Below are 57,100 nucleotides of genomic sequence, written 5' to 3'. Positions count from 1 at the left end.
CTCCGTGTGCACTCGAGTGCGGGGACGACGGGCGGCCTGGTTCGGAGGAAGGTCTACAGATGCGGTCGTCCCCCCGGTACTGCCCGCGGCACTGTGACGGCAATCGTTCTGCAATGGTCGGTTTGTTGTCCAGCCGCATTCCGCGGCATTCCCCAGGTGTTGTGCAAGTGCAACATCATTGATCACGAACGCACAGGTCCGGATGGTGCCCGGCCTCCCGCCCGCACCCCGTACGGCGTCACCCGGATTGGAACCGGGGGCCCGTCATCCGGGAGGATGGGCGCATGACCGCCCAGATTCTCGATGGCAAGGCCACCGCAGCCGAGATCAAGTCCGAGCTGACCGCCCGAGTGGCGGCGCTGAAGGAGAAGGGTGTGACGCCCGGCCTCGGCACGATCCTCGTCGGCACCGACCCCGGCAGCCAGAAGTACGTCGCCGGCAAGCACCGCGACTGCGCCGAGGTCGGCATCGCCTCCATCCAGCGCGAGCTGCCCGGCACGGCCACTCAGGAGGAGATCGAGGCGGTCGTCCGCGAGCTGAACGACGACCCCGCCTGCACCGGTTACATCGTGCAGCTGCCGCTGCCCAGGGGCATCGACGAGAACCGCATCCTGGAGCTGATGGATCCGGCCAAGGACGCCGACGGCCTGCACCCGATGAACCTCGGCCGGCTGGTCCTGGGCGAGCCCGCGCCGCTGCCCTGCACCCCCAACGGCGTCCTCACGCTGCTGCGCCGGTACGGCGTCGAGATCAAGGGCGCCGAGGTCGTGGTCGTGGGCCGCGGGGTCACCATCGGCCGTCCGATGCCGTTGCTGCTGACCCGGCGCACCGAGAACGCGACGGTGACCCAGTGCCACACCGGCACCCGGGACCTCTCGGCGCACCTGAAGCGGGCCGACGTCATCGTCGCCGCCGCGGGCTCCGCCCACCTGGTGCGGGCCGAGGACGTCAAGCCGGGCGCGGCCGTCCTCGACGTCGGCGTCTCCCGCAACGCGGAGGGGAAGATCGTGGGCGACGTCCACCCGGACGTCCGCGAGGTGGCCGGCTGGATCTCCCCGAACCCCGGCGGCGTCGGCCCGATGACCCGTGCCCAGCTGCTCGTCAACGTGGTCGAGGCGGCGGAGCGCAGTGTCGCCTGAGGGCGCCTCCGGCAAGGCCGAGGACGAGGACGAGGACAGGGACACCGAGGGCGCGACGGACGGCATGAACGCCACGGACGCCACGGACGGCGCGGACGGCATGGGCGCGACGGACGGCGGGGACAGCGGTGACGGCGTGAAGGACGTGAACGACGGGGACGACATCGAGGTGCGCGATCCGGTCAGCGCCCCCGGCCCCGACGGTGTGCCGCGCCGCACCACCCGCCGCTTCCCGAAGTTCACCCGCGACACCGCGCGCCCCGAGGGCGCCGGCCGGGCCGCGAACGGCGACGCGCTGGCCGCTCGGCAGTGGCCGATCATCGCCGTCCTGGGCGTCGTGGCGCTCGGTCTGCTGCTGACCGCGCTCGACGTGTTCCGGATCGGCACCATCCTGATCGGCGTCGGCCTGCTGACCGGCGCTGTCCTGCGCTGGCTGCTGCCCGGCGTCGGCATGCTCGCCGTCCGCTCCCGCTTCACCGACATCGCGACCTACGGGCTGCTGGGCACCGCGATCGTCCTGCTGGCGCTGATGGCACAGCCCGACCCGTGGCTGCAGATCCCGTTCCTGAAGGACACCCTGCACTTCACGGTCACCAGCAACTGATCCCGTTCCCGCCGGCCGGTCCGGCGGGAACCGTCCGGCCGCCCCGCGTCGTCCCCTCAACGGATCGAGGGAAAGGTGGGCGGAATGGGCGCCTGGCAGCCGCTGCCGGACGGGCTGCCGTCGGAGGTACGGCACTTCGTGGAACAGTTGCGGCAGCTCAAGGACGGTACCGGCCTGAGTCTGGCCGCGCTCGGCGCGCGCACCGCGTACAGCAAGTCCTCCTGGCAGCGGTATCTCAACGCCGTCCAGCCGCCGCCCCGGCAGGCCGTCGCCGCGCTGTGCGCGGTCGCGGGGCTGGCCGGCGCGGAGGCCGAGCGCCATGTCGTGCGCTGGGAACTGGCGGTCGAGGCCTGGCCGCGGCCGGCGTCGGCGCATCCGGGCGGGGAGTACGAGGACGATCCGACGGTCCCCTGGTGGGAGCGGCTGGAGGAACCCGCCCGGGAGCCCGCGCCCCGCCCCGCCGGACGCCTCCTGCTCTACGCGGTCCTGCTCCTGCTCGCCGTGTTGCTCACGGCCGTCGGGGGAGCGGTCGCCTTCGGCTGAGGTGTGCTCGTCGTGTCGATACGTTGACAGTTCGGGGATGTGTCCCGAATCGTCTGTACATCGGGTCTAACGTTACCGATGGGGGACTTGGCGGAGGGAGGGGGTCCGATGCCTCGGTGGAAAGCTCTGCCGGACGAACTCGACCCGCACATGCGGGAGTTCGCCGAGCAGTTGCGGCGGGTGGTGGACCGCACGGGCCTGAGCGTCGCGGCGGTGGCCGACCGCACGGGCTACAGCAAGACGTCCTGGGAGCGCTACTTCAACGGCCGGCTGCTCGCCCCCAAGGGCGCGATCGTGGCGCTGGCCGAGGTCACCGGCACGCCGCCCATCCATCTGACGACCATGTGGGAGCTGGCCGAACGGGCCTGGAGCCGCTCGGAGATGCGGCACGACCGCACCATGGAGGCCCTTCGGATCGCCCAGGCGCGCGCCGCCCTGGGGGAGTTCGGGCCGCCGCCCGAGGTGCGCCAGGACGGCGGGGGCCGGGAGAAGGCCGAGGCGCCCGGGACGGCCGAGGCGCGCGGGAAGGGTGACGTACGGGTCGCGGTGACTCCGGGGGTCGCGGGCCCGGCGGGCGTGTCGCCGACGATTTTGCCCTCGCAGGCCGGGCCCGGCGGGTCCGGCGACTACGGCGGGTCCGGCGATTCCGGATCGCCGGGTGTCGGACCGCGGCGGACGGCGATGTTCCTGGCCGGGGTCGTGGGGGTGGTGACCGTCGTCGTGGGGGCGTTCCTGCTGACCGACGGCGGGGGCGCGAAGCAGGCGGTGGGTACCGTCAAGTCGCCTTCCCCGCTGGCCAGTTCGGCCCCCGTCCTGCCCTCCGGGGTGTTGTGCAGCGGCTCCGGCTGCACTGGCCGGGACGCGGAGCGGATGGGGTGCAGCGGCGACCTGGTGGAGACGGCGAAGACCGCCACGGTCGGGGCGACCCTGGTCGAGGTCCGCTACAGCAGGACCTGCCAGGCGGCCTGGGGCCGGATCACGCAGGCCGCGCAGGGGGACGGGGTGCGGGTGACCGTCGGGTCGGTGCGGCAGACCGGCAGCATCACGGTCGCCGGCGACACGATCGCGTACACGCCGATGGTGGCGGTGAAGAGCCCGGCGGACGCGAAGGCGTGCGCGGTGCTGGCGTCCGGGCAGCAGGGGTGCACGCCATAGCCCCCGTCGGCCGGTGAAAGAAGCGGCAGAGAAGACCGCGCAGAAGACCGCGCCGAAGACTGAGGAGAAGACCGCGGAGAAGACCGCGGAGAAAAAACGGCGGCGAGAGGAATAGCCCCGTCCGCGCGGGGCACGCGAACCGTACCCCCACGGGAGTCCGGCGCGACCCGGTACCCCCACCACGGCGGCCGCTCGGTTCCTCCTCTCCCGGACCGGCGGCCGCCGGTCCGTCGTCGGCCGAGCCGCTCTGTGGGACGGGCCACACAACCCCGGACGTCCGGGATCCCGGATGCGCGATAGCCTGACCGCTGGATGGATCTCTTGATACCAAGAGATCGATCATTTGTACGTCCCACCCGGGGCAGGGACGCCCCACCGACAGCTGTCATACGGAGAACGCCATGACCCGCACTCCCGTGAACGTCACCGTCACCGGCGCGGCCGGCCAGATCGGTTACGCCCTGCTCTTCCGCATCGCCTCCGGCCAGCTGCTCGGCGCGGACGTGCCGGTCAAGCTGCGCCTGCTGGAGATCACCCCCGCGCTGAAGGCCGCCGAGGGCACCGCGATGGAGCTCGACGACTGCGCCTTCCCGCTGCTCCAGGGCATCGACATCACGGACGACCCGAACGTCGCCTTCGACGGCGCGAACGTCGCCCTCCTCGTCGGCGCCCGCCCCCGCACCAAGGGCATGGAGCGCGGTGACCTCCTGGAGGCCAACGGCGGCATCTTCAAGCCGCAGGGCAAGGCCATCAACGACCACGCCGCGGACGACATCAAGGTCCTCGTCGTCGGCAACCCGGCCAACACCAACGCGCTCATCGCGCAGGCCGCCGCGCCGGACGTACCGGCCGAGCGCTTCACCGCGATGACCCGCCTGGACCACAACCGCGCGCTGACCCAGCTCGCGAAGAAGACGGGCTCGACGGTCGCCGACATCAAGCGCCTCACCATCTGGGGCAACCACTCGGCCACCCAGTACCCGGACATCTTCCACGCCACGATCGCCGGCAAGAACGCCGCCGAGGTCGTGAACGACGAGAAGTGGCTGGCCGAGGACTTCATCCCGACCGTCGCCAAGCGCGGCGCGGCCATCATCGAGGCGCGCGGCGCGTCCTCGGCCGCCTCCGCCGCCAACGCGGCCATCGACCACGTGTACACCTGGGTCAACGGCACCGCGGACGGCGACTGGGCCTCCATGGGCATCCCGTCGGACGGCTCCTACGGCGTCCCGGAGGGCCTGATCTCCTCCTTCCCGGTCACCACCAAGGACGGCAAGTACGAGATCGTCCAGGGCCTGGACGTCAACGAGTTCTCCCGCGCCCGTATCGACGCGTCGGTGCAGGAGCTGACGGAGGAGCGCGAGGCGGTCCGCGCCCTCGGCCTCATCTGATTCCCGTAACGCTGTGATCCCCGGGTCGGCCGCGGCTGCCCGGGGATCAGTGCGTCCGGGTTTGCACGACCCGCTCCGCCAGGTACAGGAAGGCGTTCAGGGTCGGTGTCCGCAGCCCGTTCAACTCCCTTTCCTGGAAGAACGAGGAGCTCAGCGCCCGGTCGAAGGGCACTACGACCACCTGGTTCACACTCACCCCGACACGGCTCGCCAGGGCGGCCGGCACGCGCCGCGCGGAAGGCCCGTCGACCTCGGTGACGACGACGATCGCCTCGTCGGCCAGCCGCCAGCGGCGGGCGGTGCGCAGCCGCTCCAGGACCTGCCGGGCCGCGGCGAGGAACCAGTCGGCGGTGCCGCAGCACAGGATCAGCCGGTCGGTCAGGTCCAGCACGGGGTCCGCCGAGTCGTCGAGCCGCTGCGGCGCCCAGTCGGTGAGCACGAACGAGTAGAACGGCTCCGTCCGGGCCAGCACATGCTCGTAGGCCTGGGCGTGCACCAGGTTCGGGTTGGCGTGGCCCGACGGGTGCGCGGCCACTTCCAGTCCGGACGGCAGCCGGGTGGTCAGGGCGCGGACCTCGTCGTACGACGGGTCGGTGGAAAGCCCCGCGAGATCGCGCACCGTGGCCGGGTTACGGTCCGTCAGGAAGCGTCCCAGGGCCCCCTCGTGGGCCGCTCCGTCGAGGGCGAGGACGGGCTCGCCGCGGACCGCGGCGAGCAGGGAGCCGAGCACCATCGTCGTGGTGGCCCGCCCGCTGTAGTGGTAGGCGCCGACCACCGTGAGGCGCCTGCCGTGGCGCAGCGGCGTCCGCAGCCGGGCCAGCCGGGCCTCCGCCTCGCGGCGGGCGCTGCCGAAACGGGGCGGGCGCAGGCCCGCGGGCAGACCGGGCCCTGACGGCACACCGGCCCCGGACGGCGGGCCGGCCGGCGGCAGGGCGAGCGGGACGCGCTCCGTGGGCAGGGCGTTCACCGCGGACGCCGGCGGGACGGTGCGGGTGACGCGGGACTGGGCGATGTACCGGGCCAGCACGTCCGCGACCTCGGCCGCGCTGGGCCGCTCGGCCGGGTCCGCGGCCAGGCACCGCAGGACGCGCCGCCGCAGCTCCCGCCAGGTGTCGCCCTGCCACAGATGCATGCCCTCCGGCTGGCCGGGCAGCTCCCAGCCGGCCTTGCTGCTGACGATCTGGAGCAGCTCACCCAGCGCGCGCACGTTGTCCTCGGGGGTCGGCGGCGGCCCCGTGCCCACGTAAGCGCCGTCCACGGCGCAGTCGGAGAGGTCCGCGAGGACGACCGACCGGCGCAGCACGTGGATGTTCTCCGCGTTGAGATCCGCGAGCACGATCCCGTGCAGATGGCACAGGGCCAGCGCACTGGCGAGGTGCCAGCCCACGACCAGCGCGGTGATCTTGTCGAAGGGGGCGCGGCCCTCCGTGTGGGCCGCGTTGAAGATCTCCGCGAGGCGGGGCGCGCCGGGCTGCTGCGGGCCTTCGCCGATCGGAGCCACCGCCAGCCAGGGCGGCCGGTCCCCGAGCTCGGTGGAGAGCAGCGCGGGGGCGTACTGGCCGCCCAGCCGGCGCAGCGCCTCCGTCTCGGCCGCCAGGGCGTCGCCGGCCGGGTGATCGGGGCGTGGGGTGCGGACCAGGGCATGGGCGCCCTGCGCGTCGACGGCGTCGTACTCCACGGTCCGCCGCAGCCGCCGGCGCCGCAGCAGCCGGTACGGTCCGAGGCGCCGGGGGTCGTCCTCCAGCAGGGAGGTCCAGCCGTCCGGCGATTCGGTGCTCGCGCCGCGCCCCGCCTCCAGTCCCAGCGCCTCACGCTCGAACGACACCCCGAAACGGGTGAGCAGCCGGCGCTCGACGCTGGTGAACGGGCGGTGGCTGCCGGGGAGGTGGGCCGTACCGTCCGGGTGGGCGAGCCAGGCCGGGAAGTCCGGTGAGTGGCCGGCGAGTTGCTCCAGGCGCCGCCCGATGCTGCGGCTGGTCCTGAGCAGTTCGGCCTGCGGAACCGCGTCCAGGAGCACCAGCCTGGAGGTGTCGGAGAAGTCGAAGACCTGGTGCTTGGCGGGCAGTGGCCCCGGCACCGGCGCGGGGTGCGGCCGCATCAGCCCGCCGAGGAAGACCTCCGCGAGGTGGGAGGTCCGGGCCCGCCACGGGACGGCCGTCTGCACGAGCCGCATGACCGGCACGGTCAGTGGCGACACGGCCGCCAGGTGCGCCGCGAGCCGGTACGCCTCCGGGGTGGCGGCGTCCCGGAAGTGCTGGGCGTCGCCCGGGCCGGCGGCGGGGCCGCTCGCGCCGTGCCGCCCGGGCCGGGACAGCAGGGGCAGCGGGACCGTGGTGCCGGGGGAGGCGAGGAGATGGGCCCAGTTGCGCAGGGAGGCCGCCGTCGGCTCCAGGACCGGCACCGGAACCCCGTCGAAGGCGGCGAGGTCGGCCGGGAGGACCGGGTCGGTGATGTCCCAGGAGGTGTTGGCGCCGCCGATGCGCCGAGTCGTGGCCTGCCAGCGCTCGGCGTGGATGCCGGAGCCCTCCCACAGGTCGGGCGGCAGGGTGTGGAGCACGGCGGTGGGTCCGCGGGAGGCCCACTGCGACAGCAGCCGGTGCAGGGCGCCGCTGCGCCAGGAGGCGCCCATGCCGTCGCTGACGACGAGGACCAGGGTGTGCCCCGACGGGTCGCTGACGGTGCTGAGCGGCACGGATGTGCTGTCGTGCCGGAAGGGGCGGGCGTGCAGCCGGGGTTCTGGCGCGCTGCGGGTGTCGAGGCCAAGGACGCGGTTGGTGGCGAAGGCGCCGAGACGTTCGAGGAGGGTGCGCAGCTCGGCGCCGAGGCGGTGCCACAGGAGCATCGACAGGCCGTCGTCGACGAGCAGCACCAGATGCAGCCACCGCTCCTGCACGGGCCGTTGCACCACGTCGGGCAGCCGCGTCTCGGCGAGTTCGGCGGCGGTGCGCTCCTCGTCGATCTCCAGGCGGTGCGGGCTGGGGTGGCGGCGGCGCAGCGGCCGGAGCGCGCGGCCCAGCGCCAGTTCGGCCGCGAGCGCCTTGTCCTCGGGGACCCGGACGGGCATGGCCCGGTTCGGTTCGCTGCTCTGCCGCAGCCGGATGTCCGGCATCGGCGGCGGCGTGGAACGGGCCGACCCGTACAGGGAGGGGGCGGTGAGGTCCGGCAGGTCCGGGTCGTCGGGGTCCGGCGCCGGCGACTTCGGACCGGGCTCGTCGGCTTCGGGCGCGGACGGACCGGCGTCCCCGGGTTGCCCGGCGGGGGCAGTCGGGTTGAGCGCGGTGGCCGCTCCGGCGGGCAGCGCCCTGGCCAGCCACAGCACGTCGAGCACCTGATCGGCGTCCAGGTCGTGCCCGACACCCCGCAAGACCCGCAAAGCCTCCCCGAGCCGCGCCCCACCGCCCCCGGATCCGGCGCCGGCCCGGCTCTCGCCCCCGCTCACCGCACCCCCGCTCACCGCACCCCCCTCACCACGGCCGCCTCGTCATGGCCGTCTCACATCGCGCCGGTGAGCTGGTGCAGTACGGCGTCCAGGAGGCCCTCGGCGTTGAGGTCGACGCCTCCGGTGCGCAGGAACACCGCGTTGAGCAGCTGGTCGGTGGCGAGTTCGCCGGGGGCGCGGCGGCGCAGGAACGCGTCGATCAGGTCGTCGGCCTCGCGCAGCGCCTCCTCGCCGAGGTGGGCGGTGACGATGGCCCGCAGCCGTGCCTCGTCGGGCACCGGCAGGTCGAGCCGGACGCAACGGCGCAGGAAGGCGGGCGGGAAGTCGCGCTCACCGTTGCTGGTGATGACGACCACCGGGAACTCGGCGCACTGGACCCGTCCCTGACGCACCGTCACCGTGCCTCGGTGATCGGCGGTCTGCACCTCCACCTCGACCATGTCCTCGGGGAGCCGGGTCAGTTCGGGGATGTCGAAGTAGCCCTCCTCGAAGACGGTGAGCAGGTCGTTGGGGAGATCGACATCACCCTTGTCCATCTCGTCGATGAGCAGGGCGCGCGGTGTGGCGGAGGGCACCAGCGCGGTGCCGAGCGCGCCGAGCCGGATGAACGTCCCGATGGACGGCTCGCGTTCGCCCCGGTCCCGGCTGAGGGTGGTTTCGCGCAGCCGTCCGATGGCGTCGTACTGGTAGAGCGCCTCGCGCACGGACGACCGGCTGTTGATGGACCAGCGCAGCAGTTCGCCGAGCCGCAACTCGTGTGCCACGGCACGGGCCAGCGAGGACTTGCCGGTGCCCGCCGGTCCGGTGACCAGCAGCGGGCGGCGCAGATGCAGCGCCGCGTTGACGACGTCGGCGTGCTGCTGCTCGATCAGGTAGGGCAGTTCGGGGCGGACGGCCGGCGTCGGGCTGAAGCGGCGCCATGGCGGGGCCGAGGGCAGGGCGACGGCCCGCGGGACGCCGTCGCCGCGGAAGAGGCGCCAGTCGGCGCGGGCCTCGGGGTCCTCTGCGGAGGTCATGCGCTCTCCTGGGGTTCGGTCAGGTGCAGCCGGGGCACCGTGCGGTCGGCGTCCGCCCAGGCGAGGACCGGGCGGCCGGGGAACTCGGGAGCGCGCGTCCCCCTGGCGTTGGCCCGGTAGACACGGACCCCGTCGGGCAGTTCACGGGTGGCGACCTCCGCCATGTGCCGCACGACATGGGACGGCGCCGAGGAGGGAGTCGAAGAGGGAGACGCAGCGGAGGCCGCCGAGGATGACACCGAAGACGAAGACGAAGACGAAGACGAAGACGAAGAAGACGGAGAAGAAGGGGACGATGCCTCCGTGCCGGTTCCGCGGTCCCACACCACCACCGGTATGCCCACGGCGAGGCAGATCTGAACGATGGCGTCGCGCGGGCCCGGCGGGACGTCGACGGAGACGCGGACGGTGTCGAGCCGGCCCATGAGCTCGTAGTAGATCTGGTGCGGGTCCTGGGCGGGGTCCGAGACGACCAGCGTCTCCCCCGAGTCGAGCTGCCGCCACCGCTCCCGCCAGTCCGGGAGGAACCGCTCGTGCCGGCGCAGCAGTTCCGGGCAGTGCACCACCAGCGGGAACTCGACCCCGAGCACACCCGGCACGACCTCCCCCGGCGCCTGGGCGGCCCATTCGTCGACCGGGAGATTGAGGTCGGCGCGGTCCACGAGGACCTCCACCAGCGGTCGTGCCCCGTCCGTCGCCGAGGGCGCGAGGGACTCCAGGACGCGCAGCAGTTCGCGTGCCGCCCCCGACGCCGAGTACGTGGCGGAACTGTCGACCGACATCTGCCGCGGCCCGGTGCCCTCGTCGCACCACACGCGCATCCGGTGCCGCCCCCGCCCGGCCCGCGTCACCTGGGCCAGGACCCGCACCCGCCGCGCCCCGCCGCGCAGCATCCGGGCCCAGTCCCCGGCGTCGGAGCGCCGCTCGCGCAGCGCCGCCGACGGAATGCCGAGCCGTCCGGCCACCCCGTCCGACCACAGCCGCAGGTCCGCCTTGCGGGGCTGCGGACACAGGGCGGCGATGTACTCGACGACCCGCAGCAGCGCGGGGACCCGGGGCCCGCCGTCGTCGGAGTGGCCGTCGCCGGGCAGTGTCTCCAGGCGGTCGAGGACGATGTCGAGGGTGTCCCCGTCGGCCGGCACCGCGACCCGCTTCGTCGCCTCGCGCACCGCCTCGGGGAACCGCGCGAGGACGGGCCGTTCGATCCGGCGCAGGATCTGGTGCAGCCGCCGGTGCTCGCGCGGTGCGAGCAGCAGGGGAATGTCCGTGAGCCGGCCGGCGACCAGGACCCGGTCGGCGGACCTCGGATCCCTGGGCCGCAGGATCTCGACCAGGGCGGGCAGTGCGCGCGGATGGGTGACCAGGAAGCCCGCGAACTCCTCGACCGTGGGCGGTGTCACCGGGCTGCCCGGCGCGATCCCGCACTCGTGCGCGAGCTGACGGGCGGTGTCACCGAGCGTGTACGGCGACGCGAGGGCGTTCCTGAGCGCCATCACCAGCATGCCGTGAGCGGGATCGTCGGACTCGACGTCTGCACCGCTCCCCACGCTCCCTACGCCCCCCGCGCCCTGCTGGGCTCCCGGGCCGCAGGTGCCGTCCGGGTCGAGGATGCCGAGGGGGCGCAGTTCCGCCTCGACCCGCTGCCAGGGGATGCCCCAGCTGCGCCGGATCAGGTGCTGCGGGTCGGGCGGCAGACGGGCTCCGTCCGGACCGCACGGTGGCATGTAGTGCGCGGCGACGAGCCCTACGACGGCCCCGTCCTCCTCCGACCAGAGCGGCCCCCCGCTGTAGCCGGGGCCGACCGCCATGCCGGTGCTCTTGCCGTCGAGGTAGCCGATCGGGCCGTCCAGAGCGGCGACCTCGAGATCCGCGAAGGTCGCGCCGTGCCCGCTGCCGTGCCAGGCCCGCACCTTCTGGCCGGGCGCCATGGCCGCACGGGGTGCGGGGGCCGGGACGCTGCCGAGCGGTGCCTCGATCCGCAGCACCGCGAGATCGCCGAGCCACTCGCCGTCGCCGTCCCGCACCGCCCCGCCGTCAAGAGCGCGCGGGGCGATCCAGTGCACCACGCGCGCGGGGTACCGCGTGGTCCGCAAGGGGCCGTCCAGCGCGACGAACACCTCGTCCAGCCTCGGTGTCCGGGTTTCGAAGAGTGCTCTGCCCAAGGCGTCGTTGATCACGTGTGCGCAGGTCAGCACCGTGTCGATGCCGAGTACGACCGCCCCGCCCGCCGTCCTGCCGTCCGCCGACCGGCGCACGGAGGCGACGCGTGATCCCGCCTCCGCGTCGCCGGACGTTGCCACGGCCTTGAACCAGCCCATGGTTCACTCCGTGCCGGGCGCCGGTTTCCAGCTGGCGGTCACCGTGAGATGCGCCTGACCGTTCCCGCCCACGATCCCGAGTTTCAGATCCTGCCCGATCTGCACACCGAAGGTGACGCTCAGCTCGGCCGGCGGGTCCGGCACGGCCGAGACGACGTCGTGCACCTCTTGCAGCAGCGGCCCGAGCGGTTTGAGCGCGGTGCGCAGCGCCCCCGCCGCGAAGCTGGCGACGGCGGCCCCTCCGGTGGCCACGGGGACGGCTCTGCCCATGCCCTCGGGGAGGTCGGCACCGCCGTCGGGGAGGGCGGCACCGCTGTCGTGGACGGGAGTCGCGGACGTCAGCACGAATCTGACGGGCGTGCCGTCGTCCAACTCTTCTGCTGCGCTTATCGGTTGGGCCACGCCGACATTGTGATCGACGAGACGGGGACGGACCAGCCCCCCGCGTCGAAGAGCGGCGCTCCCAGCGGTTCCTGTGCGAGGCCCGACCGCCTGACCGTAGCCTGCGGGCCATGAGTGACAGTGAGAACACCGAGCCCGTGCTGCTGGAGCCGCCCGTCGCCGGCTCCGAGGCCGACACGCTGGTCGGCTCCCTGGAGCGGCAGCGCAGGATCCTGGCCTGGAAGTGCGAGGGCCTGGACGCGGCCGCACTGAACACCCGGCTCGCGCCCTCGACCCTCACCCTGGGCGGGCTGCTGAAGCATCTGGCGCTGGTCGAGGACGAGTACCTCACCCGGCGTCTGCTGGGCAAGCCGCTCGGCGCGCCCTGGGACACGGTCGACTGGGACGCCGAGCCCGACTGGGAGTGGCGGTCCGCCGCCTCCGACACGCCCGAGCAGTTGTACGGGCTGTGGGAGGCGGCGGTGGCCCGCTCCCGGGCCCATGTCCGGCAGGCGCTCGCGGAGGGCGGACCCGACCGTCTCGTCGCCTACACGAGCGCGCGCGGCGAGTCGCCCAGCCTGCGTCACATATTCGTCGACCTGATCGAGGAGTACGCCCGCCACGTGGGCCAGGCCGACCTGATCCGCGAGTCGATCGACGGCCGGGTGGGGGAGGACCCGCCTCGCTGAACGAGCGATCGGTGTTCGTCTTGTCCTCATATGCCCGCATTTTCAGTGACGCGGCGCACTTTCGGCCATGGATTGCGCATGCAAGCGGGGGGCGGGGGCAGGCGATCGCGGTCCCCGAGAGCGCCCAGCGGGTGACACAGGGGGACTGAACAGGAACGGAAGGCAACACCGATCATGGCCGACAGGACGGAACAGCCGGAACTGCGAGAGCACCGGACGATTCATATCGGCGGCGAGTGGCTGGAAGCGGCCTCCGGCGCCACCCGCGAGATCCTCGACCCCGCGGACGGCCGCCCCTTCGCCGTGGTGGCGGAGGGCGACGAGAAGGACACCGACCTGGCGGTCGCGGCCGCCCGTGCCGCCTTCGACGGCGGTGCGGGCGGCTGGCCCCTCACCCCCGCCGTGGAACGCGCCGCCGTGCTGCACCGCGTCGCCGACCTCCTCATACGCGACCGCGAACGACTCGGCCTGCTGGAGAGCCGGGACGCGGGCAAGACGCTCGAAGAGGGCCGCGTCGACATCGACTGCGTCGCCGACGCCTTCCGCTACTTCGCCGGCCTCGTCGCCTCCGAGGCCCCGGGCCGGGTCGTCGACGCGGGCACGGCCGACGTCCACAGTGTCGTCGTCCACGAACCCGTCGGCGTCTGCGCGCTGATCACCCCCTGGAACTACCCCCTGCTCCAGGCGAGTTGGAAGATCGCCCCGGCCCTCGCCGCGGGCAACACCTTCGTCGTCAAGCCGAGCGAGATCACCCCGCTGACGACCATCGCGCTGATCGACCTGCTGCTCGAGGCCGGGCTGCCCGCCGGGGTCGCGGGCATCGTCACCGGTCCCGGGCACACCGTCGGCTCCCGGCTCGCCGAGCATCCCGACGTCGACCTCGTCTCCTTCACCGGCGGCCTGGTCAGCGGCACGAAGGTCGCGCGGGCGGCCGCCCCGACCGTCAAGAAGGTGGCCCTCGAACTCGGCGGCAAGAACCCCAACGTGGTCTTCGCCGACGCCTGCGCCACCCCCGAGGCCTTCGACACCGCCGTCGACCAGGCCCTCAACGCGGCCTTCATCCACAGCGGCCAGGTCTGCTCGGCGGGCTCCCGCCTCATCGTCGAGGAATCGGTGCGGGACCGCTTCGTCGCCGAACTCGCCCGCAGGGCAGGCCGGATCAGGCTCGGCCGCGGCACCGAGGACGGCGTCGAGTGCGGGCCGCTCGTCTCCGAGCAGCAGCGCGCCAAGACCGAGGAGTACGTCGCCTCCGCGCTCGCCGAGGGCGCGGTGCTGCGCAGCGGCGGCGAGCGGCCCGAACCCGCCCCGCACCGCCCGGAGTCCGGCTACTTCTACGAGCCCACCGTCCTTGACCACTGCCACCGCGAGATGCGGGTCGTGCGGGAGGAGGTCTTCGGGCCGGTCCTCACCGTGGAGACCTTCCGCACCGAGGACGAGGCCGTCGCGCTCGCCAACGACACCGAGTACGGCCTCGCGGGCGCCGTCTGGACCGCCGACGCGGGCCGGGCACGACGGGTCGCCGGGCGGCTGCGCCACGGCACCGTCTGGATCAACGACTTCCATCCCTACCTGCCGCAGGCGGAGTGGGGCGGCTTCGGCAAGAGCGGGGTCGGCCGCGAGCTGGGTCCGGCCGGGCTCGCCGAATACCGCGAGACCAAGCACGTCTACCAGAACCTCGCACCGAAGCCCGTCCGCTGGTTCGCAGGCTGAGCCCCCTCCACCCCTCCCCAGACGGCTCAGACGATTCAGACGGCTCAGGCCATTCAGACGACTTAGACGGCTCAGATGTCTCAGGCCGCTCGGATCGCTCAGATCGCTCAGATTTCCCTGGAGTACCCCCCATGTCCGAGAACCCCCACGTCTACGACTATGTGGTCATCGGAGGCGGAACCGCCGGTTCCGTCATCGCCTCCCGGCTGACCGAGAACCCCGACACCACCGTCGCCGTCATCGAGGGCGGCCCCACCGACGTCGGCCGCGACGACGTCCTCACCCTGCGCCGCTGGATGGGCCTGCTCGGCGGAGAGCTCGACTACGACTACCCGACCACCGAGCAGCCGCGCGGCAACTCCCACATCCGGCACAGCCGCGCCCGAGTCCTCGGCGGCTGCTCCTCCCACAACACGCTCATCGCCTTCAAGCCGCTGCCCTCCGACTTCGACGAGTGGGAGGCGGCCGGCGCCCAGGGCTGGGGCGCGGTCCCGATGGAGGCCTACTACGCCCGCCTGCTGAACAACATCGTCCCGGTCGACGAGAAGGACCGGAACGCCATCGCCCGCGACTTCGTCGAAGCGGCGCAGCAGGCCGTCGGGGTACCCCGCGTCGAGGGCTTCAACCGCAAGCCCTTCACCGACGGCGTCGGCTTCTTCGACCTCGCCTACCACCCCGAGACCAACAAGCGCTCCAGCGCGTCGGTGGCCTACCTGCACCCGGTGCTCGACGAGCGGCCCAACCTGACGATCCTGCTGGAGACCTGGGCGTACCGGCTGGAGCTGGACGGCTCCCGGGCACAGGGCGTGCACGTCCGCACGAAGGACGGCGAGGAGATCCTCGTACGGGCCCGGCGCGAGGTCGTGCTGTGCGCGGGAGCCGTCGACTCGCCCCGGCTCCTCCTGCACTCGGGCATCGGACCCAAGGCCGACCTGGACGCCCTCGGCATCCCCGTCGTCCACGACCTGCCCGGCGTCGGCGAGAACCTCCTCGACCACCCCGAGTCGGTGATCGTCTGGGAGACCCACGGTCCGATACCGGAGAACTCCGCGATGGACTCCGACGCCGGCCTGTTCGTGCGCCGCGACCCCGACCACGCGGGCCCCGACCTGATGTTCCACTTCTACCAGGTCCCCTTCACGGACAACCCGGAGCGACTGGGCTACGAACGCCCGCCGTACGGAGTCTCGATGACCCCCAACATCCCCAAGCCGAAGTCCCGCGGACGGCTCTACCTGCAAAGCGCGGACCCGGCCGTGAAGCCCGCCCTCGACTTCCGCTACTTCACCGACGAGGACGACTACGACGGCCGCACCCTCGTCGACGGCATCCGCATCGCCCGCGAGATCGCGAGGACCGAGCCGCTGGCCGGCTGGCTCAAACGCGAGGTGGCCCCCGGCCCGCACATCACGGGCGACGAGGAACTGAGCGAGTACGCCCGCAAGGTCGCCCACACCGTGTACCACCCGGCGGGCACCTGCCGGATGGGCGCCGTCGACGACGAACAGGCCGTCGTCGACCCGCAGTTGAAGGTGCGCGGACTGGACGGACTGCGGATCGCCGACGCGTCCGTGTTCCCGACCATGACCGCCGTCAACCCGATGATCGGGGTGCTGATGGTAGGCGAGAAAGCCGTAGACCTGATCGGAGGCGATGCACGATGACGATCACGCCCGCCACCCGCAAGCCGCCCACCACGGGCGCCGACGACCCCGTCTTCTCGGTCGACGGCCTGTGGAAGGTCTTCGGCCCCAAGGCCGACCGGATCCCCGCCGACCCCGAACTGGCCTCGCTGGCCCCCGCCGAGCTGCGCTCCCGCACCGGCTGCACGGCCGCCGTCCGGGACGTCTCCTTCGACGTCCGCAAGGGCGAGGTCTTCGTCGTGATGGGCCTGTCCGGCTCCGGCAAGTCCACCCTCGTGCGCTGTCTGACCCGGCTGATCGAGCCGACGGCCGGCACGATCGCCGTCGACGGCGAGGACGTCCGCGCGATGGACCGCACCCGGCTGCGCGAACTGCGCCGGCACCGCGCCGCCATGGTCTTCCAGCACTTCGGCCTGCTCCCGCACCGCACCGTCCTCGACAACGTGGCGTACGGCCTGGAGATCCAGGGCATGGGGCGTGCCGAGCGGCGGGCGCGCGCGAAGGAGGTCGTCGAGAAGGTCGGCCTCGACGGCATGGAACAGCGCAGGCCCGCCCAGCTCTCCGGCGGCCAGCGGCAACGCGTCGGCCTGGCCCGGGCGCTGGCCGTCGACCCGGAGGTCCTCCTCTTCGACGAGCCGTTCAGCGCGCTCGACCCGCTCATCCGGCGCGACATGCAGGAGGAGGTCGTCCGGCTGCACCGCGAGGAGGGCCGCACGATGGTCTTCATCACGCACGACCTCAGCGAGGCGCTGAAACTGGGCGACCGCATCGCCCTCATGCGCGACGGCCGCGTGGTGCAGTTGGGCACCCCCGAGGAGATCGTGGGCTCCCCGGCCGACGACTACGTCCGCGAGTTCGTCCGCGACGTACCGCGCGAGCAGGTACTGACGGTCCGCACGGCCATGCGGCCCGCGTCCGCGGGGGAGGCGGGCAGCGGCCCGGCGGTGTCCCCGGCCGCGACGGTCTCCCAGGCCATCGAGGCGGTGGCCCGGGCAGGCACTCCGGCCCGCGTCATGAACGCAGGCCGCTGCCTGGGCATGGTCGACTCGGACACCCTCCTGGCAGTGGTCGCCGGAACGTCACCCACACCCACACCCACGCCCACACCCGCACTCACGCCCACCCCTGCCACCGACACGGCTGACGACGCCATGCCGGCCGGCGCGGCGCCCGTCCCGGCGCCCGTCCCCAAGCAAGCGGCACCCGTTAAGCGCGGCCAAGCGCCTCAGCCCCCGAGCACCGGCACGGAGGCCGTCTGATGGCAACGGTCACCTTTTCCACCCCCCGACTCGCCCTGCCCGGCTTCCTCAAACACCAGGCCGCCCGCAAGCTCCTCATCCTCGCCCTGGCCGCCGCGATCCTCGTCCCGCTGGCCAACGCCCGCTGGTCCAGCGGCAGCTGGCCCGCATCGCTCACCGTCGACCTCACCAAGCCCCTCACCAGCACCAGCGACTGGATCATCGACAACCGGGACAGCCACCCCCTGTTCCTCTACTTCCTCGGCCACGTCAGCAACGGAGTGGTCCTCTCCGTACGCGCCGTCTACCTCCTCCTGCTCGGCGCAGGCTGGGCGGGCGTCACCGCGGCGGGCGCGCTGATCGCCTGGCGCGTCGCCGGCGTGCGCCTCGCGCTCGGCACGGCGGCCGCGTTCCTGGCCTGCGGCCTGCTCGGCATGTGGGTGCCGACGATGCAGACGCTCGCCCTGATGGTCGTAGCCGTCCTCGCCTCGGTCGTCGTGGGCGCGCTGCTCGGTCTGGCCGGCGGTCTCTCCGAGCGCCTCGACCGCGCCCTGCGCCCGGTCCTGGACACCATGCAGGTGCTGCCCGCGTTCGCGTACCTCCTCCCGGTCGTGCTGGTCTTCGGCATCGGCGTCCCGGCGGCCGTCCTGGCCACCGTCGTCTACGCCGCCCCGCCCATGGCCCGGCTCACCGCGCTCGGTCTGCGCGGCGCCGACAAGGAGGTCCTGGAGGCGGTGGACTCGCTGGGCGCGACCGCACGCCAACGCCTGCTGACCGCCCGGATCCCGCTGGCCCGCAGGGAACTCCTCCTCGGCCTCAACCAGACGATCATGATGGCGCTGTCGATGGCGGTCATCGCGTCGGTGATCGGCGCGGGCGGCCTCGGCGACCGCGTCTACCAGGCGCTGGCCTCCGTCGACGTGGGCGCGGCCCTCGCCGCCGGCATCCCGATCGTGCTGCTCGCGGTCGTCCTGGACCGCGTCACGGCCGCCGCCGGACAGGGCGGCGACGACGCACCCGCCCGGTGGACCACCTGGGCCTACGCGGCGGCCGCCGCCGTGGCCGTGGCCCTCGCCGGACGCGCGGTCGGCCGGCTCGACTGGCCCGACGCCTGGACGGTGACCATCGCCGCCCCGGTCAACGACGCCGTCGGCTGGATGACCGACCACCTCTACTCCGGGGTGCCCGTCGTCGGCGGCACCGCCGACTGGGCCGGCCACTTCACCACCTGGGTCCTCGACCCCGTCCGGGACGGCCTGCAGGGGCTGCCCTGGTGGGCGGTGCTGCTGCTGGTCGCCGCGATCGCCTGGCCGATCGGCACCTGGCGCACCGCGCTGACCGCCGTCCTCGCGCTCGCCGCGACCGGTGTGCTCGGCGTGTGGGAGCCGTCCCTGGACACCCTGTCCCAGGTGCTGGCCGCCGTCGCCGTCACCCTCGTCCTGGGCTTCGCGATCGGCGTCGCCGCCGCCCGCAGCGACCGCTTCGAGCGGCTGCTGCGTCCCGTCCTGGACGTGTTCCAGACGATGCCGCAGTTCGTGTACCTGATCCCGGTCGTCGCGCTGTTCGGCGTCGGCCGCGCACCCGCCGTCGCGGCGGCCGTCGTCTACGCGCTGCCCGCCGTCGTCCGGATCACCGCGCAGGGCCTGCGGCAGGTCGACCAGGCGGCGATGGAGTCGGCCCGCTCCCTCGGCGCGACCGGCACGCAACAGCTCCGTCAGGTCCAACTTCCGCTGGCCCGGCCCGCGTTGCTGCTCGCCGTGAACCAGGGCGTGGTCCTCGTCCTCGCCGTCGTCGTCATCGGCGGTCTGGTCGGTGGCGGCGCGCTCGGCTACGACGCCGTCTTCGGGCTCGCCCAGGGCGACCTCGCGACCGGTCTGGTGGCCGGCGCCGCGATCGTCTGCCTCGGCCTGATGCTCGACCGGGTGACGCAGCCGACGGAACGCCGTGCGAAGAAGGGAGCGTGACATGCGGATTCGTATGCGCATGCGTACGCGTATGACTACGCGTATGACGACGACGGCCGCCGTGGCCGGCGCCTCGGCGCTGCTGCTGTCCGGCTGCGGCGCCGCCGACATGACCAAGCAGGCCTCCCCCTTCGCCAACGCGCAGGGCGCGAAGACCGTGACCCTGTCGGTCCAGTCCTGGGTGGGCGCGCAGTCCAACGTAGCCGTCGCCCAGTACCTCCTCGAACACAAGCTCGGCTACCGCGTCGACACCGTCCAGGTCGACGAGATCCCCGCCTGGGACGCGCTCAGCCAGGGCCGGGTCGACGCGATCCTGGAGGACTGGGGCCACCCCGACCAGGAGAAGCGGTACGTCGACGACAAGAAGACGATCGCCCGCGGCGGCGACCTCGGCGTCACCGGGCACATCGGCTGGTTCGTGCCGACGTACCTCGTCAAACAGCACCCCGACATCACGAACTGGAAGAACCTCGACAAGTACGCGTCCCTGTTCCGCACCGCTGAGAGCGGCGGCAAGGGCCAGCTGATGGACGGCTCCCCGTCCTACGTCACCAACGACAAGGCCCTGGTCGACAACCTGAAGCTCGACTACCAGGTCGTGTTCGCCGGTTCGGAGGCGGCGCAGATCACCCAGATCCGCCAGTTCGCCAAGGCGAAGAAGCCCTTCCTGACCTACTGGTACGCCCCGCAGTGGCTGTTCAAGAAGGTCCCGATGACGGAGGTGAAGCTCCCCGCGTACAAGGAGGGCTGCGACGCCGACCCGGCGAAGGTGGCCTGCGGCTACCCGCACACCCCGCTGGAGAAGTACCTCAACGCGGACTTCGCGAAGGACGGCGGCAAGGCGGCCGCGTTCCTGAAGAAGTTCAAGTGGACGACGGAGGACCAGAACGAGGTCTCCCTGATGATCGCCGACCAGAAACTGACCCCGGAGGAGGCGGCGAAGAAGTGGGTGAACAGCCACGAGCCCACGTGGCAGGCGTGGCTGTCCTGACCCTGCTCAGCTGGGCAATGGTCAAGATCTATGGATGGGAGCAGTCGTTGCCTTCGCCGCCGCCGGAGAAGGACGACTTCTGCCAGCCGCTGGGCGTGTTCATCGGGTGCCTCACACTCCCTTCGTCGACCTGTGGACGAATGGCTGTTTCGCCACACTCCTGAGGAACGCGTGCGTCTCGGCGGCAAGGGTGCGCATGTCCTCGCCTGCCGCGTGCACCGTGGTGGTTTCGAAGTGCCAGTCCTCGGACGGCGCCCGGTCGTGGATGCCCCAGGTCAGATGGAGGCTCCGAGAACAGCAAGCCTCCCGCCCGGACGACCAGGCACCTGTCGTTCTCGAGGCTCACAGCTGGGTCTGGCCCACTTTCAGGGAGTCAGTGCGTATGCCTGCGATGAGGTGGGCGACGGTGGTGGGGGTGGTGGTGAGGATCGTGGCGGGGGTGTCGCTTTCGCGGAGGTGGAGATGGAGGTGAGGGGTGGCAGGGGGCGAGGCGAGTTCGAGGCAGTTGTTGCCGTCGCCGCCGCCGGAGAAGGACGACTTCTGCCAGTTGTCGGGAGCGGCCATGGAGCGCCTCACAGTTCCTTCGCGAGTCGGTGGATGAGGTCACGCGAGCGTTCGGGATCGAGTGACGCGGCCTCCACTTTACGGAAGAGCGTTCGAAACGCTGCGAGTTGGGCTTCGGAGTCGACGAACCCTGTGCCGTGAGGTGCGTCGCGTACGACTGTGTCCAGTTTGGGCACGGCGCCGCCCGCGTACATCATCGTGCTCCACGCCCCTGCGAAGCCGTCGAGGTCGAAGGGGACGACCCGTACGGTGACGTGGTCTGCGTCGGAGATTTCCAGGACGCGGGTGAGCTGGGCGCGTGCGGCTGCCCGGTCGCCGACCCTGATGCGCAGTGCGGCCTCGTGGATCACCGCCTCGTAGGGGATGGCCGCAGGGCCCTCGATGACAGCTCGCCGTCGCATCCGGTGCTCGACCCGCAGTTCGGTGTCCGTGTTCGGGAGTTCAGGCACTCGGTACGAGAAGACGGCGTGTGCGTAGGCCTCCGTCTGGAGCAGGCCGGGGATGTTCAGGGACTCCACGTCGCGGCGGTGCGTCGCATGGTGCTCCAGCTCGGCGATGTCGAGGAACGACGCCGGCAGCCGACCTCGGTACTGCTCCCACCAGCCCCGCGTACGGTCGGTCGCCATCGCGACCAAGGCGTCCACCAACTCCTGGTCGGCGCACGAGTAATGGGCGGCCAGACTGCGCAGCCGCTTCTCACTCACACCTGTGTGGCCGTATTCGATCTGGTTGATCTGGGTGGAACTGACCCCGAGCAGGGCTGCTGCTTCGCGCCCGGTGAGGCCGGCGGCTTCGCGAAGCCGCCGTAGCTCGACCGCCAGCCGCACCTGACGTGCCGTTGGTTCCTGCCTCAACCCCATCGTCTGCTCCTCCCAACGCCCGCCAGGACGGGACTCGTTCGGGGGCAAGATTACGCGATCGGCTTGCTAGACCTGGAAATCTAGGTCTACCGTCAGTGACGCACCGCACACGCTGCGGAAGCGCACCGCTCCGTCCTGCCGGGACGGCTGAGGCATGCCACCGCGCGCTGAATCCCACCACCCCCCACTTGGAGCTGCCCCATGCCCGAAACCGCCCCCGACCGCTGGGAGTACTCCCTCTACATCCCCACCGACCCCCGCGCCGTCACCGTCTGTCGTCGCACCCTCCGTCTCATCTTCACCCTCCACGGACTCGTCCACCTTGCCGACACTGCGGAGCTGCTCGCCTCGGAGTTGATGTCCAACGTCGTCCTGCACACCAAGGGGCCGGGATGTCTGCGTATCCGTTTCCTGGACAGTGTCCTGGAGATCGGGGCGTGGGACGCCGACCCCGAACCCCCCGAGCCGCCAAGCAGGTTGGAGGAACTCGGCGACGACGCCGAGAGCGGGCGGGGCATGGCTCTCGTCCGGGACTGTTCCGACCTCTGGCACTGGCAGCCGCTGTCCCGCATGGGGCATCGGGGCAAGTTGGTGTGGTGCGAGTTGAAGGCGGCGTAGCTCGACCGCGCCGCGAACCTCGCACAAGCTCGTCGATTGGCGGGTTCGGGCCGTCGCCGGCTCGCTCGCCCCGGGCCCCTGGCCGCGAGATGGCCCATACCCACCAATTGCCCGCCACGCACCGGCCCGCTTCGCCGCGCCGGCATCGGGACAAGCTGGTGTGGTGTTGGTGTGGCGCGAGTTGCAGGCGGCGTAAGTCGTCTTCGGCGGGCCGCCCTTGGGCGAGGTTCGTCTCGACGACGACGTGATCGCGTGGACGGCTGGAAAGGGACCCGTGGGGTGAGGGTCGGGCTGCGAACCTGGCGACTCCTTGCGCACACCGTGTTCCAAACCGGCGACGACGAAGCGCGGTCGGGGCTGGTGTATCGGGGGGCGATTGAGTACAACCCGTCCACGGGCCGGTAGGGATGGACGCCGTCCCGATTGCGCCGGCCTTCAGCGGGATCAAGCGGACGTGGGGTGCTTCGAGAGCGCGGAGCGGGCGGTGCGGGCACGGCGCGCTGCGAAGCAGAAGGGCTCCAAGACCGCCGAGGTCACCGCGGTCGACAGCTCCCCTTCTGGGGCCCGGAGTTGGGTGACGGGATCGACGCGACCGACCTCGAATCGGGCGAGCGGCTGCGCGTCGGCGCCGACACGCTGGTCCGGATCGCGGCCGTCAAGCTCGACCTCCCGCCGTAAACATCGTGTGTAGGGGTGTAAAGGCCATGTAATTACGCTCTACCGCCCCCCTTCTTCTGATTTTCGCGGAGCGTTACTACCGGCGCGGGTCGCGGGTTTGTTGCACGGGTCCTGGCATATGCCGTATGCGTTCTCGTATGGCGTGATCTTTACTCTTCCGACATGAGTCGTTAACAGCCGAATCTCCATCGATGTGTGGATCCCATGTATAACTTCCTACTGTCTGACTTATAGCGACAGGCGCCAAGTGGGGGGTGTCGTCACTTGGCGCAGCACTGAACAGGGGGTTTGGGGGGTTTGCCGACGGCGTCTTCTTGCGCCGTCGCGCTGCCGGCCGCATGCCACAGGGGAGTGGTGTCAGCGCCGGCCGCACTTTCGGTGACTCCACGGTGAGCTGTGCTCAGGCGCAGCTACGGGGGTCGACCCATCGTAATTCCGCGCGGTTTGGCGTCCACTTTCCCAGCCGTCGGAATACTGCATTCCGCTTCCGTATTCGGCGTGCCCGCCCGCACCCGAATCCGAACAGGAGACTGATTCAAATGGCCAGAATCTTCATCGTCGGTTCCGGTGTCGTCGGAACAGCCACTGGCAAGGGGTTCGTCAACGCCGGACACCAGGTGACCTTCATCGACGTGGCGCAGCAGCGCCTGGATCACCTGCGTTCCGAGGGGCTGGACGCGCGTGCCGAACTCGACCTCAGCGCCGAGCCGGACGCGTTCATCTTCCTCACGCTTCCCACGCCCAACGTCGGCCACCAGTACGACCTGTCCGCGTTCGAGGCGGGCACCGCCTCCGTGGGTAAGGCGCTGGCCGACGCCTCGGGCAGGCCCGTCGTCGTGGTCCGGTCCACGGTCCCGCCGGGTACGGCCGAGGGCCTCGTGCAGCCGCTGCTGGAGAAGCACTCCGGCAAAAGCATCGGCGAGGGCTTCTCGCTCGCCAGCAACCCGGAGTTCCTCCGTGCGGCCACAGCGGTCGAGGACTTCCGCCACCCGTGGATGACCGTCATCGCCTCGCGCAGCGTACGCACCCGGGAGCGACTGGGCGAGCTGCTGGCGCCCTTCGGCGGCGAGACACGCGTCTTCTCGAACCCCGCCGAGGCGGAGTTCGTCAAGTGCGCCCACAACATCTACAACGCCACGAAGATCAGCTTCTGGAACGAGATGTGGCTGGTGGGTCAGCACCTCGGTATCGACCTCGACCCGATCGCGCAGACCGTCGCCCGCTCGGCGGAGGCCTCCTACAACCCGCACTACGGCATCCGGGGCGGCGCCCCGTACGGCGGTGTCTGCCTGCCGAAGGACACCCAGGGATTCCTCGGCCTCGCCGCGTCGATCGGCGTCGACATGCCGCTGCTGCAGGCGGTCGTCGCCGTGAACGACAAGCTCGCCGAGGTGGCCGAGTTGGAGGCCGAGGCCCTGACCGCCTAGCTAGCTAGTCAGGCGGCCGGCACGGGCAGAAACGATCCTGCCCGGGGCGAACCCGAGTCGAAGCCGGGGCGAAACCGGGTCGAACGCGGGGCGAACCGGGTCGAACGCGGGGCGAACCCGGGTGGTTCCGGGGTGGTTGGTTCCCGGGTGGATCCCCGGATGATTTCCCGAACCTTCCCCGGGCCGAAACGATTCTCCCCGCCTGATCCCGGGCGGTTCCCCGGCCCGGAACGATCCTGCCCGGGTCGGCCCTGGGCGTTCCCCGGGCCCTTCCCGGGCCTCTCCCGGGCCGGATTCCGGCCGCCGGGTATTTCACTCCGCTGCCGCGCCGCGCCGAACGGCCGGCGTGGCGGCGGAGGCTGTCACACACCTGTGGACTCAACGAGAACAGGCTCATGAGCGGACTATTCGACACCACCTTGCTGGACTTCCGGTACTACCTCGTCTACCTGCCGCTGGGCATACTCGGGCTGGTCCGCTGGGGCTGCTGGCTCGCGCGGCGCGCGCCTGCGGCCCTCTACCGGTCCGTGACGAACGACCACTCCCTTCCGCTCAGCATCGTCGTGCCGGTGTACCAGGAAGACCCGGAGATCTTCGCCCACGCGATCGAGTCGTGGCTGGCGAACGGGGTGGACGAGGTCGTCCTGGTCATCGACGTCACCGACCAGGCCTGTCAGGAGATCGCGGCGCGCTACCCGGTGACCGTCGTCATCACCGACGTGCCCGGCAAGCGCGACGCCCTGCGCAAGGGGTGGGAGGAGTGCTCCACCGACCTGGTGGCGCTGGTCGACTCCGACACCATCTGGGCGGACGACGTCGCCCAGGAGGTCTGCAAGCCCTTCGCCGACCCCAGGATCGGCGGGGTGGGGACCCGGCAGAACGTGTACAACCCCAAGGGCTTCCTGCAGCGGGTCAACGACATGTTCCTGGACTACCGGTACTTCGACGAGAACGCCGCGCAGACCGTCATGGGCCGCGCTGTCTCGTGCCTGTCCGGGCGCACCGCCGTGTACCGCCGCGAGCTGCTGCTGGAGATATCCGACGACTTCATGGCGGAGACGTTCTGGGGCGTCCCCTGTATGTCGGGCGACGACAAGCGGCTGACCACTCTGATACTGGAGCGCGGTCACCTCACCTACATGCAGCGCTCCGCCCGTGTCTGGTCGACCTTCCCCGGCACGCTGCGGATCTTCCTCAAGCAGCGGCTGCGCTGGGCCCGCAACACCTGGCGCTCCGATGTGAGGGCGCTGTCGAGCCGCTGGGTCTGGCGGCACCCCTTCCTCGCCTTCACCATGATCGACAAGGGGGTCAGCAGTTTCACCCTGCTGTTCTCGCCGTTCTTCATGACCTGGGCGATCATCCGGCAGGACTGGTTCTTCGTCGCCTGCCTGGCCGGCTGGTGGTGGGTGAGCCGGTCGATGAAGATCCTTCCGCACCTGGTGCGCAAGCCCTCGTCGTTCTTCCTGGTGCCCGGCTTCGTCCTGGTCTCGTTCATGATGGCGATCGTCAAGCTCTGCGCGCTCGCCACCATCCGCAAGCAGCGCTGGCTGACGAGGCAGGTGTCGGTGGAGAACGGCGTCGTCGTCAGGACCGCGCAGCCCGCCGAAGCGGAGGTCGCGGCATGAGGCATCTCACCCGCGTCGTACGCGCCGCCCTCGCCGCGACCGCCCTGCTGGCCGCCGTCGCGCCCGCCGCTCACGCCGCCGGTGCCACCGGGGGCGACCCGGACGTCGCCGCCTGGCAGCGCAGCGGACGCCCGGACCGGCTGATGGTGGTCAGGCCCGGCACTGTCGCACTGGTCAGTCACGGCTCCGTGGTGCGACGGCTGTACCCGGCGTACGGACCGCTCCCGCTCAGCTGGCTGGCCGCCAACGCCGGCCGCGGGTGGGTCGGTTACCTGCCGGCGAAGACGGGCGCGTCGAGGACCGTGCGGATCGACTCGGCCGTGCTGCTCACCCCCGGCACCACCCTGCGGATGGGCAGCCGCACCCCCAACGTGCTGATGACCGCCGGGAAGACCGCCGCTTCCGGCACCTGGATCAGAGGGAGCCGGGCCACCCTCGACATCCACGATGTCACCCTCGCGTCCGCGGCCGCGGACGGGACCGACCCGGCCCCCGTGGAAATGGCCGGACGTCCGTACCTCGCCATGGGTGCGGGGGGCAACATGTCGATCAAGGGCGCGAAGGTGATCGGCTTCGGCCGGGGAGCAGGCGCCCCGGCCCAGGAGGCCGGAGTCTCCTGGGGCCGGGCCGCCACCGGCTCGGCCACCGGCTCGACGTTCCAGGGGGGCCGCACCGGCCTGCGACTGAGCGGATCGACCGGGGTGGCTCTCGACAAGGTCACCGTCAAGGATTCCGTCCAGGACGGCGTCGTGCTGAAGGGCGACCGGGGCACGACCGTACGGGGGCTGACCGTCGAGGGCAGCGGCGGCAACGGTGTGACCGTCGGCGGCACCGACCTGCGCAGTCTGTCCGGCGTCACCACCAGCGACAACCACGGTGCCGGAATCAAGGCCACCCCCCAGCGTGGCCTGACCCTCACGGCAACGGCCTCGCACCGCGATGCCGGCGGCGGTGTGCGGCTGGTCTCCTGCGTCTCCTGCACCCTCGACAGGGCCGTGGTGGACGGTGCGCCCTCCGCGATCGGCGTCTCCGGCCCGGGCGCTCGGGTGACCGTGCACGATGCCCGGCTCACCGGCGGCGGGGACGGCTCCGGGGTGGCGTTCGCCGCGGACATCGCCGGTGGCGCCGTCACCGGCGGCACGATCAGCGGCTTCGACCGGGGCATCGCGATCGGCGGTCCCGGCGTCCGGGTGGACGGGACCACCGTCGCCGTCGCCGGCACCGGCGTCAAGGTCTACGGGCGGGCCCGCAACGTCGCGTTGAGCTCCGTGGTGGTCCGCGGCGGCCGGGTGGGAGTCACCGCCTCGGCCAGCACCAAGGACGTCGTCCTGACCGACGTTCGGATCAGCGGCACCTCGCGCAAGGGCCTGGCCTCCGCGTCCGAGGGCCTGGTGGTCACCGGCGGATCGGTCTCAGGTGCCGTCACGGCGGTCGACCTCGCTGCCTCCGCCCGGCTGGAGAAGCTGACCGTCAGTAGTGCCGAACGGGGACTGCATCTGGCCGCCGACGTGCACGCACGCGGTCAGGGCCTGGACATCCTCGCCGAGCGCAAGGGCATCCAGGCGGACGCGGGTGCGTGGATCAGCATCGAGGACTCGCGGGTGAGAGCTCCCAGAGCCCTCTCCGGGAAGGGCACGATCAAGCGGCTCGGGCACACGGAGGTGACCCTGCCGCCGTTCCCGTGGCTCGGGTTCGCGGCGCTGGTCGCGCTCACCCTCACGGTCATGTTCCAGACCATCCACCAGGTCCGCCACCGCGGGACACCGCGACCCCGGGTGGCGGCCCACGTGACGAACACCGCATGACCTGAGGGACGGGCCGACCCGGGGGCCGAGAGGCATCGGTCCGCGGGTGACGCCATCGGCTCCGCACCGCCGAAGGGTCTCCGGCGTGGCAGCCGACCTACCCCCCGGAGGGGGGCCGACGTACGCCCCCCGGAAGCCCGTCGGACGCCTCCCGGGGCCCGACGTAGGCCCCCGGCCGGGCGACGGTCCACCGCCGGCGGACAACCGCACCACCCAATCGGATACGGCGCACATCACAGGACGGCCGGAGAACTCTCCGGAACGAGCGCCGCCCGTCCTCACCGCAAACAGCGCCCCCGCACTTCAGTGCCGAACAGCGGGGGACGTGTCAGGAGCCTCGCATGAACGACCAGCCACTCAGACCAGGCCCGGCCGCCCCGGCCGTCCCGGTCACCCCGACCGCCCCGGCGGTCCCGGCCGTCCCGGTAGCCCCGACCGCCCTGGCGGGCTCGACCGCCCTAGCCGCCCTGGCCGCCCCAGCCGGACGGGCTCGGGTCGGCCTTCCGCCGGTCCTCTTCACCCGGTCGGCCAGGAGGGATGCCCGCGAGGGCCGTTCCCCCCGGCGCCTTGCCGTTTCCCTCAGCGTCCTCGGACTGCTGACCGGCCCCGTCGTGCTGTTCGGAGCGCCGGCGGCCCAGGCCGCCTCGTGCTCCGGCCAGGTCCGGTACGCCAGCAGCACCAACACCATCTACCTGACCTCGGGCACCGCAAGCCTGTCGGACATAGACGCCCTCTGCCCGTCCGCGCCGCTGGTGGAGACGGACCCCGGCACCAACACCTGGGAACTGAGTGCGGACCTGGTCGTCCAGAACGGCGCCACTCTCAACCTGCACGGCACATCGGTCGGCGGCGACGTCAACACCCTGCGGCTGCGCAGCCTGTCCGACAACGCCGCCACCCATGTCAGCTCCATCACCGCGCAGTACGGCGACATCGACATCGACTCCACGCACATCACGTCCTGGGACGATGCCACCGGCGCCCCGGACACCGACCCCTACCTGCCCGCGAACGCCGCCTCCGGCTCACGGGCGCGCGCCTTCATCCGGGCGCTGTCGTACCTGGACACCGACGGCACACCGCGCGAGTCGCGGATGGACATCAAGAACAGCGACATCGGCTACCTCGGCTCGCACGCCGCCGAGAGCTACGGCGTGTCCTACAAGGGCCGCGGCTGCGACTCCACCCACCTCGACGTGTGCGCGGCGCTGAACGTCTACGGGTCCGAGACGAACACCCGGTTCCACGACAACTTCATGGGCACGTACACGTTCGACGCGTACGGCATGGCCTTCACCGGCAACGAGTACGACCACAACGTCATGTACGGGCTCGACCCGCACGACGACTCCGACTACCTGACGATCACGCACAACCACTCGCACGACAACGGTGACCACGGGATCATCTGCTCGCAGCGCTGTGACCACCTGGAGATCGCGTACAACGAGGTCGACCACAACGGCATTCCGCCGTACGTCCCGACCGGTGACGACGACCCGTCGGACAACCAGGTCCACGGCATCATGATCCACCGCGGGGTCACCGACAGCGTCATCGAGAACAACTACGTCCACGACCAGCCCAACGGCTCCGGCATCGCGGTCTTCGACAGCAGCGGCGACACCATCCGCAACAACACCGTCACCGGCGCGGAGTACGGGCTGCGCTACAGCGTCGGCTCGAGGAACATCACCACGACCGGCAACACGGTGACGAACAGCAGCCAGTACGCGGTCTTCACCTACCAGGGCTCGGACATCCCGGCCTACACCAACAGCACCGGTCGGCCGAGCAACCTCGTCTTCACCGGCAACACCTTCGACACGACCTCCAGCAACGTGGTGAAGCTGAACCAGACCGACGGGACGGTCTTCACCGGCAACACGTTCAGCGGTGTGTTCTCCTCCGGTGTGCTCACCCAGTGGAGCACGGGGACCGTGTTCTCCGGCAACACCGTCCCCACGTCGCTGACGTACTCGGTGAAGGGCGACTCGACCACACCGGGCAGCATCACGTTCAAGGACGTCAAGCAGTCCACGAAGGCGTCGGTGGACTCGGTCAGCTCGGCGACGTTCACCGGCTCCGCCGGCACCGTCTACAAGGCGAGCGGCTACCCGGCCGTCACCACCGCCCTCGGCTCCTCGGGGGTCGGCAGCACGGCGACGCTGACCGCGGCGACCGTCGGCACCTCCCAGGTGACCGTCACCCCGCAGTCGGTCGCGGTGGTCCCCGCGAGCGGCACCGCCAAGGGCCGCGTGCCCACCGGGGCCGGAGCCTACGAGGTCCTGGTCGCGCCCGGTACCGCCGGAACCGACCTCGCCTTCACCGCCACCGGGCTGACCCCGGGCGCGAGCTACGCGCTGACCGCGGGCGGCACCACGCTCGCCACCGGCACGGCCTCCGCCGCCGGCACCCTCACCCTGCACACGGCGCCGAGCACGACGCAGGAGGTGGACTACCAGGTCGTCAGCGCGGGTTAGCGGACGGCGTACGAGGACCTGACCCACAGCTCGACAGAGATCGACAGAGATCCAACAGAGACCAACAGACACCAATAGAGATCAACGGATACCGGCAGAGATCACAGAAACCGACAGTCCGGTAGACCGGGCGACGGGAGTAACGGCAGTGCGCAGACGGCAGTTCATCACGGCCCTGGGGGTCACCACGCTCGGTGCGGGGCTCGCCGCCTGCTCCTCCGGCCCGGGGAGCGGCACGTCCGACTCCCCGGGACCCTCCGTCGGCTCGGCCACCCCGCCGAGCGTGGACCCGGCAGCCCTGGCCCGGTTCTTCGGCCCCCGTCTCACGGCACGTTCAGGCGGTTCGTTCGGCCTCTCCCGCGTCCAGCTGCTGCCGGACAGCAACCCCGCGTTGGGCCGGCTGCTGCGGGTGCACTACCCGGCCCGCTCCGCCAGCCCGAGCGTGGCGCGAGAGTACGACCGGCCCCAGGGAGGAGCGCAGCTCTACCTCGCCCTGGTGACCGGCCCCGTCGACTTCCTGCACCTTCGTTACTACGTGCGGTTCCCGGAGGACTTCGACTTCGTCAAGGGTGGCAAGCTGCCCGGGCTGTACGGCGGGACGGTGACGAGCGGCCGCCGTATTCCCGACGGCGACAACGGACTGTCCACCCGCTACATGTGGCGCGCGCACGGCGCCGCCGAGGTCTACGCCTATCTGCCGACGTCGGTCGCCCACGGCACCTCGCTCGGCCGTGGCTCCTGGGCCTGGCCGGTCGGCCGCTGGGTGTGCGTCGAACAGGCCGTACGCCTCAACCGACCGGGCCGCCTGGACGGAAACGTGACCGTCCACGTCGACGGGCGGCAGGTGCTGAGCCAGGGCGGACTGGAATTCCGTACCAGCGAACGGCTCGGCATCGACGGAGTGCTCTTCTCGACCTTCTTCGGCGGCAGCGACCCGAGCTGGGCGACGGTGCGTGCGCAGTACGCCGACTTCGCGGCGTTCGCCGTGTCCGACCGACCGATCGACCCGCTCCCGAACGTCTGAACCTTTCGTCCGCACCGTTCGCCCGCACCTAGCGCCCGCACTGCTCGTCCATCGTCCACACCTTTCGCCCGAACGTTTCGTTCCAGGAGGGACCCCGCGATGACCATCACGAATGACACGGCTCTCGCCATCACCGGCTGGGGCGGATCGCACGTCCGACAGGCCGTCATCCTCGCCGGAGGGCAGGCCAGCAGGCTGCGTCCGTACACCGATCACGTCCCCAAGGCCCTGGTGGAGGTGGCTGGACGGCCCATCTTCGAGCACCAGGCGCACTGGCTGGCGGCCGAGGGCATCGAGGAGGTGGTCATCTCCTGCGGCTACCGGGCCGACGTGCTGCGCGAGTACGTGGCCGCGAACCGGCTTCCGCTGCACGTACGGGTCGTCGTCGAAGACGAGCCGCTCGGCCGCGGCGGTGGTCTGAAGTACGCCGCCGCCCACCTCCCGTTCCCCGGAGAGCGGTGGGCGGGCCTCAACGGCGACATCCTCACCCGTTTCTCCCTGCGCGACCTGGCGCGGGCGCATGTCGAGCGGGACGCGCTCGCCACGCTGGCGGTGACGCCGTTGAAGTCGCCGTACGGGATCGTGGAGATGACCCACTCCGACCGGGTGACGAGCTTCACCGAGGCGCCGGTGCTGCCGCACTGGATCAACGCGGGGGTCTACCTGTTCGAACCGGAGGTCACCGCGCTCCTGCCGGACCTGGGCGACCACGAGGACACCACCTTCCCCGAGCTGGCGCGGGAGGGCCGACTGTCGGCGTACCGGATCAACGGGTACTGGCGCGGCGTGGACAACGCCAAGGACCTGAAGACGGCGACGAAGGAGATCACGGCGTTCGGCTGGGTCCAGGCGGTCGTCGCCCAGGGCGTGTTTCGAAAGTAGCGATGCCTCGCCCCGGAGCCGGGTCCGTCGGCCCGGACCGCCCCGACAACGAAAGGGTTTCCGTGCCCGACTACTCACGTCTCGTCAAGGCCTACGACATCCGTGGCGAGGTCCCCGTACAACTGAACGCCGACCTCGCCCGCAGGATCGGCGCCCTCTTCGTCCGGCTCACCGAGGCGCCGCGGATCGTGGTCGCCCGCGACATGCGCGACAGCAGCCCGGAGCTGGCCGCGGCGTTCGCCGCGGGGGCGAATGCCGCGGGGGCGGACATCGTCGATGCCGGGCTCGGCTCCACCGACTACCTGTACTACGCATCCGGCAGCCTCGACCTGCCCGGTGCGATGATCACCGCCAGCCACAACCCGGCCAGGGACAACGGCATCAAGTTGTGCCGCGCGGGAGCGGCGCCCATCGGTGAGAGTTCCGGGCTGGGGCAGATACGGTCCTGGCTGGAGGCAGACGACATTCCGGGACCGGCGGCCCGCCCCGGCACCACCACCCCCCAGAATCTGCTCGGCGACTACGCCGCCCACCTCAACGCTCTCGTCCCCCTCAAGGGCAACCGCCGCCTGACAGCGGTCGTGGACGCCGGCAACGGCATGGCCGGCCACACCGTCCCGGCCGTCTTCGACGGCCTGCCCGTCGACGTCGACCCCCTGTACTTCGAACTCGACGGCAGCTTCCCCCACCACGAGGCCAATCCCCTGGACCCGAAGAACCTCGTCGACCTTCAGGCCCGGGTCCGTGCCGTCGGCGCCGACATCGGCCTCGCCTTCGACGGAGACGCCGACCGGTGCTTCTTCGTCGACGAGCGCGGCGAGGCGGTGTCCCCCTCGGCCGTCGTCGGCCTGGTCGCCGCGCGTGAGCTGGCCCGTCACCCCGGCTCGGCCGTTGTGCACAACGTGATCACCTCCGCGGGCGCCGTGGAGATCATCCGTGAGCATGGCGGCACGCCGGTCCGCTCCCGGGTCGGCCACTCGTTCATGAAGGCCGCGATGGCCGAGCACGACGCGGTCTTCGGCGGCGAGCACTCCGGCCACTACTACTTCCGGGACTTCTGGCGTGCCGACACCGGGATGCTCACCGCCCTTCACGTGCTGGCCGCCCTCGGTGAGCAGGACCGCCCGCTGTCCGAGCTGACCGCCGACTACTCCCGCTACGCGGCCTCCGGTGAGATCAACTCCGTGGTCGCCGACGTGACAGGAACCCTTGACCGGGTCGAAGCCGTCTACAGCGGGGAAGGAGCCACCACCGGCAGGCTGGACGGGCTGACCGTGGACCTGGGCGACGGCCGCTGGTTCAATCTCCGGCCGTCGAACACCGAGCCCCTGCTCCGGCTGAACGTCGAGGCGCCCCTCCAGGAAGCCGTCGACGCCCTGCGCGACCGGGTGCTCGTCCTGGTTCGGGGCTGAGGGCGCCCGGCGCGCCGGACGAAGGATCGAGGCTCCCACCGCTCGGGGCAGCGGGGCACGTCGGTGTGGTGGGAGCCGAAGGCGGCGTAAGTCGTTCTTCTTCTTGAAAGTGGTTGGCTTCTTCCTTTTCCCGGATAGAGTCTTCCCCATGACGAACAACAATTCCGTGTCCCGCGTGGCCCTCAAGAAGATAACCCCCGATGTTTCCGCCGCGATGGGATCCCTGCACGGCGCGGCCGTTTCCGCGGCGCAGGACGCCAAGGTCGAGCCCGAGCTTCTGGAGCTGATCCGGATCCGCGCCTCGCAGCTCAACGGCTGCGCGTTCTGCCTCGACATGCACACCAAGGACGCCCGCGCGGCGGACGAGACCGAGCAGCGCATCTACGCGCTGAACGCCTGGCGGGAGACCCCCTTCTTCACCGAACGGGAGCGGGCCGCACTGGCGTTGACCGAGGCCGTGACCTTCGTCGCCGACGGGCATGTGCCGGACGACGTGTACGCCGAGGCCGCGGCGGTCTTCGACGAGGCACAGGTCGCGGCGCTGATCTGGGCGGCCACGGTCATCAACGCGTACAACCGGATCGCGATCGCGACGCGTATGGTTCCGGGTGCTTATCAGCCCGCCAAGAAATAATATCGGGGAACGTCGAATATGGGCATCGGTGGTATTACCGATGCCCATCGTCTGTTTTTGGTTACATATTCGGAAGCGGCTCCGGGAGCTTTTCCAGCCAGTTCCTCCATTCCGCCGCCCGTGTCGCCGGACCGGCCGTCATCGCCTCTCCGTTCCCGATCCCGGCCCTGGCCCCGTTCCCGATCCAGCTCGTCACCGGGCGGATGCCGTGCAGCGCGTTGACGAGCCACACCTCCCGGCCGGCCAGCTCGGCCACCGTCCGCTTGCGGTGGGCGACGCGGATCCCGGACCGTACCGCCCGCTCCTGGATCAGCCCGCTGGTGATCCCTGGGAGCAGGGGCGACCCGGCCGGCGGCAGGCACAGGGTGTCGTCCTCCCACCACAGGACGCTCGCGGTCGCCGACTCCAGCACCGTCCCCGACGAGTCGACCAGGATCCCTTCCTGGGCCCCCTCTTCGACCGCCCGCCCGCGCACCCGGGCCAGGGCGTCCAGGTCGGGGCCCTTGCGGCGGGGCAGGGTCCGTGGATCGGGCTGACCGGCCGCCCACAGGCGCACCTCGCTGCCGAGCGGCGGCGCGTGCCGCAGCCGTAGCCGCAGTTCCAGGGAGCCGGCGGCGAGTTCCACCCGGGGGAACCACTCACCCGTGCGCGGCAGCACGGCGGTCATGTCGTGCCAGAACTCGACCAGCCGGCGCGGCGCGGGGCCGTCGGACTCGGCGCAGGCCCGCAGGAACCGCTCCCGGTGCCGGCCGTACCCGCGCACCCGGCCCTCGCGCACCAGCCACGAGTCCGCGGCCAGCAGCGGACCGTTCGCCACGGTCCTCGCGGATTCCGGTTCCACCGTCAGGCCCCGGCTGGGCGTCCAGGTCAACAGGCCTTCCGCGGCCCCGGCCGTCAGTTGTGCAGTCACCCCTGCCTCCTCAGTACTTCCCGCCCGCCGCCGCCGGAGCCCCGCCCCGGGGTCCGTACGGCGCGTGCTCCAGCCACGAGCCGCACGACGGCAGCACGGGCGCGAGCGCGGCCGCCGCACGCTGCCTGAGCCGTACGATCCGGCGCTGCGGGCGCAGATGTTCCAGCGCGGTCCCGGCGGCGGCGCTGTTGAACAGCCCGGCCGCGCGCCGTACTTCGGCGAATTCCCGTACGGCCTGGGCCGTCCCGGCGGCGATCGCCTCCGCCGCCGCCGCCGCGTCCGCGATCCCGCTGTTCATGCCGCGCGCCCCGAACGGCGGGAACAGATGCGCGGCCTCCCCGACGAGCAGCACCCGCCCGTGCGGGTCGGTGAAGGAGGCCGCGACCTTGCGCAGGAAGCGGTACGTCGACACCCACAGGATGCGGTCGGCGTACCCGTCGCCCACGACCCCCGGCAGCCACTCCCGTACGGCGTCCTCGGTGCCGTAGGCCTCCTCCTGGTCGTCGTCGCGGCACTGGAGGTCGACCTGGAAGCCGCCGGTGAACGGCACCCGCATCACGCTGCGCCCCCCGACGCCCGGATGCTCGTAGTGGAAGACCCGCTCCAGCGGCTGCTCCGCGCCCGGGACGTCGGCGACGTCCACGACGACGTGGAAGCCCTCGCCGCGCACGCCCTCCATGGCGATGCCCAGTGCGCCCCGGACGGCCGAGCGGGCGCCGTCGGCGGCGACGACGTACTTGGCGTCCCAGGCGCGGCCGTCCTCGCCGGTCAGCGTGACGCCGTTCTCGGACGCCCGTACACCGCGGATGCGCGCGTCCCAGACGAACTCGACCCCCGCCCGCTCGCACGCGGCGCGCAGGAAGCGCTCGGTGTCCAACTGGCGCAGGCTGGTGAAGGGCGGCAGCCCGGACGGGGGCGGGAAGGTGCGGGAGTACACCTCGCGGCCCCGGTAGAGGGTGCGCCGGGTGTGCCAGGTCCGGCCGTACGCCGTGATCTCGGCGGCCAGGCCCGGGGACATCCCGTCGAGCAGCCGCAGCGTCTCCTTGTGCACGAACAGGGCCCGGCTGCCCGGCCGTTCGCGGTCCTCGGGGTCCGCCTCCAGGAGCACGACCGGCAGTCCGCGCGAGCGCAGGCCCAGCGCGGCCGACAGGCCGACCGGGCCCGCGCCCACCACGATCACAGGGTTCATGCGCGCACGCTCTCTCGCGTCCCGGTCAGCATGCGGGTGATCTCCACCCGCTTCACCTTCCAGGTGGCGGTCATCGGCAGTTCCTCGAACCGCCACTGTCGCGGTTCGGCCATCGCGGGCAGATCGGCCGTGGCCTCCCGCCAGCGCTCCGGGTCCAGTGGCTGTTCGCCCCGGACGCACACCACCGGTACCGGCTCGCGGTCCGCGCCCGGCACGATGACGACCTCACGCAGTTCCTCCAGCCGCTCCATCAGCGCGTCCTCGACCTCCAGGTTGCTGTGCACGGCGTCGATCTGGTCGATCTCACGGTCGATCAGATGGAGGGAGCCCCAGCGGCTCATGTAGCCCATGTCGCCCATCTGCCACCAGCCGCCGTTCAGTTGGCGCTCGTACTGCGCCCGCGCGCCCAGGTAGGTGAGGATGCGCCCCCGGGTGCGGGCCTCGATCCGGCCGGGCGTTCCCGGCGCGGCCCGGAAGCCGTCGGCGTCCGCGATCCGGACCCGGGTGAAGCCGGGGATCCCGATCCCGACCCGGCGCCCGTCGGCCCGCTCCGCGCTGCGCCGCGTGAACCACTGGAACGCGACCGGCCCCGTCTCGCTCTGCCCGTACAGCTGGATCAGCCAGGGCGCCCGCCGCTTCGACGCGCCCAGCAGCCGCTTCACGGTGCGCGGGTGGATCGCGTCGAACGTGGAGCCGTACGACTTCACCCGGGACAGCGGGGCCCCGGGCGCGTCGGCCAGCTCCTCCCACAGCACGAAGGTGTTGGGGTGGGTCTCGACGATGCCGGGCCGGTGACGGACCAGCAGCGGGCCCACGGAGGCCGGCTCCGGGTCGGTGATCAGCACGAGCGGGCTGCCGAAGTGCAGCAGGACGCCGAGCAGGTGGTAGAAGCGCGAGTGCACGAAGGACATGTGCAGCGCGGCCGTCTCCCCGCGGGTGGGCCAGCCCATCGCCTTCTGCGGGACGAGCCGGTTCCACATGGTGTTCGCGCAGTGCACGGCCAGCTTGGGCACGCCGGTGGTGCCCGAGCTGTGGGTGATCAGTGCGGCCTCACGCGGGTGCAGCCGTACGGGCGCGGGGACTTCGGCGCCGGCGTGCTTCGCCAGCGGCTCGGCGTCCGGCGCGTCGTTGACGGAGAGCGTCCGCCGGACGAGCCCGGAGAGGTCGATGTCCGCGAGCGGGCCGTCCAGCTTGGCCCGGTCGGTGATCAGCCACGGCTCCCGGAGCCGTCCGAGGAGCTGTCCGACGACCGGCCCGGCCAGCCCGGGGGACAGGAGCACGGGGACCGCGCCGATACGGGAGACCGCGCAGGTCAGCAGCACGATGTCGACGTTGTCCGTCTTGTGGACGACCACCTGCTCCGAAGGCCGCACCCCCGCCGCCCACAGCCGGCCCGACAGGTCCTCGACCACGTCGGCGAGGGCCCGGTAGTCGAGGTCGACCCCGAGGGCCGGGTGGGTGTCCAGCGGCCGGTCCAGGGTGACGAAGACGGCGCCGTGGCGGTCGGCCGCCCGCCGGAACAGCGGGCCCAGGTAGAACCCGCGGTCGGCGAGCAGGGGTTGCTGCGACATGTGGCTGTTCCTCTCTGACGTACGGCAGGGGGCTGGGGCGGTCACCAGGCGCCCTGACGGACGAGGTGGCGGCGGAGCTTTCCGGTGGAGGTCCGGGGCAGGGACGGCACGAAGCTGACGCTGCGCGGGACCTTGAACGCGGCGAGCCGGTCGCGGGCCAGCGCGACGAGGTCGTCGCTCAGACCGTCCGCGGGGGACGAGACCGGCACGACGAAGGCGCGCAGCCGGCTGAAGCCGCGCCCGTCGGTGACGGCCGCGACCGCGACCTCCCGCACCGCCGGATGGGCGCGCAGCACGGCCTCCACCTCCAGCGGGGAGACGGTGATCCCGCCGACCATCTCCATGTCGTCGGTGCGGCCCAGATGCCGGTAGGCGCCGTCCGGTTCACGGCGCGCCCGGTCGTGGGTGGCCAGCCAGCCGCCGACGAGGGTACGTTCCGTCTCCTCGGGCCGGTTCAGATAGCCGGGCGTCACCGTCGGCCCGCGCACCCACAGCTCGCCCTCCTCGCCGTCGGACACGGGCCGCCCGGCACGGTCGCGCACCTCCACCTCGAACCCCGGCACGGGACGCCCGACGGTGCCGGGGTGGTTGTGGCCGAGGCTGTTGGCGCAGAAGGCGTGACCGGCCTCGGTGGAGCCGATCTGCTCCAGCACCGGCGCCCCGAGCAACTCGCCGACGCGCTCGCCGAGTTCGTCCGGCATGCCCTCGCCGGCCGACACCGCGGCGCGCACCGAGGCGAAGCAGGCCGCGTGCCCGCTGCCCCGGTCGGCGACCAGCGCCGCGAACGCCGACGGCACGGAGTAGAGCAGCGTCACCCGGTGCCGGGCGACCAGCTCGTCGACGGCGGCGGGCGTCGGACGGCGGTCCACCAGCACGGCGGACGACCCGGAGAACAGGGGGAAGACGAACGCGTTGCCGAACCCGTAGGCGAAGTACAGCTTCGACACGGACAGGGTGACGTCGTCCTCGGTGATCCCCAGCAGCCGCCGGCCGATCAGGTCGTGGTACGCCTTCGGGTCGCCGTGCGTGTGCACGACCCCCTTCGGGCGGCCCGTGGTGCCGGAGGTGTACTGCACGTACAGGGGGGCGTCCGCGTCGACCGGGTGGGCGGGGGCCGGCGCGGCGGTCGGGGCGAGCGCGAGGAACTGGTCGGCGCCCAGCCGCGCCCGCCCGTCGAACCGGTCCTCCAGCCCCGGGCCGGTCAGACACAGCACGGCGCCGGTGTCCTCGGCCATGAACGCGTGGTCGGCGGCGGGCAGTTCGGGATTGACGAGGACGGCGACGGCGCCCAGCCGGGCGACCCCGAGAAAGGCCGTCACCCAGGCGATCCCGTCCGGCAGCGCGAGCAGCACCCGGTCGCCGGGCCGCACCCCGTGACCGGCGAGCACACCGGCCGCCCGCGCCGCGAGCGCGTGCACCTCCCCGTGGGTCCACCCCTGATGCCCCTGATGGAAGGCGACCCGGCCGCCCCACCCGCGCCGCTCGGCGAGATCGTCGAGGTAGGCGGCGAGATTGCCGGGGGCGCCTGATCCGGAGACGGAGCCGGAGCCTGAGCCCGAGCCGTCCAGAGCTGCTCTGGGCTGGGGAACGGTCATGGCGCGCGCCGTGGCCGTGGGCTGTGGCGTGGCCGTGGGCTGAGCTGCCGCGAGCTGCGGTGCGGCCGTGGGCCGGGGCGTCGTCATCGGGTGGCCTCCTTCACGGTGGCCGTGGTGGGGCCGGGCTCCGGGGACTCCGGGCGCGCACCGCGCTGTGCGGTTCTGGCCCCGGCCCGGCGCAGCGCGCTCACCTGGGCCTCGGCCGCCTCCGCCGCACGCGACGGCACCCGCGTCCGGGCCGCCGTGTGCTCCCGCAGGGCCCGCATCTGGGCGGCCGTCTTCAGCAGCATCTCGTCGTACTCGGCGACCGGGTCGGAGTCGAGGACGATCGCGCCGCCCGCGCCCAGTTGCAGGAGGCCGTCGGCCAGGACGGCGGTGCGGATGACGATGTTGAGGTCGGCGCCGCCGCTGCACCCCAGGTAGCCGAGGGCCCCCGAGTACACGCCGCGCGCCTCGGTCTCCAGCTCGTCGATGATCTCCAGTGTGCGCAGCTTCGGCGCGCCGGTCATCGACCCGCCGGGGAAGCAGGCGCGCACGCAGTCCACCGCGTCGGTGCCCTCCCGCAGCCGCCCCTCGACGGTGGACACGAGCTGGTGCACGGTCGCGTACGTCTCGGTGGCCATGAGCCGGGAGACGCGCACGGTCCCGGTCCGGCAGACCCGCCCCAGGTCGTTGCGGAGCAGGTCGACGATCATCAGGTTCTCGGCGCGGGTCTTGGCGTCCGCCGCGAGCGCGTCCCTGAGCAGGGCGTCCTCCCGCGGGTCCGCGCCGCGCGGCGCGGTGCCCTTGATGGGCTTGGCCTCGGCGACGCCGTCCCGGGTGATCCGCAGGAAGCGCTCGGGCGAGGAGCCGACCACGTCGAGGTCGCCGAACCGCAGATAGGAGGCGTACGGGGCCGGGTTGACGCGGCGCAGCACCCGGTAGAAGGCGTACGCGTCGTCCGGAGCGGGTAAACGGGCGGCGTTGGTCAGACAGATCTCGTAGCTGGTGCCCGCCGCGAGCTCCCGCTTGCAGGCCTCGATGTCCGCGAGATACGTCGCCCGGTCCCGCACCAGCCACGGCTCGACCTCGCCGAGGTCCGGCTCGGCCGCCTCGGCGTGCGCGGGCACCGGCGCCGGCCGGTCGGTCTCCGTGGGCAGCGAGGTGAGCTGGGCGAGGGTGCTCTCCAGCCACTCCGTGGCCTCCCGGGTGGCCTGCGGGGTGTCCTCCGCGACGCAGACCGCGTAGGTGAAGCCCTCCTCGTGGTCCACCGCGATCAGTCGGTCGGCGAAGAGCCAGCAGGCGTCCGGGGTGGCGGAGCGGTGCGCGTTCGGGGAGCCGCAGTCGGCCTTCGTCTCGTAGCCGAAGTAGCCGACGTAGCCGCCGGTGAAGTCGAAGGGCAGCCCGGTGGCGTCGACCCGGCGGTTGGCCAGCTGCCGCTTGAGATAGTCGAAGACGCCGGCCCTGACCTTGCGCGTCGGCCGTCCGGCCCGCTCGATCTCGCACGTCCCGGTCTCGACGTCGTAGCGGACGAACTCGGCGAGCGGACCGCTGTCGTCACCGAAGAACGAGAACCGGGAGAGCCCCGGCTCGACCCGGGAGCTGTCCAGCCAGAACGCCCGCGGTGAGGCGGAGTGCAGCCGCGTGAAGGCGGCCTCCGCGTCGATCGCCTCGGCGATGCGGCGGGTGTGCAGCCGGTGGGCGGGGCCGCCGGACCGGCGCGGACGCGGTATCGGGACGGTCGGCACCGCGGGGGCTCGGCTCGGTATCGCCGCCTCGGTCGGCGGGACCGCGGTGTTCTTCGTCCGCAGCTTGCGGGCCCGCTCGGCGGTGAGGTTGCGGAAGTTCACCAGCATGCGGTGCCCGTACTCGGTGAGCACCGACTCCGGGTGGAACTGCACGCCCCACAGCGGCCGTTCGCGGTGCCGCAGCCCCATCAGGACGCCGTCCTCCGCCCAGGCCGTGGCCTCCAGGGACTCGGGCAGCGGCTCGCGCACGGCCAGCGAGTGGTAGCGGACCGCGGTGAAGTTCTGCGGCAGCCCCTGGAACAGGTCGCGCCCGTCGTGCCGGACGGCCGACAGATACCCGTGCCGGGGCTCCGGGGCGGGCGCCACCAGGGCGCCCGCCCCCTGCCCGATGCCCTGGTGGCCGAGGCAGACGCCGAGCACCGGCACCGTGGACCCGGCGAGCACCCTGGCGCTGATGCCGAAGTCACGGGCCTTCGCCGGGTGCCCCGGACCCGGCGACACCACCACGTTGTCGAATTCCGCAAGATCGGGAATCGCGTCCGCGGGGGCGTCATTGAGGATCACGACCGGTTCCTCGCCGTTGACCTCGGCGATCAGCTGGAACAGGTTGTACGTGTACGAGTCGTAATTGTCGATGAGCAGGGTCTTCACCCGCCCACCTCCCTAGGGTCGTTCTCGGTACTACGCGGTCCGCTTGTGCCGCCCGCGCAGTGCCTGGAGCGGTGGATACAGCCATTTCTTGAAGAAACGCTGAAGGCGGGGCATGAGAATCCAGGTCACGAGGGCCGTCACGCACAGACAGAGCAGCAGCGTGCGAATGAACGGATTGAGGCCGCCGAGATAAGGAAGCGCGATCACGTTGAAGAGGAGCACCGGCGGGAAAACCGCGCTCATATTCACGAACCATAGCTTCCATTTCGATGGCGGGGCCGGCGCCTTCGGGACGGCGGTCTGGGAGTCGAACCACACCTTGGAGCCCCGCACGCTCTTGCGGTCCGTCTGCACGGCGATCCCCGCGGCCCGGGCGTCCCACTGCATGCGAGCAGCCGAGTTCTCCCAGGCCTGGGACGTTCCTTCGCTGGCGAAGCGATAGACGACATGCCACTCCGCCTCTCCGTCGACTAGCACGCCACCCCCGAGGAAGCCGGGCTGCTGCGCACTCGCGCCCAGCATGGCCCACCCCCAGGAGTGAAAGTCGGCCTCTCGGCCCGGCGTCACGCGATAAGCCGAGGTGACGGTGACGGGATTACTGGTCACGGTGTCGAGTACGGAGCGGAGGCTCCCAGTGTTCACACATCCTTCAAACTTTCACTAACGTCTGCGGATGTCCGAAACGTGAGTCTTCATGCGTTTTTTGGCGACCTTGCCAGCTTCTGTCGAGGGCTATGTGGAGCGGTACTGCGGGTAACCTTTACGAATTCCCGGAAGCGCTTGCCGGTAAGTCGGGAGAAGTGCACGATCGAGTCCCCGTCGAGTTCCCGAACCAAAGGAGATTCATGTCCAGGTACGACTGGAATCTGACCCATGAGGGAATCGAAAGGGCTCGTTCCGTGATCGAACCCGCCCGAAAAGAAGTCACCGCGCATCCCATTTACCAGCGGATCAGCACCCGGGACGACATGGCGACGTTCATGGCGCACCACGTGTTCGCCGTCTGGGACTTCATGTCCCTGCTCAAGTCGCTCCAGCGCGACCTCACCTGCGTCGACGTCCCCTGGGTGCCGCGCGGCTCGGAGGTGAGCCGGCGGCTCATCAACGACATCGTCCTCGTCGAGGAGAGCGACGAGCTGAACGGCGGCTTCACCAGCCACTTCGAGCTGTACCGCGCGGGCATGGACGAGGCCGGCGCCGACACCTCCCGCATCGACACATTCCTCGCGCTGGTCGGCGAGGGCCACGATGTGTCGTCGGCGCTGCGGGTCGCCCAAGTCCCGGCCCCCGCCGCCGAGTTCGTGCGCACGACCTTCGAGATCATCGCCGACCGGCCGTTGCACTGCCGGGCCGCCGCCTTCGCCTTCTCCCGGGAGGACCTCATCCCGGACATGTTCGACCAGGTGATCAAGAAGGAGGGCACCGACCGGTTCCCCCTCTTCTGCGACTACCTCGCCCGGCACATCGAGGTCGACGGCGAGGAGCACACCCCCATGGCCATGCAGATGGTCGCCGACCTGTGCGGCGCCGACGACACCCGCTGGCAGGAGGCCGTCGAGACGGCGACCCTCGCACTGGAGGCGCGGACCCGCCTGTGGGACGGCATCACCGAGGCGATGGCCTGACGGGCGCGCCCGGTGAGCCCGGTGAGCCCGGTGAGCCCGGTGCGTCTGGTGCCTCCGGTGCGCCCGGTGGTGTGTCTGGTGCGCCCGGTGCTTCAGGCGTCTCCGGCGTCTCAGGCGACTCCGGCGTCTCCTGTGCCGGCGCCGCCTCCGGGGCCTCTCCGAACCGGGCCAGTGCCAGCGCCCCCGCGACGGCGACCGCGAACCCCAGCACGGCCAGCCAGCCGAGCCCCTCCCGGGTGCGGTCCCCGAGCCACACCACGCCCACGAGCGCCGGACCGATCGTCTCGCCGATCACTATCCCGGCCGTGGCCGTCGTCACCGACCCCCGCTGCAGCGCCGTCGTCAGCAACAGGAACGCGGCCCCACCCCCCACCAGCAGGGCATACGTCGCCGGGTTGGTGAGCAGGTCCGAGGGCGCGAGCGAGTCGATCAGCCGCACCGCCACCTCCACCACCCCGAACCCGCACCCGGCGCCCAGCCCCAGCACCAGCGCCCGCCCCCGCCCGGTGAGCCGCCCGCCCACCAGGCCCAGCAGCAGCACCCCGACCGCCGCACCGAGCATCACCCACGGCAACGCGTCCGGGCCGCTCTCCTCGCCCTCCGTCCCGGAGGCCAGCCCCAGCATGCCCAGCCCCGCGCACACCACCCCCACCGCCAGCCACTCCATGCGGCTCAGCCGCACCCGCAGCAGCCGCGCCGCGACCACCGCCGTCACCGCCAGACTGGAGGCGAGGGCCGCACCGACGGCGTAGATCGGCACCGACCGCAGGGCGGCGATCTGGAACAGGAACCCGAGCCCGTCCAGTGCCAGCCCCGCCAGATACCGCCACTGGCGCACCGCCCGCAGCAACAGCGCCGCGTCGCCACCGCCTCCACCGCCCCGCCCGTCGCTGCCGTCGGCGGCGGCGCGCGCCGCCATCGCCTGCAACACCGTCGCCGTACCGAAGCAGACCGCCGCGCCGAGGGCGCACACCATTCCAAAGAGCACGAAAGGACTGTAGGCGAGCGGCGGGTGAACGGGCCGCCCGCGGGCCCCATCCGACCGATGTCTAGGCTGACGGCCGGAAATCGCCGTAGGGGCGATGCGACAACGGGGACACGGGGAGACGGGAACATGGCGGACACGCGTCGAAAGCTGCGCTCGGGCACGGTCGTACTCGGAGGCATGGGACTGCTCGCGGCGGCCCTCACCGCCTGCTCCTCCGACCCCGACAAGCGCTGCGTCGACCGCGACAGCTACAACCTCGCCAAGGGGTACAAGGTCGTCGCCGACAAGAACTGCAAGTCGACCAAGACCTCGGCGGTCGGCGTCTGGTACTACGGCGGCAAGAAGCAGGGCTCCTGGGTCGACGGCGGCTCCTTCAGCAAGCCGGGCAAGGGATCTGGGGGTTCCTCCAGCAGCAGTGGAGGCGGCAGCGGTGTCAGCCGCGGCGGCTTCGGCGGCGACGGCGACAGCGACGGCGGCAGCCACAAGGGCAGCTCCGGCGGCTGAGCGGCTGAGCGGCTGAGCGACCGAGCGGCTGAACAGGACACCTGCACCCATGCGACGTCACACCATCGAACCCCGCCCCGACTGGCAGCGCACCGTCGAGGAACAGGGTCTCGTCTATCCCCTCACCCGCCACCCCGACGGCCTTCTGCGCCCCTACTGGGACGAGAGCGCGTACTACGCGTTCAGTCTCGACGAGGTCGAGGCGCTGGAGGAGACCGTCGAGGAACTCCACGAGATGTGCCTGGCGGCGGCCGCGTACCTGGTCGACTCCGACCGCCTCGCCGACCTCGGCATCACCGACGCGCGCGTCGCGGCGGCGGTCGCCGAGGCCTGGCGCCGACGCGCCGAGCTCCCCTCCGTCTACGGCCGGTTCGACCTCCGCTACGACGGCGCAGGCCCGGCGAAACTCCTGGAGTACAACGCCGACACCCCCACCTCCCTCGTGGAGGCCGCCTCCCCCCAGTGGTTCTGGATGGAGGAGCGCTTCCCCGGCGCCGACCAGTGGAACTCCCTCCATGAACGCCTGGTCGCCGCCTGGAGGAAACAGGCCGCCCTGCTCCCGCCCGGCAGCCCGCTGCACTTCGCGCACTCCTCCGCCGACGAACTCGGCGAGGACCTCATGACCGTCGCCTATCTCAAGGAGACCGCCGAGCAGGCGGGCCTGGACACCGACTGGATCTCCATGGAGGAGATCGGCTGGGACCCCCTGTCCGGCCGCTTCGTCGACCACCAACTCCGCTTCATCCGCAGTTGCTTCAAGCTCTACCCCTGGGAGTGGCTCACCACCGACCGCTTCGGCGGCCACGTCCTCGGCACCCTCGACAACGGCGGCGGCACCGGCTCCACGATGTGGATCGAGCCGGCCTGGAAGATGCTGCTCAGCAACAAGGCGCTCCTCGCCGTCCTGTGGGAGCTGTACCCCGGCCACCCCAACCTCCTGCCCGCCTACCTCGACGGCCCCCGCGAACTGGCGACCACGACCGGCTACGTCGCCAAGCCCCTGCTGGGCCGCGAGGGCGCCGGCGTCACGGTCCACGAACCGGGTGCCGCCCCGGCCGCCCCGCGCACCGACGAACCCTGCTGCTACCAGCAGTTGGCGCCGCTGCCCGCCTTCGACGGCAACCACGTCGTCCTCGGCGCCTGGGTCGTCGAGGACGAGTCGGCGGGTCTCGGCATCCGGGAGTCCTCCGGCCTGATCACAGACGAGTACGCCCGCTTCCTCCCTCACGTGATCCTTTAGAAGACCCGCAAGCCCGCAAGCCGGGCAGCTCAGGAGGCCCCGAGGTCGCTCGCATGGTGGACTCGGGGCCCTCCCCTTGTGACGTGCCCGCTAGGGTGGTGAGCAGGCCGTGACTGGCGCGCTGGGATGGGACGGACCATCGGGGAGCGGCCTTATGCAGTGACTGTGCCGTGCGCCTGGGCCGAACCGTGACACCGTGACCGCTTTCCAGCACCACGCCACCCGGAGGCCGACGACATGTCCGAGCAGCAGCCCCTCTCCACCGAGTCCACCGCCTTCCGTGCGGCTCTCGACGTGATTCGTGCCGTCGAGCCGCGTGTCGCCGACGCCATCGGTCAGGAGGTCCACGACCAGCGCGAGATGCTCAAGCTGATCGCCTCCGAGAACTACGCCTCCCCGGCCACGCTCCTCGCGATGGGCAACTGGTTCAGCGACAAATACGCCGAGGGCACCGTCGGCCGCCGCTTCTACGCCGGCTGTCGCAACGTGGACACGGTCGAGGCCCTGGCCGCCGAGCATGCCCGCGAGCTGTTCGGCGCCCGCCACGCCTATGTCCAGCCGCACTCCGGCATCGACGCCAACCTGGTGGCCTTCTGGGCCGTCCTCGCCGACCGTGTCGAGGCGCCCTTCCTGGAGAAGACCGGCGCCCGCCAGGTCAACGACCTTTCCGAGGCCGACTGGGCCACGCTGCGCCAGGCCTTCGGCAACCAGCGCATGCTCGGCATGTCCCTGGATGCGGGCGGCCACCTCACCCACGGCTTCCGCCCGAACATCTCCGGCAAGATGTTCGACCAGCGCTCCTACGGCACGGACCCGGAGACCGGCCTGATCGACTACGAGGCCCTGCGAGCCTCGGCCCGTGACTTCAAGCCGCTGATCATCGTCGCGGGCTACTCCGCGTACCCCCGTCTGGTGAATTTCCGGATCATGCGGGAGATCGCCGACGAGGTCGGCGCGACCCTGATGGTCGACATGGCGCACTTCGCGGGTCTGGTCGCGGGCAAGGTCCTGACCGGTGACTTCGACCCGGTTCCGCACGCGCAGATCGTGACGACCACCACCCACAAGTCCCTGCGTGGCCCGCGCGGCGGCATGGTCCTGTGCGACGACTCCCTCAAGGACCAGGTCGACCGCGGCTGCCCGATGGTCCTCGGTGGCCCGCTCCCGCATGTCATGGCAGCCAAGGCCGTCGCCCTCGCCGAGGCCCGGCAGCCCTCCTTCCAGGACTACGCCCAGCGCATCGTCGACAACTCCCGCGCGCTGGCCGAGGGCCTGATGAGTCGGGGCGCGACCCTTGTCACCGGCGGCACGGACAATCACCTGAACCTGATCGACGTCGCCTCCTCCTACGGCCTCACCGGCCGCCAGGCCGAGGCCGCGCTGCTCGATTCGGGCATCGTCACCAACCGCAACGCCATCCCCGCCGACCCGAACGGCGCCTGGTACACCTCCGGCATCCGCATCGGCACCCCTGCCCTGACCACGCGCGGCCTGGGGACGGCCGAGATGGACGAGGTGGCGGCCCTGATCGACCGTGTCCTCACCACCACCGAGCCGGGCACAACGAAGTCGGGCGCCCCCTCCAAGGCTTCTCACGTCCTGGACGCGAAGGTGGCGGACGAGATCTCGCAGCGGGCTACGGACCTGGTCGCGGGCTTCCCCCTGTACCCGGAGATCAACCTCGGCTGACGTCGCCCTCGGCCGGACTCCATCCGGCGAGCTCAGAGATCGATCAGCTCCTGACGTGGCTCTCCCTGCGAGCCTCCCGGCGGCGGTCCGGCTCCTTGCCGGGCCGCCGCGCGGCGTATCAGCACCGAGCCGCCGGCCCCCCAGAGCCACGCCCGGGGCCAGCCGTGCGGCGCTCTGTCTCGAGCGTCGCGACCGCCGGGTCGGCCGATTCCGGTATCAGCGGCTCGGCCTCCGCGAAGGCCGCCTCCCGGCCGGGGCGGGTTCCGGAGCGCCCCTGAAGCTCTGCGAGAATGGTGCGCATGGCCTCAGACCGTCCTCGCGTGCTCTCCGGAATCCAGCCGACCGCAGGCTCGTTCCACCTCGGCAACTACCTCGGCGCCGTCCGCCAGTGGGTGGCCCTGCAGGAGTCCCACGACGCGTTCTACATGGTCGTCGACCTGCACGCGATCACGGTCCCGCAGGACCCGAAGGAGCTCACCTCCAACACCCGCCTGGCCGCGGCGCAGCTCCTCGCGGCCGGCCTGGACCCGGACCGCTGCACGCTCTTCATTCAGAGCCATGTCCCCGAACACGCCCAGCTCGCCTGGGTCATGAACTGCCTCACCGGCTTCGGCGAGGCGTCCCGTATGACGCAGTTCAAGGACAAGTCCGCCAGGCAGGGCGCCGACCGCGCCTCCGTGGGCCTGTTCACGTACCCGATCCTGCAGGTCGCGGACATCCTGCTGTACCAGGCCGACGAGGTGCCGGTCGGCGAGGACCAGCGCCAGCACGTCGAGCTCACCCGCGACCTCGCCACGCGCTTCAACGGCCGCTTCGGCGAGACGTTCACGATCCCGAAGCCGTACATCCTGAAGGAGACGGGCAAGATCTACGACCTTCAGGACCCGTCGATCAAGATGAGCAAGTCGGCGTCCACGCCGAAGGGCCTCATCAACCTGCTCGACGACCCGAAGGCCACCGCCAAGAAGGTCAGGAGCGCGGTCACGGACACCGACACGGTCGTCCGCTACGACCCCGAGAACAAGCCGGGCGTGAGCAACCTGCTGGGCATCTACTCGACCCTCACCGGTACGAGCGTCCAGGAGCTGGAGCGACAGTACGAGGGCAAGCTCTACGGCGCGCTCAAGACGGACCTCGCCGACGTCGTCGTCGAGTTCGTGACGCCGTTCCGGGACCGCACACAGCAGTATCTGGACGACCCCGAGACGCTCGACGCGCTCCTCGCCAAGGGCGCGGAGAAGGCCCGTGCCGTCGCCGCGGAGACGCTGTCCCAGACGTACGAGCGCGTGGGCTTCCTGCCCGCGAAGCACTGAGCGGCGCTCGGAGGCACTCGGGGCGCACCGCACACACGTTCCTCTGGGCAGAGCGCTGCACATCACCTTCCCTGCGCCTGCCCAGAGCACAGCCGTGGCCGTACAGTCGATAGCCGTACGACTGAGTACGAACCCGGCACCACACCCCGCCATGACGACAGGACGACAGGAGAAGACGTGGGGACCGTAACGATCGGCGTGTCGATCGCGGTCCCGGAGCCTCACGGCAGCCTGCTCCAGGAGCGGCGCGCGGGCTTCGGCGACGCCGCGGCTCATGGCATCCGCAGCCACGTCACGCTGCTGCCGCCGACCGAGATCGAGCCGGGCGCGCTCGCGGCGGTCCACGCGCACCTCACCGAGGTCGCCGCGGCCGGCCGGCCCTTCCCGATGCGGCTGTCCGGCACGGGCACCTTCCGGCCCCTGTCGCCGGTGGTCTATGTGAAGGTCGTCGAGGGCGCCGAGGCCTGCGCCTGGCTTCAGCACCGGGTCCGTGACGCCTCCGGGCCGCTCACCCGCGAGCTGCAGTTCCCCTACCACCCGCACGTCACCGTCGCGCACGGCATCGACGAGGCGGCGATGGACCGGGCCTTCGAGGAGCTCGCCCACTACGAGGCCGAGTGGTCCTGCACCGGTTTCTCCCTCCATGAGCAGGGCGCCGACGGCGTCTGGCGCAAGCTGCGCGAGTACGCGTTCGGCGGCGCGACCGTCCCCCCGCAGGCAGCCCACACCGACCGCAACTCCCTGCCGACGCGCTAGCAGTCCTAGAGGGTCCTAGAGGGGGAGCCGTCGGTACATCGCGCGTGGCGCGTGGCGCAGCGTGGACATCACCAGGCGCAGCACTCCCGGCGCCCACACCGTCTCCGACCGTCGACGGAGCCCCAGTTCGACGGCCGTCGCGATCTCTCCCGGCGTGGTCGTCAACGGCTCCCGCGTCCGCCCCGTGGTCGCGCTCGTCCGCAAGGAGCCGGGGCGTACGACCATGACGTGGACGCCCGTGCCGTGCAGCGCGTCGCCCAGGCCCTGGGTGAAGACGTCGAGGCCGGCCTTGCTGGAGCCGTAGATGAAGTCCGAGCGGCGGGCCCGCTCGCCGGCGACGGAGGACAGGACGACCAGGGAGCCGTGCCCCTGCGTCTGCAGGGCGCGGGCGGCGACCAGCCCCGCCGACACCCCGCCCGTGTAGTTGGTCTGCGCGACGCGCACCGCGGCCGCCGGTTCGCGCTCGTCGTTCGCCTGGTCGCCGAGGACGCCGAAGGCGAGCAGCACCAGGTCGACGTCGCCCTCGGCGAAGACCTTGCCGAGGACGGTCTCGTGCGACGCGGGGTCCAGCGCGTCGAAGGGCACGGTGTGGATGTCCGCCCCGAGGACGCGCAACTGCGCGGCGGCCGACTCCAGGTCGGGGGACGGCCGCCCGGCCAGCCACACCGTGCGGGTGCGGCGGGCGATCAGCCGGCGTGCGGTGGCCAGCGCGATCTCTGACGTACCGCCGAGGACGAGCATGGACTGGGGCAGGCCGAAGGCGTCCTTCATGAGCATGGAGATGACCGTATCGCCCCGTTATGGCGCGTCGGTCGCCCAACATTCGTCCGCTACCCGAAATGGGTGACCGGGCTTTTCGGGTACTCGCACAGGGGTGGTCGACAACTGAAGCAGAGACTGGGGCAGAGTTCGGATCATGGACTGGCTGAAGAAGCTTCCCGGCATCGGGCCGTGGGTCACCCGCCTCATGGCCACGCACGCGTGGCGGTCGTACGAGCGCCTGGACCGGGTGAAGTGGACGCGGCTGGCCGCCGCGATGACGTTCGTCAGCTTCGTCGCGCTGTTCCCGCTGCTGACCGTGGCCGCCGCCGTCGTCGCCGCCACCCTCGGCGAGTCCCGGCAGCAGGAGCTCCAGAACAAGATCGCCGACCAGGTCCCCGGCATCTCCGACCAGTTGGACATCAACAGCCTGGTCCAGAACGCGGGCACCATCGGCCTCATCGCCGGCGCGGCACTGCTGTTCACCGGCATCGGCTGGGTCGGTCAGATGCGGGACTGTCTGCGCGCGGTGTGGGAGCGGCCCGACGACGACGAGAACCCCGTCCTGCGCAAGGCCAAGGACATGGGCGTCCTCGTCGGGTTCGGCGGCGCCGTGCTGGTCACCCTCGCCATCTCCACCGTCGCCTCGGCCCTGGTCGGCCGGATCACCGACGCCCTCGGCATCGACAACGCGGGCTGGGGCGGCATCCTGCTGCGCATCGCCGCCTTCGCGATCGCCGTCCTCGCCGACTTCCTGCTCCTGCTGTACGTCCTCACCCTGCTGCCGGGCGTCGAACCGACCCGCCGTCGCCTCGTGGTGGCCGCGCTGATCGGCGCCGTCGGCTTCGAACTGCTGAAGCTGCTGCTGAGCGGCTATATGCAGGGCGTGGCCGCGAAGAGCATGTACGGCGCGTTCGGCGTGCCGATCGCCCTGCTGCTGTGGATCAACTTCACGTCGAAACTGATCCTGTTCTGCGCGGCCTGGACGGCGACGGGCACCGCCCCCGACAACCCGCGGGACATCGACGTCAGCGACGACGTCGTACCAGGTCCGGCAGCGGCCACCGGCGGTTGACGAGGAACGCGCCGCCCGCGAGGAGCACCAGCAGCCCGCCGGTGATCGCCAGCGCGATCCAGATGCCGCGCGAGCCGTCCTGGGCGACCGCGCCGGCCACCGGCTTCGACGACACGTTCCCGGCGCCGCCGGCCTGCCCGGAGTCCGGGGAGGAGGACGGCTTCGCGCCGGGCTGCGCGCTGGCCTGCGCGGCGCCCTTCGGCGGGACCAGTTCGCCCACCGGCGTCACCTTGCCTGCCGCCTGGAAGCCCCAGTCGAAGAGCCTGGCGGTCTCCTTGTAGACCTCGTTGTGATCGGTCTTCGACGGGTTCATGACCGTCACCAGCAGCACCTTGCCGCCGCGCTCGGCCACGCCGGTGAACGTGGCGCCCGCGTTGGTGGTGTTGCCGTTCTTGACGCCCGCGATGCCCGGGTACTGCGAGATGTCGTAGTCGCCGGCGAGCAGCCGGTTGGTGTTCTGGATCTCGAAGGTCCCGCGGGTGATCTTGCCCTTCTTGTCCTTCTTCGTCTCGGCCGGGAACTTGGCCGAGACGGTCGAGCAGTACTCCCGGAAGTCCTTCTTCTGCAGACCCGAGCGGGCGAACAGCGTCAGGTCGTACGCCGAGGACACCTGACCGGAGGCGTCGTAGCCGTCGGGGGAGACGACGTGCGTGTCGAGGGCCTGAAGCTCCTCGGCGTGCTCGTTCATCTCCTTCACCGTGTTGGCGACGCCGCCGTTCATCGCCGACAGCACGTGCACGGCGTCGTTGCCGGAGCGCAGGAAGACGCCGAGCCACAGGTCGTGGACCGTGTACGTCTCGCCCTCCTTTATGCCGACCAGGCTGGAACCCGACCCCATGTCGGCCAGGTCCTTCGGGTCGACCTTGTGCGTGGTGGTCTTCGGGAACCTCGGCAGCACGGTGTCGGCGAACAGCATCTTCATCGTGCTCGCCGGGGGCAGCCGCCAGTGCGCGTTGTGCGAGGCGAGCACGTCCCCCGACTCGGCGTCCGCGACGATCCACGACCGCGCGGTGAGGTCCTTCGGCAGCACCGGCGCGCCGCCCGCGATCGCCACCTGCGTCCCGGCCTGCCCGAGTCGCGTGCCGCCCACGGTCGACATGTTCGCCGGGGGAGTGGCCGAGGGGGAGGCACTGGACGACGGCGCGGGCGACTTGCCGGTCGTCGGCGACGGTGACGTCGTCGTACCGGCCGACGATTTCGGCGACGGGCTCGGCGCCGCGAGCGAGACGGGCGCGGTCAGCGCGAGGGACGCGAGGGTCGCGGAGGTGACCAGCAGGGATCGCCTGAAGGTCTGCTTCATGGGTGCGGGCACGACGGAGAACGTACCTGGCACACGACGGGAAGTCCCGCCGCCCTCCCCACCCCGGTCACGGAACCGGACACCCGGCGGCGATACTGAACCCATGAAGCTCAGCCGCCCCGTCTCCTGGTTCCTGCTCGCCTTCGGAGTGTGGAGCTGGGTCATCTGGGTCACCTTCGTCAAAAACCTGGTCAAGGACAGCAGCGGGCTCGCCTTCGATGACGGCGACCCGACGGCGTACTTCTGGGTGCACCTGACGCTGGCCGTCGTCTCCTTCGTATTGGGGACGGTCGTCGGGGCCATCGGGTTGCGTGGTCTGCGCGCACTGCGTCGGACGTCATGACGATGGTGATCGTCTTCGCCCTGCTCGCGCTCACGGTGCTCGTCGCGGCCAACTGGTACCTGTGGCGCCGCCTGTTCCGCGACACGACCCGCGGCCCCGGCCGGGCGCGCCGCGGCGGCGCCGTACTGATCGCGGGCGGCTGGGCCCTGGCGTTCGGCGCCCTGGTCGCCGAACGCGCCGGCGCCCCCTTCTGGCTCCAGCGCACCCTGGCCTGGCCGGGCTTCCTGTGGCTGGCCCTGTCGATCTACCTGCTCCTGGGCGTCCTCGCCGCCGAGGCCGTACGCCCGCTGCTCCACCGCTTCCTGGCAAACCGAACCCGCACAGCGGCGCCCCCCGAGAAACCCCTTCCGCACCCAAGCCCGGCCCCGAGCCCGGCCCCGAGCCCGGCCCCGAGCCCGAGCCCGGCCCCGAGCCCAAGCCCGGACCCGCACCCGAGCCCGACCCCGGACCCGTCCCCGCACCCGGTCCCGACTGCGGTGCCCGCGCCTGGGAAGGCCGTTGCCGGGCAGTTGGAGCAGCCCGCGCCTGGGCTGGCCGCCGTCACGCAGCCGGAGCAACCCGCGCCAGGACAGCCTGCCGCCGGGCAGCCGGAGCAGTCCGCGCCTGGGCAGCCCGCCGCCGGGCAGCCGGAGTCCGGGCAGTCGGAGTCCGGTCGGTCGGAGTTCGGGCCGTCGGGAGGGGTGGGGGCGGGCTCCGTGGGGGTGGCGGCCTCGCGTCGGGTTTTCGTCTCGCGTGTCGTCGGCGGTGCGGTCGCCGCGGCCGCCGTGGGGACGGTCGGGTACGGGAGTTACAGCGTCCTGCGCGGGCCCCGGGTGAAGCGGGTCACCGTCCCGCTCGCCAAGCTGCCGCGCGCCGCGCACGGGTACCGGATCGCCGTCGTCAGCGACATCCACCTCGGACCGATCCTCGGCAGGGGCTTCGCGCAGAAGGTCGTCGACACGATCAACGCGACGCAGCCCGACCTGATCGCCGTGGTCGGCGACCTGGTCGACGGCAGCGTGAAGGACCTGGGCCCGGCGGCCGCCCCGCTCGCGCAGCTGAAGGCCCGTCACGGCAGCTTCTTCGTCACCGGCAACCACGAGTACTTCTCCGGCGCCGAACAGTGGGTCCGTCAGGTGCGGCGGCTCGGCCTGAACCCCCTGGAGAACGCCCGCACCGAACTCCCCTGGTTCGACCTGGCCGGCGTCAACGACATCGCGGGCGAGAGCGAGGGCCACGGCCCCGACTTCACCCGGGCGCTCGGCGACCGGGACACCACGCGCGCGTGCGTCCTCCTCGCCCACCAGCCGGTCCAGATCCACGACGCCGTCGACCACGGCGTCGACCTCCAGCTCTCCGGACACACCCACGGCGGCCAGCTGTGGCCCGGCAACTTCATCGCGGCGGCGGCCAACCCGACCGTCGCGGGCCTGGAGCGCTACGGCGACACCCAGCTGTACGTGTCCCGGGGTGCGGGCGCCTGGGGCCCGCCCACGCGCGTGGGCGCCCCGTCCGACATCACGGTCATCGAACTGGCTTCGAAACAGGCCTGACGCAGACCCTCGAAACAGGCCCGGGACAGCCCCCCGAAACAAGCCTGAGGCGGATGAGGGAGAAGCTGGGAAGGAGCTGTGAAACTCGGCGGAAACAGTACGTCGGTAAGATCTTTCTCATCTCGTCAGAATCCTCTTCCCTCACGCGAAACTCGTGTGATTAGGTGAGCCCGCCGCCAAGGGGAGTGGCACTTTTTTGTTGACTGGGCCCGGCTGACGGGCCGGGGGAGGCAGGGCATCACCATGCGGTCCGTTCGCATGCGGATACTCATGACGCTGCTGGTTCTCGCGGTCGTCGGAGTGGGCGGCTGGCAGCTGTTGCCGTCGCAGGAGAACGACGAGGCGACCATCACCGTCGGCACGACGGACACCGTCACCTCGCTCGACCCGGCCGGCGCCTACGACGCCGGCTCCTGGGCCCTGTTCAGCAACGTCTTCCAGTCGCTGCTGACGTACGAGCCGGGCGGCGTCTCGCCCGTGCCGGACGCGGCCAAGAGCTGTTCCTTCGCCAAGGGCGGCCTGGTCACGTACACGTGCGAGCTGCGCAACGACCTCACCTTCACCGGTGGCGGCAAGGTGACGGCCGAGGACGTGAAGTTCTCCTTCGACCGGGTCAAGAAGATCAACTCGGATGTCGGTCCTTCGTCCCTGTTCTCCACCCTGAAGTCGGTGGACGCCCACGGCCTGACCGTCACCTTCCACCTGTCGGCGCCGGACGCCACCTTCCCGTTCAAGGTGGCCACCGGGGCCGGTTCCATCGTGGATCACACCCGCTACCCAGCGGACGCGCTGCGCACCGGCAGCGATGTCGACGGCACCGGCCCGTACCGACTGACGGGGTACACGAAGGGCAAGAAGGTCCTTCTGTCGCCCAACTCGCGCTACAAGGGGGCCGTTTCCACCGGCGCGCCCATCGAGCTGCGCTACTACGCGGACCCCGACGCCCTGGAGAAGGCATGGAAGGCCAAGGACGTCGAGGCCGCCACCCGGCAGCTGCCGCCCGCGGTCCTCGCCGCCCTCAACGCCAGCGACCCGGGCCAGCGCGTCACCGAGGCGGACAGTTCCGAGACCCGCAACCTGTACTTCAACACCCACTCCGACTCCCCGCTGCACGACACGGACGTCCGCAAGGCGATGGCCTGGCTGATCGACCGCGCCCAACTGGCGTCGACCGTGTACGACGGGACCGTCGAGCCGCTGTACTCGCTCGTCCCGGCCGGCATCACCGGCCACAGCACCTCCTTCTTCGACACCTACCCGAACCAGAACGCCGAGAAGGCCCGCAAGCTCCTGGAGAAGGCCGGCGTCAGCATCCCGGTGAGCTTCACCTACGGCTACGGCCTGGGCAGCGGGGCCGCGGCGAGCGAGGCCCAGGAGCTCAAGCGGCAGCTGGAGGCCGGCGGCCTGTTCAAGGTGAACGTCAAGGGTTACGAGTGGACCGACTTCCAGAAGCGGTGGGCCACCGGAAAACTCGACGCGTACGCCGTCGGCTGGGTCGCCGACTACCCCGACCCGGACACGTTCGCGGCGCCGCTCGTCGGCACGGGCTCCACCATGAACACCGGCTACAGCAGCAAGGCCGTCGACAACTACATCGCCGACAGCCAGCGGTTCGCCGACCGCAGCCGGGTCGCCGACGACTTCCGCCGCCTCCAGCAGGCCGTCGCCGAGGACGTGCCGGTCATCCCGCTGTGGCAGCGCAAGGAGTACGTCGTCACCAGCGCGGACGTCGGCGGCGGCCAGTATCTGGCGGACGGCAACGGCGTGTTCCGCCTCTGGAAGCTCGACTGGATCTGACGGATCCTCCCGCGCGCCGGGCATGCGCCCCCGTGACACCGGGCAGGCACCCGATGGGCACCATGTGACGGAGGTGTGTTCGGGGTGAGGAGCAGACGTGTCGCGACGCAACTCCTTCCGGCTGCCCCGGCACCCGGCGTCCGTCGGCCTCGCCCGGCGCCGGGTGCGTGAGCATCTCGCCGACTGGGGACACCGCCCGGACGACCCGGCGCTGGCCGACGCCGTCCTCGTCGTGTCCGAGCTCGCCACCAACGTCGTACGCCACGGGCCGCTTCTGGAGCGGGAGTTCGAGGTTGCCGTCAC

At 71.5% G+C, this 57,100-nt stretch carries 47 protein-coding genes, 1 pseudogene and 1 riboswitch (1 of these 49 running past the window's edge); of the genes and pseudogenes, 31 read left to right on the top strand and 17 right to left on the bottom strand.

Annotation, left to right across the window (positions count from 1 at the left end; genetic code table 11):
* Window positions 1–284 precede the first annotated feature (284 nt).
* The 5 genes from ACZ5SK_RS38680 to ACZ5SK_RS38660 all read left to right on the top strand — a co-directional run bounded on the left by ACZ5SK_RS38680 (window position 285) and on the right by ACZ5SK_RS38660 (window position 4,832).
* The gene (locus ACZ5SK_RS38680; protein WP_334577719.1) at window positions 285–1,139 is read left to right on the top strand and encodes a bifunctional methylenetetrahydrofolate dehydrogenase/methenyltetrahydrofolate cyclohydrolase; all 855 of its coding nucleotides are present in this window, start codon (window positions 285–287) and stop codon (window positions 1,137–1,139) included.
* Window positions 1,129–1,743: a DUF3017 domain-containing protein gene (locus ACZ5SK_RS38675; protein WP_468577216.1), complete on the top strand. Its 615-nt coding sequence runs from the start codon at window positions 1,129–1,131 to the stop codon at window positions 1,741–1,743. The genes ACZ5SK_RS38680 and ACZ5SK_RS38675 overlap by 11 nt, the downstream gene beginning before the upstream one ends.
* A gap of 84 nt (window positions 1,744–1,827) precedes the next feature.
* A complete protein-coding gene (locus tag ACZ5SK_RS38670; protein ID WP_334577717.1) occupies window positions 1,828–2,286 on the top strand; it encodes a helix-turn-helix domain-containing protein in 459 nt (152 codons plus the stop codon).
* A 108-nt stretch (window positions 2,287–2,394) separates the two neighbouring features.
* The gene (locus tag ACZ5SK_RS38665; protein WP_361707177.1) at window positions 2,395–3,441 is read left to right on the top strand and encodes a helix-turn-helix domain-containing protein; all 1,047 of its coding nucleotides are present in this window, start codon (window positions 2,395–2,397) and stop codon (window positions 3,439–3,441) included.
* Between the two features lie 401 nt (window positions 3,442–3,842).
* Window positions 3,843–4,832: a malate dehydrogenase gene (locus ACZ5SK_RS38660; RefSeq protein WP_334577715.1), complete on the top strand. Its 990-nt coding sequence runs from the start codon at window positions 3,843–3,845 to the stop codon at window positions 4,830–4,832.
* A 46-nt stretch (window positions 4,833–4,878) separates the two neighbouring features.
* Here the strand turns inward: ACZ5SK_RS38660 and ACZ5SK_RS38655 are convergent, their stop codons facing one another.
* The 4 genes from ACZ5SK_RS38655 to ACZ5SK_RS38640 form a co-directional block, all read right to left on the bottom strand.
* The gene (locus ACZ5SK_RS38655) at window positions 4,879–8,196 is read right to left on the bottom strand and encodes an SAV_2336 N-terminal domain-related protein (RefSeq protein ID WP_468577212.1); all 3,318 of its coding nucleotides are present in this window, start codon (window positions 8,194–8,196) and stop codon (window positions 4,879–4,881) included.
* Window positions 8,197–8,324: 128 nt separating this feature from the next.
* Window positions 8,325–9,287 (bottom strand): AAA family ATPase, encoded by a 963-nt coding sequence (locus ACZ5SK_RS38650; RefSeq protein WP_334577713.1) that lies wholly within the window; start codon window positions 9,285–9,287, stop codon window positions 8,325–8,327.
* Window positions 9,284–11,605, bottom strand: coding sequence for a VMAP-C domain-containing protein (locus ACZ5SK_RS38645; protein WP_468577210.1), 2,322 nt, complete (start codon window positions 11,603–11,605; stop codon window positions 9,284–9,286). Before ACZ5SK_RS38645 ends, ACZ5SK_RS38650 begins: the two co-directional genes overlap by 4 nt.
* Window positions 11,606–11,608: 3 nt before the next feature.
* Window positions 11,609–12,007, bottom strand: a complete 399-nt coding sequence (locus tag ACZ5SK_RS38640) for a CU044_2847 family protein (protein ID WP_334577711.1) — start codon at window positions 12,005–12,007, stop codon at window positions 11,609–11,611.
* A 110-nt stretch (window positions 12,008–12,117) separates the two neighbouring features.
* On the opposite strand from ACZ5SK_RS38640, the gene ACZ5SK_RS38635 reads away from it, so the two are divergent.
* The 6 genes from ACZ5SK_RS38635 to ACZ5SK_RS38610 all read left to right on the top strand — a co-directional run bounded on the left by ACZ5SK_RS38635 (window position 12,118) and on the right by ACZ5SK_RS38610 (window position 20,221).
* Window positions 12,118–12,675 (top strand): DinB family protein, encoded by a 558-nt coding sequence (locus ACZ5SK_RS38635; protein ID WP_334577710.1) that lies wholly within the window; start codon window positions 12,118–12,120, stop codon window positions 12,673–12,675.
* A gap of 174 nt (window positions 12,676–12,849) precedes the next feature.
* Window positions 12,850–14,385, top strand: coding sequence for an aldehyde dehydrogenase family protein (locus tag ACZ5SK_RS38630; protein ID WP_468577207.1), 1,536 nt, complete (start codon window positions 12,850–12,852; stop codon window positions 14,383–14,385).
* Between the two features lie 131 nt (window positions 14,386–14,516).
* On the top strand, window positions 14,517–16,049 hold the full coding sequence (locus tag ACZ5SK_RS38625; RefSeq protein ID WP_457494661.1) for a GMC family oxidoreductase: 1,533 nt from the start codon (window positions 14,517–14,519) through the stop codon (window positions 16,047–16,049).
* Window positions 16,046–17,287, top strand: coding sequence for a quaternary amine ABC transporter ATP-binding protein (locus ACZ5SK_RS38620; RefSeq protein ID WP_468577205.1), 1,242 nt, complete (start codon window positions 16,046–16,048; stop codon window positions 17,285–17,287). Before ACZ5SK_RS38625 ends, ACZ5SK_RS38620 begins: the two co-directional genes overlap by 4 nt.
* Complete coding sequence (locus tag ACZ5SK_RS38615) at window positions 17,287–19,230, top strand: ABC transporter permease (protein ID WP_334577706.1); 1,944 nt, start codon at window positions 17,287–17,289, stop codon at window positions 19,228–19,230. Before ACZ5SK_RS38620 ends, ACZ5SK_RS38615 begins: the two co-directional genes overlap by 1 nt.
* 43 nt (window positions 19,231–19,273) lie before the next feature.
* Window positions 19,274–20,221, top strand: coding sequence for an ABC transporter substrate-binding protein (locus ACZ5SK_RS38610; protein WP_334577705.1), 948 nt, complete (start codon window positions 19,274–19,276; stop codon window positions 20,219–20,221).
* Between the two features lie 111 nt (window positions 20,222–20,332).
* Here ACZ5SK_RS38610 and ACZ5SK_RS38605 read toward each other — a convergent pair whose 3' ends face one another.
* The 3 genes from ACZ5SK_RS38605 to ACZ5SK_RS38595 all read right to left on the bottom strand — a co-directional run bounded on the left by ACZ5SK_RS38605 (window position 20,333) and on the right by ACZ5SK_RS38595 (window position 21,645).
* Window positions 20,333–20,500: a DUF6228 family protein gene (locus ACZ5SK_RS38605; protein WP_468577249.1), complete on the bottom strand. Its 168-nt coding sequence runs from the start codon at window positions 20,498–20,500 to the stop codon at window positions 20,333–20,335.
* Window positions 20,501–20,563: 63 nt separating this feature from the next.
* A complete protein-coding gene (locus ACZ5SK_RS38600) occupies window positions 20,564–20,785 on the bottom strand; it encodes a DUF397 domain-containing protein (RefSeq protein WP_334577704.1) in 222 nt (73 codons plus the stop codon).
* A gap of 8 nt (window positions 20,786–20,793) precedes the next feature.
* Window positions 20,794–21,645 carry a helix-turn-helix domain-containing protein gene (locus tag ACZ5SK_RS38595; RefSeq protein ID WP_468577201.1) on the bottom strand — a complete coding sequence of 284 codons (852 nt, stop codon included), beginning with the start codon at window positions 21,643–21,645 and terminating at the stop codon, window positions 20,794–20,796.
* Window positions 21,646–21,846: 201 nt separating this feature from the next.
* On the opposite strand from ACZ5SK_RS38595, the gene ACZ5SK_RS38590 reads away from it, so the two are divergent.
* The 9 genes from ACZ5SK_RS38590 to ACZ5SK_RS38550 all read left to right on the top strand — a co-directional run bounded on the left by ACZ5SK_RS38590 (window position 21,847) and on the right by ACZ5SK_RS38550 (window position 34,233).
* Complete coding sequence (locus ACZ5SK_RS38590) at window positions 21,847–22,263, top strand: ATP-binding protein (RefSeq protein WP_468577198.1); 417 nt, start codon at window positions 21,847–21,849, stop codon at window positions 22,261–22,263.
* Between the two features lie 1,217 nt (window positions 22,264–23,480).
* A complete protein-coding gene (locus tag ACZ5SK_RS38585; protein ID WP_334577701.1) occupies window positions 23,481–24,368 on the top strand; it encodes a 2-dehydropantoate 2-reductase N-terminal domain-containing protein in 888 nt (295 codons plus the stop codon).
* Between the two features lie 395 nt (window positions 24,369–24,763).
* Window positions 24,764–25,993: a glycosyltransferase gene (locus ACZ5SK_RS38580; protein ID WP_334577700.1), complete on the top strand. Its 1,230-nt coding sequence runs from the start codon at window positions 24,764–24,766 to the stop codon at window positions 25,991–25,993.
* Entirely contained in the window at window positions 25,990–27,798 is a 1,809-nt protein-coding gene (locus ACZ5SK_RS38575; protein ID WP_457494664.1) for a right-handed parallel beta-helix repeat-containing protein, read from the top strand. The genes ACZ5SK_RS38580 and ACZ5SK_RS38575 overlap by 4 nt, the downstream gene beginning before the upstream one ends.
* A gap of 341 nt (window positions 27,799–28,139) precedes the next feature.
* On the top strand, window positions 28,140–30,281 hold the full coding sequence (locus ACZ5SK_RS38570) for a right-handed parallel beta-helix repeat-containing protein (RefSeq protein WP_457494665.1): 2,142 nt from the start codon (window positions 28,140–28,142) through the stop codon (window positions 30,279–30,281).
* Window positions 30,282–30,429: 148 nt separating this feature from the next.
* On the top strand, window positions 30,430–31,305 hold the full coding sequence (locus ACZ5SK_RS38565) for a polysaccharide lyase (RefSeq protein ID WP_361707151.1): 876 nt from the start codon (window positions 30,430–30,432) through the stop codon (window positions 31,303–31,305).
* A gap of 99 nt (window positions 31,306–31,404) precedes the next feature.
* A complete protein-coding gene (locus ACZ5SK_RS38560; protein WP_334577696.1) occupies window positions 31,405–32,187 on the top strand; it encodes a nucleotidyltransferase family protein in 783 nt (260 codons plus the stop codon).
* A 62-nt stretch (window positions 32,188–32,249) separates the two neighbouring features.
* On the top strand, window positions 32,250–33,599 hold the full coding sequence (locus tag ACZ5SK_RS38555; protein ID WP_334577695.1) for a phosphomannomutase/phosphoglucomutase: 1,350 nt from the start codon (window positions 32,250–32,252) through the stop codon (window positions 33,597–33,599).
* Window positions 33,600–33,747: 148 nt separating this feature from the next.
* The gene (locus ACZ5SK_RS38550; RefSeq protein WP_334577694.1) at window positions 33,748–34,233 is read left to right on the top strand and encodes a carboxymuconolactone decarboxylase family protein; all 486 of its coding nucleotides are present in this window, start codon (window positions 33,748–33,750) and stop codon (window positions 34,231–34,233) included.
* A gap of 61 nt (window positions 34,234–34,294) precedes the next feature.
* Here ACZ5SK_RS38550 and ACZ5SK_RS38545 read toward each other — a convergent pair whose 3' ends face one another.
* Genes ACZ5SK_RS38545 through ACZ5SK_RS38520 form a run of 6 tightly spaced genes read right to left on the bottom strand, consistent with a single transcriptional unit; the run spans window position 34,295 to window position 42,482 of the window.
* Complete coding sequence (locus ACZ5SK_RS38545; RefSeq protein ID WP_334577693.1) at window positions 34,295–35,143, bottom strand: aminotransferase class IV; 849 nt, start codon at window positions 35,141–35,143, stop codon at window positions 34,295–34,297.
* A 10-nt stretch (window positions 35,144–35,153) separates the two neighbouring features.
* Entirely contained in the window at window positions 35,154–36,332 is a 1,179-nt protein-coding gene (locus ACZ5SK_RS38540; protein ID WP_334577692.1) for an FAD-dependent monooxygenase, read from the bottom strand.
* Entirely contained in the window at window positions 36,329–37,903 is a 1,575-nt protein-coding gene (locus ACZ5SK_RS38535) for a class I adenylate-forming enzyme family protein (protein WP_334577691.1), read from the bottom strand. Before ACZ5SK_RS38535 ends, ACZ5SK_RS38540 begins: the two co-directional genes overlap by 4 nt.
* Window positions 37,904–37,944: 41 nt before the next feature.
* Window positions 37,945–39,585: a benzoate-CoA ligase family protein gene (locus ACZ5SK_RS38530; protein ID WP_457494668.1), complete on the bottom strand. Its 1,641-nt coding sequence runs from the start codon at window positions 39,583–39,585 to the stop codon at window positions 37,945–37,947.
* On the bottom strand, window positions 39,582–41,876 hold the full coding sequence (gene pabB / locus ACZ5SK_RS38525) for an aminodeoxychorismate synthase component I (RefSeq protein ID WP_468577194.1): 2,295 nt from the start codon (window positions 41,874–41,876) through the stop codon (window positions 39,582–39,584). The genes ACZ5SK_RS38530 and pabB overlap by 4 nt, the downstream gene beginning before the upstream one ends.
* A 30-nt stretch (window positions 41,877–41,906) precedes the next feature.
* A complete protein-coding gene (locus tag ACZ5SK_RS38520) occupies window positions 41,907–42,482 on the bottom strand; it encodes an antibiotic biosynthesis monooxygenase (RefSeq protein WP_334577689.1) in 576 nt (191 codons plus the stop codon).
* Between the two features lie 239 nt (window positions 42,483–42,721).
* Between ACZ5SK_RS38520 and ACZ5SK_RS38515 the strand changes: the two genes are divergently transcribed.
* The gene (locus ACZ5SK_RS38515) at window positions 42,722–43,501 is read left to right on the top strand and encodes a DUF3050 domain-containing protein (RefSeq protein WP_334577688.1); all 780 of its coding nucleotides are present in this window, start codon (window positions 42,722–42,724) and stop codon (window positions 43,499–43,501) included.
* Here ACZ5SK_RS38515 and ACZ5SK_RS38510 read toward each other — a convergent pair.
* Window positions 43,482–44,477 carry a hypothetical protein gene (locus ACZ5SK_RS38510; RefSeq protein WP_361707288.1) on the bottom strand — a complete coding sequence of 332 codons (996 nt, stop codon included), beginning with the start codon at window positions 44,475–44,477 and terminating at the stop codon, window positions 43,482–43,484. The genes ACZ5SK_RS38515 and ACZ5SK_RS38510 overlap by 20 nt on opposite strands.
* 138 nt (window positions 44,478–44,615) lie before the next feature.
* Here ACZ5SK_RS38510 and ACZ5SK_RS38505 point away from each other — a divergent pair, with 138 nt between their 5' ends.
* The 3 genes from ACZ5SK_RS38505 (at window position 44,616) to ACZ5SK_RS38495 (ending at window position 47,922) form a co-directional block, all read left to right on the top strand.
* Window positions 44,616–44,993 (top strand): hypothetical protein, encoded by a 378-nt coding sequence (locus ACZ5SK_RS38505; RefSeq protein WP_334577687.1) that lies wholly within the window; start codon window positions 44,616–44,618, stop codon window positions 44,991–44,993.
* Between the two features lie 49 nt (window positions 44,994–45,042).
* Window positions 45,043–46,233 (top strand): glutathionylspermidine synthase family protein, encoded by a 1,191-nt coding sequence (locus ACZ5SK_RS38500; protein ID WP_468577192.1) that lies wholly within the window; start codon window positions 45,043–45,045, stop codon window positions 46,231–46,233.
* A gap of 99 nt (window positions 46,234–46,332) precedes the next feature.
* Window positions 46,333–46,422, top strand: a riboswitch (ZMP/ZTP riboswitch).
* Between the two features lie 48 nt (window positions 46,423–46,470).
* Window positions 46,471–47,922 (top strand): glycine hydroxymethyltransferase, encoded by a 1,452-nt coding sequence (locus ACZ5SK_RS38495; protein WP_334577685.1) that lies wholly within the window; start codon window positions 46,471–46,473, stop codon window positions 47,920–47,922.
* Between the two features lie 160 nt (window positions 47,923–48,082).
* Here the strand turns inward: ACZ5SK_RS38495 and ACZ5SK_RS38490 are convergent.
* Window positions 48,083–48,193, bottom strand: a pseudogene (locus tag ACZ5SK_RS38490) (siderophore-interacting protein); the annotation flags it as partial.
* A 28-nt stretch (window positions 48,194–48,221) separates the two neighbouring features.
* Between ACZ5SK_RS38490 and trpS the strand changes: the two are divergent.
* A complete protein-coding gene (gene trpS, locus ACZ5SK_RS38485; RefSeq protein ID WP_361707135.1) occupies window positions 48,222–49,235 on the top strand; it encodes a tryptophan--tRNA ligase in 1,014 nt (337 codons plus the stop codon).
* A gap of 177 nt (window positions 49,236–49,412) precedes the next feature.
* Window positions 49,413–49,991, top strand: a complete 579-nt coding sequence (locus tag ACZ5SK_RS38480) for a 2'-5' RNA ligase family protein (protein ID WP_334577683.1) — start codon at window positions 49,413–49,415, stop codon at window positions 49,989–49,991.
* 15 nt (window positions 49,992–50,006) lie between these two features.
* On the opposite strand, the gene ACZ5SK_RS38475 is transcribed toward ACZ5SK_RS38480, so the two are convergent.
* Window positions 50,007–50,762, bottom strand: a complete 756-nt coding sequence (locus ACZ5SK_RS38475; RefSeq protein ID WP_334581199.1) for a decaprenylphospho-beta-D-erythro-pentofuranosid-2-ulose 2-reductase — start codon at window positions 50,760–50,762, stop codon at window positions 50,007–50,009.
* Between the two features lie 145 nt (window positions 50,763–50,907).
* Between ACZ5SK_RS38475 and ACZ5SK_RS38470 the strand changes: the two genes are divergently transcribed.
* Entirely contained in the window at window positions 50,908–51,825 is a 918-nt protein-coding gene (locus ACZ5SK_RS38470; protein ID WP_334577682.1) for a YihY/virulence factor BrkB family protein, read from the top strand.
* Here ACZ5SK_RS38470 and ACZ5SK_RS38465 read toward each other — a convergent pair.
* Window positions 51,779–53,137, bottom strand: a complete 1,359-nt coding sequence (locus ACZ5SK_RS38465) for a D-alanyl-D-alanine carboxypeptidase family protein (RefSeq protein WP_361707131.1) — start codon at window positions 53,135–53,137, stop codon at window positions 51,779–51,781. The genes ACZ5SK_RS38470 and ACZ5SK_RS38465 overlap by 47 nt on opposite strands.
* Before the next feature lie 91 nt (window positions 53,138–53,228).
* On the opposite strand from ACZ5SK_RS38465, the gene ACZ5SK_RS38460 reads away from it, so the two are divergent.
* From ACZ5SK_RS38460 to ACZ5SK_RS38445, 4 genes are all read left to right on the top strand, one after another.
* Window positions 53,229–53,468, top strand: a complete 240-nt coding sequence (locus ACZ5SK_RS38460; protein ID WP_327317399.1) for an SCO4848 family membrane protein — start codon at window positions 53,229–53,231, stop codon at window positions 53,466–53,468.
* 2 nt (window positions 53,469–53,470) lie between these two features.
* Complete coding sequence (locus tag ACZ5SK_RS38455; protein WP_468577247.1) at window positions 53,471–55,000, top strand: metallophosphoesterase; 1,530 nt, start codon at window positions 53,471–53,473, stop codon at window positions 54,998–55,000.
* A 243-nt stretch (window positions 55,001–55,243) separates the two neighbouring features.
* Complete coding sequence (locus ACZ5SK_RS38450) at window positions 55,244–56,797, top strand: ABC transporter substrate-binding protein (protein WP_457494669.1); 1,554 nt, start codon at window positions 55,244–55,246, stop codon at window positions 56,795–56,797.
* 97 nt (window positions 56,798–56,894) lie between these two features.
* Window positions 56,895–57,100, top strand: partial view of an ATP-binding protein gene (locus ACZ5SK_RS38445; protein ID WP_334577679.1) — the beginning only. Its footprint extends 211 nt past the window's final position; 206 of the gene's 417 nt are visible here — the first part of the coding sequence; it begins with the start codon at window positions 56,895–56,897; its stop codon lies beyond the right edge, outside the window.

Source organism: Streptomyces sp. NPDC031474, assembly GCF_055581185.1.
Note: the sequence above shows the minus strand (reverse complement) of the source record. Positions and strands in the feature narration are given on the sequence as shown.

What these genes read in the sequence shown, in the direction of transcription:
- ACZ5SK_RS38680 (WP_334577719.1), top strand. Translation starts at nt 285, where the DNA reads ATGACCGCCCAGATTCTCGATGGCAAGGCCACCGCAGCCGAGATCAAG.
- ACZ5SK_RS38670 (WP_334577717.1), top strand. Translation starts at nt 1,828, where the DNA reads ATGGGCGCCTGGCAGCCGCTGCCGGACGGGCTGCCGTCGGAGGTACGG.
- ACZ5SK_RS38665 (WP_361707177.1), top strand. Translation starts at nt 2,395, where the DNA reads ATGCCTCGGTGGAAAGCTCTGCCGGACGAACTCGACCCGCACATGCGG.
- ACZ5SK_RS38660 (WP_334577715.1), top strand. Translation starts at nt 3,843, where the DNA reads ATGACCCGCACTCCCGTGAACGTCACCGTCACCGGCGCGGCCGGCCAG.
- ACZ5SK_RS38650 (WP_334577713.1), bottom strand. Translation starts at nt 9,287, where the DNA reads ATGACCTCCGCAGAGGACCCCGAGGCCCGCGCCGACTGGCGCCTCTTC.
- ACZ5SK_RS38645 (WP_468577210.1), bottom strand. Translation starts at nt 11,605, where the DNA reads ATGGGCTGGTTCAAGGCCGTGGCAACGTCCGGCGACGCGGAGGCGGGA.
- ACZ5SK_RS38635 (WP_334577710.1), top strand. Translation starts at nt 12,118, where the DNA reads ATGAGTGACAGTGAGAACACCGAGCCCGTGCTGCTGGAGCCGCCCGTC.
- ACZ5SK_RS38630 (WP_468577207.1), top strand. Translation starts at nt 12,850, where the DNA reads ATGGCCGACAGGACGGAACAGCCGGAACTGCGAGAGCACCGGACGATT.
- ACZ5SK_RS38625 (WP_457494661.1), top strand. Translation starts at nt 14,517, where the DNA reads ATGTCCGAGAACCCCCACGTCTACGACTATGTGGTCATCGGAGGCGGA.
- ACZ5SK_RS38620 (WP_468577205.1), top strand. Translation starts at nt 16,046, where the DNA reads ATGACGATCACGCCCGCCACCCGCAAGCCGCCCACCACGGGCGCCGAC.
- ACZ5SK_RS38615 (WP_334577706.1), top strand. Translation starts at nt 17,287, where the DNA reads ATGGCAACGGTCACCTTTTCCACCCCCCGACTCGCCCTGCCCGGCTTC.
- ACZ5SK_RS38610 (WP_334577705.1), top strand. Translation starts at nt 19,274, where the DNA reads ATGACGACGACGGCCGCCGTGGCCGGCGCCTCGGCGCTGCTGCTGTCC.
- ACZ5SK_RS38600 (WP_334577704.1), bottom strand. Translation starts at nt 20,785, where the DNA reads ATGGCCGCTCCCGACAACTGGCAGAAGTCGTCCTTCTCCGGCGGCGGC.
- ACZ5SK_RS38595 (WP_468577201.1), bottom strand. Translation starts at nt 21,645, where the DNA reads ATGGGGTTGAGGCAGGAACCAACGGCACGTCAGGTGCGGCTGGCGGTC.
- ACZ5SK_RS38590 (WP_468577198.1), top strand. Translation starts at nt 21,847, where the DNA reads ATGCCCGAAACCGCCCCCGACCGCTGGGAGTACTCCCTCTACATCCCC.
- ACZ5SK_RS38585 (WP_334577701.1), top strand. Translation starts at nt 23,481, where the DNA reads ATGGCCAGAATCTTCATCGTCGGTTCCGGTGTCGTCGGAACAGCCACT.
- ACZ5SK_RS38580 (WP_334577700.1), top strand. Translation starts at nt 24,764, where the DNA reads ATGAGCGGACTATTCGACACCACCTTGCTGGACTTCCGGTACTACCTC.
- ACZ5SK_RS38575 (WP_457494664.1), top strand. Translation starts at nt 25,990, where the DNA reads ATGAGGCATCTCACCCGCGTCGTACGCGCCGCCCTCGCCGCGACCGCC.
- ACZ5SK_RS38570 (WP_457494665.1), top strand. Translation starts at nt 28,140, where the DNA reads ATGAACGACCAGCCACTCAGACCAGGCCCGGCCGCCCCGGCCGTCCCG.
- ACZ5SK_RS38560 (WP_334577696.1), top strand. Translation starts at nt 31,405, where the DNA reads ATGACCATCACGAATGACACGGCTCTCGCCATCACCGGCTGGGGCGGA.
- ACZ5SK_RS38550 (WP_334577694.1), top strand. Translation starts at nt 33,748, where the DNA reads ATGACGAACAACAATTCCGTGTCCCGCGTGGCCCTCAAGAAGATAACC.
- ACZ5SK_RS38540 (WP_334577692.1), bottom strand. Translation starts at nt 36,332, where the DNA reads ATGAACCCTGTGATCGTGGTGGGCGCGGGCCCGGTCGGCCTGTCGGCC.
- ACZ5SK_RS38535 (WP_334577691.1), bottom strand. Translation starts at nt 37,903, where the DNA reads ATGTCGCAGCAACCCCTGCTCGCCGACCGCGGGTTCTACCTGGGCCCG.
- ACZ5SK_RS38530 (WP_457494668.1), bottom strand. Translation starts at nt 39,585, where the DNA reads ATGACGACGCCCCGGCCCACGGCCGCACCGCAGCTCGCGGCAGCTCAG.
- ACZ5SK_RS38515 (WP_334577688.1), top strand. Translation starts at nt 42,722, where the DNA reads ATGTCCAGGTACGACTGGAATCTGACCCATGAGGGAATCGAAAGGGCT.
- ACZ5SK_RS38510 (WP_361707288.1), bottom strand. Translation starts at nt 44,477, where the DNA reads ATGGTGTGCGCCCTCGGCGCGGCGGTCTGCTTCGGTACGGCGACGGTG.
- ACZ5SK_RS38505 (WP_334577687.1), top strand. Translation starts at nt 44,616, where the DNA reads ATGGCGGACACGCGTCGAAAGCTGCGCTCGGGCACGGTCGTACTCGGA.
- ACZ5SK_RS38500 (WP_468577192.1), top strand. Translation starts at nt 45,043, where the DNA reads ATGCGACGTCACACCATCGAACCCCGCCCCGACTGGCAGCGCACCGTC.
- ACZ5SK_RS38495 (WP_334577685.1), top strand. Translation starts at nt 46,471, where the DNA reads ATGTCCGAGCAGCAGCCCCTCTCCACCGAGTCCACCGCCTTCCGTGCG.
- trpS (WP_361707135.1), top strand. Translation starts at nt 48,222, where the DNA reads ATGGCCTCAGACCGTCCTCGCGTGCTCTCCGGAATCCAGCCGACCGCA.
- ACZ5SK_RS38475 (WP_334581199.1), bottom strand. Translation starts at nt 50,762, where the DNA reads ATGAAGGACGCCTTCGGCCTGCCCCAGTCCATGCTCGTCCTCGGCGGT.
- ACZ5SK_RS38470 (WP_334577682.1), top strand. Translation starts at nt 50,908, where the DNA reads ATGGACTGGCTGAAGAAGCTTCCCGGCATCGGGCCGTGGGTCACCCGC.
- ACZ5SK_RS38460 (WP_327317399.1), top strand. Translation starts at nt 53,229, where the DNA reads ATGAAGCTCAGCCGCCCCGTCTCCTGGTTCCTGCTCGCCTTCGGAGTG.
- ACZ5SK_RS38455 (WP_468577247.1), top strand. Translation starts at nt 53,471, where the DNA reads ATGGTGATCGTCTTCGCCCTGCTCGCGCTCACGGTGCTCGTCGCGGCC.
- ACZ5SK_RS38450 (WP_457494669.1), top strand. Translation starts at nt 55,244, where the DNA reads ATGCGGTCCGTTCGCATGCGGATACTCATGACGCTGCTGGTTCTCGCG.